Raw genomic sequence first — 57,671 nt, 5'->3', positions numbered from 1 at the left:
AGCGGATCTATCCACTTCAAGCTACCCGACAACTGCCACAGCACCAGCACAGCCAGCACTGAGCCTGCGCTGATGGAAGCCAGCTGCCAGCGCCCAAGAGTGCGTGGCAGCCGGGCGGACCCAGCCGGCGCGGAGGGCGTGGGGTTCACGCCCGCCTCATTGGCTGCGGCCTGCAGAGTCAGCGTGGCCGGCACCCGCGCCGGCCCCGGCGGATTCAGGCCCGGGTGAGCCGCTACCGCGTCACTTGCCGAGAGCGCGGAGGGCATAGCTGGAATTGATGGACGGTGCGTAAGATTCGGGAACGTCGGCCTTGCGGACTTCACCGATCTCGACCAGGAAGTTGGCCGTGTCTTTGGCCGCGCGCGTGATGCCGGCCGTCGGTGTGGTGCCGCCGCTGCCCGAGCCGTTGCCCAGGAAGGCGGGCGAGACCTGCTGCGTCAGCGATACCTGCTCCAGCCCGTTCAACACACTGCGCGCTGTTTCGACCGGGATGTCCAGGTGTTTGGCAATCGCGGCGGTCGAGCCTTCAGGATCCTTCTGGTACTGGTCGAGTTTTTCCTGGTAGGTGCGCAGGAATTTCACGACGATCTCGGGGTACTTTTGCGCGAACTCCGTGCGCACAACGAAGTTGTTATAGACCAGGTAGCCGTCTTTTTGTAGTTGCTTGGTGGCAAAAATCTCTTTACCGCCGTCGGCTTCAAGCTGCTGGCTGAAAGGTCCCCACACATAACCCGCATCGATGTCGCCTCGCTTCCACGCAGCCACCAGCTCGGCGGGCTTGAGCGGCACGAGCTTGATCTTCGATTTGTCGAGCTTGTGGGCCTTGATGGCGGCCTCCAGCGCATAGTGAGCGGTGGAGTTGGCCGGGTAGCCTACGGCCTTGCCTTCGATGTCTTTCAGGCTGGCCACACCCTTGCCTGTGCGGCCAATCAGGCGTTCGCTGGTGGCGATGACTTCGGGCACGCCGATGATCTCGATCGGCAGCTTGCGTGCAATACCGGCGACGGCGGGGCTGGAGCCGAAGCGGGCGATGTCGATTTCCTTGGCCGCAAACAGAGACAGCACATCAGCGCCGGTGGCGAACGGAATCCAGCGCACCTTGGTGCCGAAGGCCTTGTCGAAAGACTGGTCGATCTTGCCCAGCACCCACACGCGGGGGCCGCCGGCCCAGGCAAATCGCACTTCAGGAGGCAGGTCTTGTGCATGCAGCGAGGCCGATGCGAGGGTCAGGGTGATGGAGCTCAGTGCAATAAGCCGGGCGAATAGTCTGCGGTGCATGTTTCTTCCTGCGGGTGTTGAAAAGTCAAGGGCGCGACTTTACGGTTTGATACGCAGGGGCGGAAGGAAGAATTCCAAATATCGATAGACGCCTCCAGTCAGCAGCTGGTGCGTACGGGCATGCTGCGGGGCGTGCTGCAAATTCCTTCTAAGCAAAACCGATTTGCGTTGTTCACGGGCGGGCAGGGCTTGCCTATGCTGGACCACCCTCCCGCCGCAGCCGGCGGCCACGCTTTCAAAAAAGGACAACCCATGAGTGCCGTTCTCACTGCCCCGCTTTCCGCTTCCGTTCAGGCCAACACGCTGGACATCACGCCCCTTGCCGGCCGCATAGGCGCCGAGATCCGCGGCGTGCGCCTGTCAGGCTCACTGCAAGCTGACACCTTCGCGCAAATCCACCAGGCATTGCTCAAACACAAGGTCATCTTCTTTCGCGGCCAGCAGCACCTGGACAATGCCGAGCACGAAGCCTTTGGCCGCCTCTTTGGCCCCTTGATCGCGCACCCGACCGTGCCTGTGGTGGACGGCGCGGCTTCGCTGATGGACATTGACTCGCAGCATGGCGGGCGCGCCAATTCCTGGCACACCGACATGACCTTCACCGTGGCTTATCCGCGTGTGTCCATATTGCGCAGCGTGGTGATACCGCCGTATGGCGGCGATACGGTCTGGGCCAACACGGCTGCGGCCTATACCCATTTGCCTGAAGCGCTGAAGACGCTGGCGTTGTCGTTGCGCGCCGTGCATGGCAACGACTATGACTATGCGGGCTCGCGCGCAGCCTCGCCCGATACGGACGACGAGGCCACACGCGCCTACCGCAAGGTGTTTACCGCCAAGCTGATTGAGTCCGAGCATTCGGTGGTGCAGGTACACCCCGAGACGGGTGAGCGTGTGTTGCTGCTGGGGCATTTCGCCAAACGCCTGGCCGGGCAGTCGTCGCACGATTCGGCGCATCTGCTGGGGCTGCTGCACAACCACATCACGCGGCTGGAAAACACCGTGCGCTGGCGCTGGACCGAAGGCGACGTCGCGATCTGGGACAACCGCGCGACCCAGCACTATGCGATCAACGACTACGGCGACCAGCATCGCGTGGTGCGGCGGGTCACCGTGGCCGGCGACGTGCCCGTGGGAGCGGACGGCCGCGCCAGCGTCGGCCTGACGGCCGGTAGCTGATCACCGCGCGGCCAGCGCCGCCCGGTTCGATGCGAGCACATTGTTCTTCTCCAGCCTGCCCCCGGCCTGAATGGCGGCTATCCACGCATCGGTGGAACCGGTGGCGGCAAAGCGCGAGTGAAACACCACGCTGAACACGCGGTGGATTTCTTCAGCGCTGGCCTGGCCGGCTTCGTTGGCGTAAGGCAGGGCGCCGGTGGCGTCTTGTAAAAACTCCACATGCAGGCCGCGATGCGTGGCTTCAAAAATCGTGGAGGCATCGCAGTTGTGCGTCATGTAGCCGATCACGGTCAACGTGTCGATGCCGTGCTGTTCAAGCCACTGCGCAAAGTCGGTGCCGGTGTAGACGCTTGGCCAGGCTTTTTCGATGTAGTGGTCGCGCGGGCGGCTGGCCACGGTGTCGTGCAGCGCCCAGGTGGCCGAGCCCTTGGCAAACACCGGCGCGGCGGCCGACTCACTGTGTTGCACCACCACCACCGGAATGCCGGCTGCACGGGCAGCGTCCATGGCGCGGCCGATGTTGGGCAGGGTCTGCGCCACCGGTGGGTATTCGATCAGCAGTCCGCCGGTAAAGTACTCCATCTGTACGTCGATCACAACAAGGGCACGGCGTGGGGCTTTGGCATCGGTGTGGGTCATAAAGGGCTTTCTGAAAGTTAAAGCGTTGCTTGGTGCCTCAATTGTTGCGCTGGGCGGGATTGGACGACAGTGGCCCAAATGTCAATAGTCGATAGAATCGGGCCATGTCGCGACGCACCCTGGGTTCAGCCCGAAAAGCCGCATCGCCCGCAACAACGGCCCACACAGTCGCTGTAGTGGCTTTTGACGGCATCAGCCCTTTTCACCTGTCAGTGCCATGCATGGTGTTCGGCAACGATTTCTCCTCCGCTGACCTGCCGGGCTTCAAGCTGGTGGTGTGTGCTGAAAAGCCCGGCGCGCTGCGCACCACCTCGGGCTTCGGCATCCAGGTGCAAAAAGGCCTGGGTGCACTGGCGAAAGCGCAGACCATCGTGGTGCCGTCCTGGCGTGATCCTATGGAGCGCCCGCCCGAGGCTTTACTCAAAGCCTTGCAGGCCGCACACCGGCGCGGCGCGCGCATCGTGGGCCTGTGCCTGGGCGCATTTGTGCTGGCTGAAGCCGGGCTGCTCGATGGCCGGCCGGCGACCACGCACTGGGCCCTGGCCTCAGCCTTTGCCGCGCGTTACCCGCAAGTGCGCCTGCAGCCCGACGTGCTGTATGTGGACGACGGCGACGTACTGACCTCTGCCGGCACGGCCGCCGGCATTGACTGCTGCCTGCATGTGCTGCGCCTGGACTACGGCGCCGAGGTGGCCAACCGCGTGGCGCGCCGCATGGTGGTGGCGCCGCAGCGCCAGGGCGGGCAGGCGCAGTATGTTGAGCAGCCTCTGCCCGCGACGGGCGCAGACCACCGGCTGTCGGCCATCCTCGCCTGGGTGCAGAAAAACCTGGGCCAGCCGCACAGCCTGGATGCGCTGGCGGCGCGGGCGCTGATGAGCCGGCGCACTTTCACGCGGCATTTCCGGCAGGTCACGGGCACCACGGTAGGCCAGTGGCTCACCAGCCAGCGTCTCGGGCTGGCGCAGCGCCAGCTTGAATCAACTGACCGCTCGATGGAGCAGATTGCGGTGGATGCGGGTTTCGGCTCGGCGGTGTCATTGCGCCAGCATTTCGCGGCCACGCTGGGTACGTCGCCATCGGCCTACCGGCGCGAGTTTCGCGGGGTGTGATGTGTAGGCGCCGGCGACGCCGGCTTGTCGGCCTTGAAGGCCAGCGCTTCCCCGCAAATTTCGCCAATCGGAAATGCAGGTCTTTTTTGCGCGCCTAATGGGCGGTGATGGCGACGGTTTCCTGTCGCCGCGTACACATCGGCTCTTTTTTTGTAGCCAACCCCCAAGGCAGAAGGCATTCCATGGTCAGGCTTGAATTTTCCACCGTGCTGGGCTACGAGGTGATGGCGCCGGGCGCCGACTTTATTTTTAATATCCAGGCCGCCTACACGCCGCGGCAGATCGTGGTGCAGGAGTCCCTGGGCCTGAGCCAGCCTGTTCTCACCAGCAGCTACACCGACCCGGCCACGCAAAGCCGGCTTCTGCGCGTGCACGCCCAACCCGGCACCTTCACGCTGAGTTATACCGCCGTGGTGGAGCTCATTCACTATGAAGCGCAACCGGCTTCGTTGCCCGAACTCAACCCGCTTGCCTTGCCCGGCGAGGTGTTGCCTTATCTGTATCCCAGCCGCTATTGCCAGTCGGACCGGCTCCTCACACTCGCCAACAGCCAGTTCGGCCACCTGCCGCTGGGCTACAGCCGCGCGCAGGCGATTTGTGATTGGGTACAGCAGCATGTGAGCTTTCAGGGCAACACCAGCAACAGCACGACCTCAGCCATCGACACCCTGATTGAGCGGGTCGGCGTATGCCGCGATTTTGCGCACCTGATGATCGCGCTGTGCCGCGCCGCCAGCCTGCCGGCGCGCATGGCCAGCGGCATGGACTACGGCGCCGATCCGGTGCTGGGTCCGCCCGATTTCCATGCCTACGTCGAGGTCTACCTGGGCGAGCGCTGGTACATGTTCGACCCCTCGGGCACGGCAATCCCGATGGGCTTTGTGCGTTTCGCCACGGGGCGTGATGCCGCCGACATCGCGTTCGCCACCATCTTTGGCAGCGTGAGCGCGGCGCAACCGCAGATCCATATCGAGGCCGTGCCCAACAGCCAGGGTCAGCTGGTGCTGCCGCAGCATGTGAACTACGCCTTGTCGACAGACGGGCCTTGATCGCTTGGCCGCCCAATAAAAAAGCGCGCAGGCTGCGCGCTTTTTTTATGGCGAGTATGCCGTTCAGGCTTGTTGCGATGCCACTTTGGCGGCATTGCGGCGGCGCTCCAGGAAGGCCTGCAGCTCGCCAATCACGCCCTTGCGGAAGGCCAGCACGCACAGCACAAAGATCGCGCCGATGATCACGGTGACCCAGGAGCCGACCTTGTCCGCCAGCAGGTTTTGCAGCGCAATGACGATGCCCGAGCCCATCACCGGGCCAAAGAAGGTGCCGACGCCGCCCAGCAGGGTCATCAGGATGACCTCGCCGGACATGGACCAGTGCACATCGGACAGCGTGGCAAAACCCATCACCAGCGTTTTCATCGACCCAGCCAGGCCGGCCAGCGCAGCCGACAGCACAAAGGCCAGCAGCTTGTAGCGGTCAACGTTGTAGCCCAGCGAGATGGCGCGGGGCTCGTTCTCGCGGATCATCTTGAGCACCTGGCCGAAGGGTGAATGCACGATGCGCGAGATGAACAGGAAGCAGGCCACAAACACCGCCACCACCACGTAGTACAGCGAGATGTCGGATTCGAGCGGCAGCAGGCCGAAGAGCTTGCCGCGCGGCACGCCCTGCAGGCCGTCTTCGCCACCGGTAAAACTCGCCTGCAGGCAGACGAAGTAGACCATCTGTGCAATCGCCAGCGTGATCATGGCGAAGTAAATGCCCTGGCGGCGAATGGCCACCAGGCCGACCAGCAGGCCGATCAGCCCGGCCGCCACCGCGCCGGCCAGCAGGCCGAGCTCAGGCGTCCAGTTCTGCGACTTGATGAGCCAGCCGGTGACATAAGCCGCCGAGCCGAAGAAGGCCGCGTGGCCGAAAGACAGCAGGCCGGTAAACCCCAGCAGCAGGTTGAAGGCGCAGGCAAAGAGGGCGAAGCACAGCAGCTTCATCACAAACACCGGATAGAGCCCGAGGAAGGGCGCGGCCAGCGCGAATGCCAGCAGTACAAGGTAGGTGATGCGCAGCATGTTGGCGGCTTTGGTGGAGAGGGCGCTCATGATTACGCTTCCTTTCCGAAGAGGCCGGCGGGCCGGAACATCAGCACGATGACCATGATGACGAACACCACGATGTTGGAAGCTTCAGGGTAAAACACACGGGTCAGTCCTTCGACGATGCCCAGGCCCAGGCCGGTGATGACCGAGCCGAGGATGGAGCCCATGCCGCCGATCACGACCACGGCGAACACCACGATGATCAGGTTGGAGCCCATCAGCGGATTGACCTGGATGATGGGAGCGGCCAGCACACCGGCCAGGCCGGCCAGCGCGGCGCCGGCGCCGTAGGTCAGCATGACCATCATGGGCACGTTGACGCCAAAGGCCTGCACCAGCGGTGCGTTTTCAGTACCGGCGCGCAGGTAGGCGCCCAGGCGGGTGCGCTCGATCAGGAACCAGGTGCCCAGGCACACCACCAGCGACACCACGACCACCCAGGCGCGGTAGATCGGCAGGCGCATGAAGCCGAGGTCCATGGCGCCGGCCAGCAGGTCGGGCACGTTGTAGTTCTGGCCCGAGACGCCGTAAATTTCGCGGAACACGCCTTCCAGCACCAGCGCCAGGCCGAAGGTCAGCAGCAGGCCGTAGAGCGGGTCCAGCTTGTACAGGTGTTTGAGGAAAAGCCGCTCAATGATGACGCCGAGAATGCCGACCGTCAGCGGCGCCAGCACCAGCGCGAACCAGTAGTTCATGCCGAACTGGTCCAGCATGATCCAGGCGGCGAAGGCGCCCAGCATGTAGAGCGCGCCGTGCGCGAAGTTGACGATGCCCAGCAGGCCGAAAATCACCGCCAGCCCCAGGCTCAGCATGGCGTAGAACGCGCCATTAACCAGGCCCAGCATCAGCTGGCCCATAAACGCTTGCAGGGGAATACCGAAAATTTCCATGGGAACCTGTCAGGACACCGATATCGTTGGTTGTGGCGGGAGCGCAAGGGTTTTCAAGAAAGCAGCCGGTTATTCCTGCATGTCTGCGTGAATAACCGGCTGGATCGAACCCTCGTTCTTCTCCGTCTTTTTTTGTCGTCAGTTCAACGCTTGCGCAGTTGCTGTTGCCGGGTTACTTCTTGAGAGCAGAGCATTTGGACTCGGCCACCGTGGTGAAGGCCTGGTCGCCGGGCACCTTGGCGATGGTCTTGTAGTAGTCCCATGGCGTGCCGGAATCCTTGGAACTCTTGACTTCGTACAGGTACATGTCGTGGATCATGCGGCCGTCGGCGCGGATCTGGCCCTTGTTATAGAAGTCGTCGATCTTCATGCCCTTGAGCGTGCTCATGACCTTGTCGGAGTCGGTGGTGCCGGCGGCTTGCACGGCCTTCAGGTAGTTCATCGTGGCCGAGTAGTCGGCGGCGTGCAGGCTGGACGGCATGCGTTTGTATTTGTCAAAGAAACGCTTGGCGAATTTGCGCGATGCGTCGTCCTGGTTCCAGTACCAGCTGTCGGCTAGTTGCAGGCCTTCGGTGTTGGCCAGACCCAGTGAGTGCACGTCGTTGATGAACACCAGCAGGCCGGCGACCTTCATGGTCTTGCCGATGCCGAATTCCTTGGCGGCTTTCATGGCGTTGGTGAAGTCACCACCGGCATTGGCCAGCGCCAGGATCTGCGCCTTGGAAGACTGCGCCTGCAGCAGGAAGGACGAAAAGTCGGACGCGTTCAGCGGGTGACGCACGGCGCCGGCGACGGTGCCGCCATTGGCCTTGACCACATTGGAAGCATCGCCTTCCAGCGAGTAGCCGAAGGCATAGTCGGCGGTCAGGAAGTACCAGCTCTTGTTGCCGGCCTTGACCAGTGCGGAGCCGGCCACCTTGGCCAGCGAGACCGTGTCGTAGGCATAGTGCACGGTGTAGGGCGAGCAGTCTTCATTGGTCAGGCGGGCGGAGCCGGCGCCGATGGCGATGAAGGGTTTTTTCTTTTCGGTGGTGACCTTGGACATGGCCAGTGCCGTGCCGGAGTTGGTGCCGCCTATCAGCATCTGCAGCCCGTCCTTGTCGATCCACTCACGGGCCTTGGACGATGCGACGTCGGCCTTGTTCTGGTGGTCGGCGCTCAGCACTTCGATCGGACGGTTCAGGACCTTGCCGCCGAAATCCTGCACGGCCCACTTCAGCATTTCCGCGCCGGCCGGGCCGTCGATGTCCGCGTAAAGGCTGGACATGTCGGTGATGATGCCGATCTTGATCGGGCCGGTGTTCTGTGCGAAGGCGGCGCCGGTGAGGCCCAGGGCGAGTGCGGCAACAAGTGCTTTGAGTTTCATGATGTCTCCTGTGATGGAAGGGGTGAACTGGGGTCGGAAAATCAGATATCTGAAAAGAGGTTCGGTGTGCCCGGCGTCAGACGCCGAGGTACTCCTGCAGCATGCCCATGTTGCCGGCGAGTTCGTTTTGCGCAAACTGCTTGACGATGCGGCCATGCTCCATGACGTAGAAGCGGTCGGCCAGCGGCGCGGCAAAGCGGAAGTTCTGCTCGACCAGCACGATGGTGTAACCCTTGGCCTTGAGCGTGAGGATCATCTCGGCGAGCTTTTGCACGATGACGGGGGCCAGGCCTTCGGAGATTTCATCGAGCAGCAAGAGGCGCGCGCCGGTGCGCAGGATGCGCGCGACCGCCAGCATCTGCTGCTCGCCGCCCGACAGGCGCGTGCCGGGGCTGCTGGCGCGCTCCTTCAGGTTGGGGAACATCGCGTAGATCTCGTCCAGGCTCATGCCGCCGGGGGCGATGGTGGGCGGCAGCATCAGGTTTTCTTCGGCTGTAAGGCTGGCAAAAATGCCGCGCTCTTCGGGGCAGTAGCCGATGCCAAGCCGCGCCACCTTGTGCGGTGCGAGCTTGATGGCTTCCTCGCCGTTGATCTTGATGGAGCCTTTGCGCATGCCCGTCATGCCGACGATGGCGCGCATGGTGGTGGTGCGGCCGGCGCCGTTGCGGCCCAGCAGGGTCACGACTTCGCCTTCGTTCACGGTCAGGTTCACGCCATGCAGGATGTGCGACTCGCCGTACCAGGCATTGAGGTCTTCGAGTTTGAGGAGCTCTTTCGTCATCAGTGAGCCCCTTGCAATTCGGTGTTCGCCGTGCCCATATAGGCTTCGATGACCAGCGGATTCTTCGAGACCTCGCCGTAGGGGCCGTCGGCAATGATGGCGCCGCGCTGCAGCACGGTGATGCGGTCGGCGATCGACGACACCACATTCATGTTGTGTTCAACCATCAGGATGGTGCGGCCGGCCGAGACTTTTTTGATCAGCTGCGTCACGCGGTCCACGTCTTCGTGGCCCATGCCCTGTGTGGGTTCGTCCAGCAGCATCAGCTCGGGCTCCAGCGCCAGGGTGGTGGCGAGCTCCAGGGCGCGCTTGCGGCCGTAGGGCAGGTTCACCGTCAACTCATCGGCAAAGCCGCTCAGGTCGACTTCAGCCAGCAGTTCGCGGGCGCGGGCATGCAGGTGAAACAGGCTGTCTTCAGGTTTCCAGAAATGGAAGGAGGTGCCCAGGTTGCGCTGCAGTGCGGCGCGCACGTTTTCCAGCACCGTCATGTGCGGGAAGACGGCCGAAATCTGGAATGAACGCACGATGCCGCGGCGTGCGGTTTGCGCGGGCTTCTCGGCGGTGATGTCGTTGCCGTTGTAAACAATGCTGCCGCGCGTCGGCGTGAGGAACTTGGTCAGCAGATTGAAGAAGGTGGTCTTGCCGGCGCCGTTGGGGCCGATCAGTGCGTGGATATGCCCGCGCTGGACCTTGAGGTCGACATTGTTGACCGCCACGAAACCCTTGAATTCCTTGGTCAGCCCTCGTGTTTCGAGAATGAACTCCACTGACAAATTGCTCTCCGGCGGGTAGGGGTTGACATCACGGGGGCGCCCCAGGCGGCCCGGCGGCGTATGCAGCAGCAGGCATAGGCCCGTGAACACAAGGTGGTCATCCTAGCTATCCGCTTGGGAGGGCGATACCGGGCAGACCCTTAGGTAGTTTTGCGTGATCGGCAACCCTGAGAGGGCGCTCGCAAAAGCCCGCCTGGCGTTGTTGCGCCGCCTTGCCGTGCTGGTGCACTGTCTGCGGCGGCGCGCCTAGCCAGGCGGGCTTTTGCGAACGCCCTCTCCGCGCTTCTTGTCAACGCCGATTGCGCCCTCGCTTCGCGGGCGCGGCAGGGCGCCTGCATTGATGCTTATTGCTCGCGGTTGCGGCCGAAACTGCCCTCGCTTCGCGGGCCGCGGGGATTTGTGTCCCTGCCAGGGGTCGCATCGCGCTGGGCTTGCTCGCGCAGGGCGCGCTGGCCTATGGATTCCTCGCCGGAGCGGCGCTGTTGTTCCAGTTGCGGGGCCTGCAACTGCTCGCGTTGCGCCCGCTGCTGGCGCTCTTGCTCGCGCTGGGCTTGTTGCTGGCTGCGCTGGGCCTGTTCGGCGGCGCGGCGGTCGGCGTTGGCGCGGGCCTCGGCGTTTGCCGCCTGGGCGCGTTCCTGTGCTTCGTTGCGGGCGCTTGCATCGCGCTGGGCCTGTTCGCGCAGGGCGCGCTGGCCTATGGGTTCTTCACCCTGGCGGCGTTGCTGTTCAAGCTGGGGTGCCTGCAGCTGTTCGCGCTGCTCCCTTTGCTCGTGTTGCAGCTCGCGTTGCGCGCGCTGGCTGGCTTCGGGGCGATCCGGTGCGGCTGGTGCGCTGAACTGGGGCCGGGCATCGTGATCTCTGCCGGCGGCGGGCCCGGGGCGTGTGTCGGCTCGCCGTTCGTCCCTATTGTTGTTGTCACGCCAGCCCTCGCGGCTGGCGACCACGGGTCGCGCCACCGCAGCGGGCGGAGGCAAACCGGCGGCGGGGCGTTGCTGTTCGCGAAGCACAGTCGGGTTGGGGCGCACCGGCAGGGCGCCGCGGTCCGCCACGACCTGCGCGCGGTCCAGGTCGGCATGGCTCAGCACATGCTGCTGGCCGCGCACCGGCCGGCCGCGCATGAAGTCATCGCGGCTGATGGCTGTCACAGCGCCGGGCTGGCGCTGGTAACGGTAGACGTTTGTCACATTGACGGTGTTGTTCACCACGATGTTGTGGTTCACCTGCGTGATGTAGCGCGGGCTCACGCGGTAAGCGGGCCTGAAGGCTTCACCGGGCGCCAGCGGGAACCAGCCCACGCCGGGCCGCGCGGCGCCGCCGATCGAAATATTCCAGTTCACGCCGCCGCTGCTGCCGCCCACAAATGCGACCAGTGCGGGCGCATAGACCGGGCGAGGCGCCAGCCGGCCCGGCACCCAGGCCCAACGCGGGCCGATCTGCGCCCAGCGGCCGTAATGAAACGGCGCGAACCCCCAGGGCGCGTCGTCCACCCAGGTCCATCCCCACGGTGACACCCAGGCCCAGTGGCCGTCGCGGTACGGCGCCCATTGCACCGGCACCTCGCGCGGTATCCAGACGGCGCCGTAGGCCGGGTCCTGGCTCCAGGTGCCGTAGGTGTCCAGCTGCTGGTAGCCCACGGTCTCACGCGGTATGTAGCGCGCCGACACCGACTGGTCTTCCAGGCGGTCGCGGTCGGCGGCCCAGACGTCAAAGCTGTCTTGCTGCGCCGCGCCGGGGCCTGCCGGAGCGAGCCGCGTACCGGTGAAATTGGCCTGCTGCCGGCTCCCCAGGGTGATCGACCTGGCGTCGTCGCCATAAATGAGGCCACTGCCCGACTGGGCGACCACGCGTGTGGTGTTGCCGGCAGGGTCAACGTCCAGGCGGTAGTCGCCCGGCTGGGACACCACAAAGGCCAGGTTGGGTGTGTCGACTTCCAGCCGTTGCCCGTCAAACAGGTTGCGCACACGCAGTTTGAGCGTGCCCTGGGCCAGGCGCAGCTGGGTGACGTTGTCGTCCAGCACCAAAAAATCCAGGCTGGTTTGTGCATTCATGCGCACGGCGGTGGAGCCGACATAAAGCTCGGAGCGCGATTGGGGGCCTGTCCAGAGTCTGTCGCCGCTGGTAAGCGGCCGGTTCAGCACGGCGGGGCTCCAGTCCGACGCGTCGGCCGGGTTGCCGTTGTCTGCCGGCGCAAAACTCACTGTGCCCTCGGCCAGGTTCAGCCGCGCGACGCGGCCGGGCGGGTCTATCGTCACGCCGGGCTGTGCGGGCTCCTGGGCCCAGACGACCGGCTGCAGTAGTGCCAGCAGGAATGCGGCAGCCAGTACGGTGAGGTACCAATATAGGTGGCTGAGCCGGAATGGCCGCTGTGCAATAGAAATAGGGGATGAAGGGGATGAGCCCGTGTCGGTTGCTGTCATGGTGAACGCTCTCTTCCTGTCGATTCTCCGTGTCTTTCTCTGTTCCTCTTTTAATGTGACCTTAACTTTCCCAACGTGCCTGAAGATGGATGGATTGCTAACAGAGGGTAAAGATTGCACGGACACGGGTGGGTGATGAAACAGGATGTAATGGATTTTGTTGCGGCAGAGGCTGTGCAGTATGAGACGATGGCGCCCATGCAAAATTCAAGGCCTTCCGGCGCTTCCAGTGGCAGCCAACAGCTCACGCGCAATGAGCGCGGCTGGCTTGAACCTTCAGACGATTACCTGCGTTTCTTTCTGGCGCGCCCTGAGCTCGCGCTGGTGCCTGAATCATGCGAAGCCGAACGGGCCCTGCACGCCGCCCTGGCGGCCGCGCCATCCCGGTCAGTGGCTGCGGCCGAGTTGCAGGCCTTCAAAGACGCGGATGCGCGCGACAACTACACGCTCTTCCTTCGCTTTCGCGACGGCTTGCTGGCCGCCGGCACGCTGGAGGCTTATTACTTGAGGCTTTTTCCGCGCGACGGCAGCGGCAGCATCAATATCCCGCCGCTCTTTATCGATCTGATCGCCGAGGCCATCGTGCACAACATGCTGGACGGTTCGGTGGATGCTTATGAAATGCGCGCGGCCGACATGCTTTTTCGCCCGCAGCGCATCAGCACGCAAGACGGCCAGGTGCTCAGCGGCGACCTGGCGGTGATCGACATGTTCCAGGAGACTGGCGGTGTGGGCGACATCGGGCGCTTTCTGGCCGAGGCCGGCGCGCCCATGGCCGTCACCCAGTTGCAGGTGCTGAACGACGACAACGCTGCGGATTACTGGCGGCAAGCCGGCCGTCACCGCTTCTTGCTGGACCTTACCCACGAAGTGAGCAATGACCTGAGCCACGGCCTGGTTTTGACCATGGTGCGTGCCCGCTCAGGCCTCAAGGCGCTGGCCGGTGTCTTGCAAAAATGGGTGAAGCACTTTCTGGGCGTGACAGTGACCATCCGACCCGTGCAAAAAGTAGACGACGAGGCCTGGCGCTGGCATGTAGGGCTGGATGTGGAGGCGACGGCGCTGCTCAATGACTTGTACGAAGGCCGTGAGGTCGAGCCTGCCCGATTGCAACGCCTGGTGAGCCTGTTCCGCCTGGACTTTGCCGATCCGCGCGAGATGCGGGTCGATGTGGCGGGCAAGCCGGTTTACCTGGGGCTGATGATGAACGCCGAGGGTGTTGTCCGGTTAAAGCCGCAGAACCTGCTGGTCAACCTGCCGCTGCCGTCGGCGGCTTCTTAGGGCTTATCAGCGGCTGCGCTTCAGTCGCTGCCTTCCACCTCCACCACCAGCACCCGGGCCTCACCCACCGGCGAGGCGACATGCTCGGTGCCCGCGCTGGCAAAAAAGATGTCGCCGGTTTCCAGCATCACCGAGCATTGGCCGCAGTTGTCGCGGTAGCGCATCTCGACACGGCCGTCGAGCACGGCAAATACTTCTTCGCCTTCATTGATGTGCCACTTGTAGGGCTTGTCGGTCCAGTGCAGCCGTGTGGTGATGCCCTGCATATTGGCCACCGTCATCGCGCCCCAGGCGCGTTCGGCGGTGAAATCCTTGCTGCGAATGATCTTCATGTCTGTCTCCATCAGGTGAGCGCCATGGCGCAATGAAAGCCCCGCCATGCTACGTCGCGGGGCCGGCGGAACCATGAATTCTTCGGCCTCCATTGATTCCATAAGCGCATCAGTGGGATGCTCCACCCCGGGCTGGGCCGGCGCTAAGATGACTTTATGAAAACCGTATTGCTGCCCTGCGGCGAAGCCGTCCCCGCCCTGGGTATGGGCACCTGGAACATGGGCGATGCGCCTTCGCGCCGCGCGGATGAACTTGCGACTTTGCGGCTGGGGCTGGACCTCGGTTGCACGCTTGTCGACACCGCCGAGATGTATGGCGAAGGCCTGTCCGAAGAACTGGTCGGTGAAGCCTTGCAAGGGCGGCGCAATGAGGCCTTTATCGTGACCAAGGTCTATCCGCACAATGCCTCGAAGGCGGGTACGGTGGCGGCGTGTGAGCGCAGTCTGCGGCGGTTGCGCACCGACCGCATTGACCTTTACCTCTTGCACTGGCGCGGCTCTGTGCCGCTGGCCGAAACCATGCAGGCACTGATGGCGCTGCAAAAGGCCGGGAAGATCCGGCATTACGGCGTGAGCAACCTGGACCTCGCCGATATGCAGGAGTTGTGGAAAGTGCCGGGCGGGCAGGGCGTGCAAACCAATCAACTGCTTTACAACCTGACGCGCCGCGGCATCGAGTGGGACTTGCTGCCCTGGTTGCGCGAACGCAGTGTGCCGGTGATGGCCTATTCACCGATCGAGCAGGCGCGCCTGCTGCACCACAACGGCCTTGCGCACTTTGCCAGGCGCCACGACGTGCCGCCCGCACAGGCGGCGCTGGCCTGGCTGCTGGCGCAGGACGGCGTCATCGCCATTCCGAAAGCCAGCCATCCGGACCGCCTGCGGGAGAACGTTGCGGCGGCGCAGGTTCAACTCAGCGATGAGCAGTTGGCCGAACTGGACGCGCTGTTCAAGCCGCCGTCTCGCGCCACACCCCTGGAGATGCTTTAGCGGGCCCCATCGCCAAACGAGACGTCGGCCCCCGTGGATCAAGGTCTGGCCGTTTCTTGAGCCCATGTTGTATAGACAGGCCGGCGAATAAAATCAGGGGTCAAACAGGCTGCATGCGGGCGCGTCTTTTTCATTCGCCTTATGCTTGCAAGCCCCATAAGGAGACCTTTCCCATGCTTCGCAAGTTTTTGTCTTTCATCGCCCTCGCGCTCATGCTCTGCGCCGCGCAGGCCCAGACTTACCCGGCTAAGCCGATCCGCCTGATTGTTCCGTTCCCGCCCGGCGGCGGCACCGACATCCTGTCGCGCCTGGTGGCCACCAAGCTGACGGAGTCCGCCAAATGGACGGTGGTGCCCGACAACCGCGGTGGCGCCGGCGGCACTATTGGTATTGCCGAGGCCGCACGCGCAGCGCCCACCGGTTACGACATGGTGATGGGCCAGAAAGACAACCTCGTTGTTGCGCCCTGGCTCTATAAAAACCTGAGCTATGACCCGACCAAGGACCTGGTGGCTGTGGCCCATGTGGCCTACACCCCGGTCGTGATCGTCACCGGTGTGCAGTCGCGCTTCAAGACCCTGGCCGACGTCGTGGCCGCAGCCAAGGCCGCGCCCGATTCCATCACCTACGGCTCGCCCGGCAATGGCACCACCATTCACCTGGCCGGCGAAATCTTCAACACCGCCGCCAACATCAAGCTGCGCCACGTGCCCTACAAGGGTTCCAACCCCGCGATGATGGATGTGCTGGCCGGCAATGTGGACCTCATGGTGTCGTCCCTGCCTTCGGCCATCAGCCAGATCAAGTCGGGCAAGCTGCGCCCGCTGGCCGTGACCTCGGCACGCCGCAGCACCTCGCTGCCGGACATTCCCACGGTGGCGGAGCTGGGCTACAAGGACTTTGATGTCAGCACCTGGTATGGCCTGTTCATGCCGGCCGCTACGCCCAAGGACATCGTGGCCACGGTCAATGCGGAGGTCAACAAGCTGCTGGCCACCAATGACATGAAAGCAGCGATTCACGCACAAGGCGCTGAAGTGCAAAACATGACGCCCGAGCAGTTCTCCACCCTGCTGAAAACCGACTACCAGAAGTGGAAGGGCATCGTGCAGGCTTCCGGCGCGACCATCGAGTAATTCGCTTTACCTCCCGATCAGAACGGCGCCTTCATGGGCGCCGTTTTGCTTTGTGGCCGGTTCAAGCGCGGCCTGCAAGTGAGTTGGTAGAAACCCTTAGTGCTGCCGTTAATGTCCCGTGACATGATCTAGTCATCTATAGGACTAGATGAATATGGCGTCACCTTCCCTGAGCGTTGTTCCGGTCGAACCGGGTCTCAGCCGCTATGCGGCGCTGGCGGCTGCCTTGCGTGCGCGGGTGATCGCGGGTGAATGGCCGCCCGGCTCGGCCTTGCCGGCTGAGCAAACGTTGGCCGCCGAACATGGCGTGGCGCTGGGCACCTTGCGGCGTGCGCTGGAGCTGCTTGCCGACCAGGGCTTGATAGAGCGCCTTCACGGCCGCGGCACCTTTGTGCGCGCGGGCATGACGGGCGGGACCATGATGCGTTTTTTCCGCTTCGGCGAAGGCACGGGCGAAGTGCCCGCATCGCGCATCGTGTCGCGCCAAGTGCTGGTGGCGCCCGCTGAAGTGGCGCGCCGCCTGGGCCTGGCCCGCGGTGACACGGCGCTGCGCCTGCAGCGCGTGCGTTCGCTGTCAGGGCAACCCTGTGTGTATGAAGAAATCTGGTTGCCGATGGCGCTGTTTGCCGGCCTGGCCGAGGGCGACACCGCCGCCTGGGACGACCTGCTCTACCCCATGTTTGCCGAGCGCTGCAAGGTACATGTGCACCGCGCGGTCGATGAAATCGCGTTTGGCGCGCTGACGGCGGCGCAGGCGAAATTTCTGGCGCTGTCGGCCGGCCACCCCTGCGCGCTGGTCACCCGCAACGCCTACGACCTGGCCGGCCATTGCGTGGAGGTGCGCTACACGCGCGGCGACGCGCATGCCTTTCACTACACCGTCACGATCACCTGAATCCATCGCGCCTGCAACCTAAACAGAACGCAAACAGGGCGCACACCAATCACTGAAACCGGAGGAACCATGAAACTGAACCACAACAAGAACACCCTGTCCGCGGGCAATGCGCCCGCAAGCCGCTCACGGCGCCTGATGCTGCAGGCTACCGGCGCAGCCGTCGCCGCGCCCTGGACTTTCGCCCACGCCGCAGGCCAGGTCGCCGGTGGCAAGACGATCACGCTGGTGGTGTCTTACGCCGCGGGCGGTGGCGCCGACCTGATGGCGCGCCTGATCGCGCCGCGCATGGCGGAGTTTCTGGGCCAGAGCGTGGTGGTGGACAACAAGCCCGGCGCGGGCGGCCAGATCGCCGCCCAGCTGGTGGCCCGTGCCGTGCCGGACGGCACGCAGTTGCTGGTCGATGCGTCTTCCTTTGCGGTGAACCCATCGCTTTACCCCAAGCTGCCTTATGACACCGACACAGCCTTCGCGCCGCTGGGCGTGCTGGCGCAATTTCCCAATGTGCTGGTGTGCACGCCCGGCTTTGAAGCCAAAAGCGTGAAAGACCTGATCCGCATGGCCAAGGCCAAACCGGGGCAGATTGCTTATGCCTCGTCGGGCAACGGTTCGGCCCAGCACCTGGCCGGCGCGCTGTTTGAAGACCTCGCCGGCGTCAAGCTGGTGCATGTGCCCTACCGTGGCGGCGGCCCCGCAATGAACGATGTGATGGCCGGCCAGGTGCCGCTGTTTTTCGCCAATGTGGCCTCGTCGCTGGGGCAGATCCAGTCGGGCCGCCTGCGCCCGCTGGCCGTGACCAGCCGCCGCCGCACCCGCTCGCTGCCCGACATGCCGACCATGGAAGAAGCCGGCGTGCCGGCTTATGAGGTACTGGAGTGGAATCCGGTGCTGGCACCCGCGGGCATCGACCCCAAAACCAAGGCCGCATTGATCGCCGCCATCCGCAAAACCATGGCCGACCCCGAAGTGCTGGGCCGCATCCGCAGCCTGAGCGGCGAGGTGTTTCCTGATGGCCCCGAAGGGCTGACGCAGGCCTTCCTCAAGGCGCAGCAGCTCAAATGGGGCCGCATCGTGAAGGACCGCAAGATCACTGCGGGATGACGAGCCAGGAAGCCGTGGAGGGTGTAGCGATGGAAAGCGCGGCAGCACGCTGGGACAGCCATGTCCATGTGTTTGATGCCGCGGCCGCGGTGGCGGCCGGGCATTACCAGCCCGCGCACCGGCCGCTGGCCGACATCGAACAGCTGGCCCAGGCCAACGGCATTGGCCGCCTGGTGCTGGTTCAGCCCAGCGTCTACGGCACCGACAACACCGTGCTGCTCGATGCGCTGCGCGCCGGCCAGGGGCGGCACCGTGGTGTGGTGGTGCTGCCACCCTCGGTGGATGATGCGGCCCTCTTCGCCATGCATGCCCTGGGTGTGCGGGGTGTGCGCTTTAACCTGGTGTCACCCGTTGGGGACAGCCTGAAGGCGGGAGACGGAGACGGCCCGAGCGTGGCGGACAGCTTTCAGGCGTTGGCGCCGCGCCTGCATGCGCTGGGCTGGCATGTGCAGTGGTACGCCTCCCCGGACGACTTGCCCACCATTGCGGCGCTGCACGCGGCCAACCCGGTGCCCGCGGTGCTGGACCACCTCGCGGGCATGCACGCGGGCGTCGCCCTCGGCCACCCAGCCTGGCAGGCGCTGGAGCAGCTTGCCGCGCGTGGCGCCTGGGTCAAGCTCTCGGGCTGGTATCGCCTCGGGGCTGCAGCGCCGTATGAAACGCTGGACGAGGCCATCCGCAAGGTGGCAGGGCTGTTTGGCCGGCGCATGGTCTGGGGTTCCGACTGGCCCCACACGGCTTTTGCGCCCGACGCGCTGCCCGCTTACGCCAGCACTTGGGAGCCCGTGGCGCGCGCGCTGATCGCGGCCCAGAAAAACCTTGCCCGGGAGCAGGCGCCTGCCGCCTTGTACGCCTGATTCCCTGCCCAAGCCCCGCCGGACGCGGAGTGGCTTAAAATCACGGGCTACGCCATTTTTAACCGGAGTCTTCCATGCCCAAGAAAATCAGAGTCGAAGCCGACATCTGCGCCCCCAAGCCCGTGCCGCCCAAGGGCTACACCATCACCACCGGCCGCGGCCAGAAAATCAGCCTGGAGCGTGGTTCGCACACCCGCAGCAAAAAGAACCCAGGCAAGCGCCCTCACCAGGGTTGAGCCGGTTTTGCCGATGCGGCCCCAGGCCGCACGCCTGAAAAACAGCGCCCTTGAGGCGCTTTTTTCATGCCTTTTTGATGTCATGCGTATGAAATTGAAACGTGTGGCCGGGCCGATTAAGTCCTTTGACTTGCACGATTGCGTTACGACAAGCAACAGCGCGCCGGAGTTTGGTTGCCGCCGCGCACATCGGCCATAATGAGAATAATTCCCATCTACGACGCGCGCGCCTGGTCAGCCACCGCCACATCAATGTCTGCCGCTTGAAGGGATCCGTCACCTCTATGGCATTGACCGACCTGTGCTTGAGCGCTATTACCAAGAACTGCTGAACTTCTGTTCCCGCACGGTGCGCAACCGCGATGCCGCGGCCGATATCGTGCAGGAGACTTACGCGCGCGTTTTGGCGGTGCAGCATTCCGGCCAGGCGGTGCCCGAGCCCCGCGCGCTGCTTTACCGCACCGCGCGCAACCTGCAGATCGACCAGCACCGCCGCAATGAGGTGCGTGGCGAGGCGCTGCACCCGGACGCCGAGACAGCCGCCGCCGAGCTCGACAACCTCGCCGCGCCGCAAGCCTTCGAGCCGGACGCGGCCGCGGCCTCCGCGCAGGGGGTGAATGCCCTGCTGGCCGCCATCGACGCCCTGCCTTTGCGTTGCCGCGAGGCCTTTATCCTGCACAAGTTTGACGGCCTGCCGCATTCGGAAGTGGCCGAGCAGATGGGCATCTCACGCAAGATGGTCGAGCAGCACATCAAGCTGGCCATGGACGCCTGCAGGCGCTGCCAGGACACACCGGGCGGAGCCGCCGCGCCGGCCGCCCCGATACTCCGACGAAGAAAAACTGCCCGCGAATGAATTTTTATTTGTCTTCTTACATTCCCGGCATAGGGTTCCGGCTTGCTCGTGCGTCTACATCCAAGAGTCGATAACCAAGCCATGAATACCCAGCCGCCAGCCCAACCGCCAGCCGCACCGTCCACACATCCCGACGAAGCGGCGCTGGATTGGTTCGTGCGGCGTACCGGCGGGCCACTCGAGGCGTCGGACGAAGCTGCATTTCAGGCCTGGCTGACAGCCGATGACGCCCATGACGCGGCCTTCGCACGCCACCAGAATGATTGGCGCCGGCTCGACGAACTGCCGGCAGACGGCTTGCGCACGCTGAGGCAAAACCTCGCCAACGACAAGGCTGCCGCCGCCCGCGCCGCGCCGCGCCCGCGCGCCTGGTGGCGTGACCTGTCTGCCTGGGCGCCACAGGGGGCGCTGGCCGCTGTGGCGCTGATGGTGTCTTGCGGGGGTTACCTGGCCTGGAGCCTCTGGCAGCAGCAACCCGTGTTCGAGCAGAGTTTTGCCACGGCACGCGGCCAGCAGCTGGAGGTGGTGTTGCCGGAAGGCAGCCGCCTGAGGCTGGACACCCTCACCAACGCCGACGTGACGCTGTACCGTGAGCGCCGCGAGGTCCGCTTGCCGCAGGGGCAGGCCATGTTTCAGGTCAAGGGTGACCCGGGCCGTCCCTTTGATGTGCTGGCCGGCCCTTTGCGCATCACGGTTGTCGGCACCCGCTTTTCGGTGCGTTATACGCCCGGCGTGCCGGGCCGCACGGGCGTTCATGTCGCGGTAGAAGAGGGGCGCGTGCGTGTGGCGCGTGCCGAACGCTCCGCCGCAGGCGATTCGGCGGTTGAGCTGGTCGCCGGTCAGCAAATTGCCAGTGACATGGCGGGCCTGCTCGGCGCCGTTTCTGCCGTTCCCGCCACCGGCATCGCCCCATGGCGCGACAGCCGCGTCAGTTTTGACAACACGCCGCTGGACCAGGCCCTGGCGGAGTTCGAGCGCTATGGCCCTGTGCATTTGAAGGTTAGCGAGCCGGCCGTTGCCGCGCTGCGCGTGACCGGCACGTTTGACCCGCGGCGGCTCGACAACTTCTCGCGCATGCTGCCGCAGGTCTTGCCGGTGCGGCTGCGTGAGCAAGGTGGCGAGGCTGAGATCATCTCCGTCAGCCACTAGTCTTAATTAGCCAATCCGCCGGATCAGGCTGAATTCACAGCGCAAAAAAACTTTGCGCCTGACCTAGGGTTTCCCGGAGCCCATGCGTCTACATGAGAAGGATTCTTATTTAAACCCCTGTTTAACCCTTCTCCTGGAGATTGCACGCATGCCTCGTTCCCGCTTCCACCTACCCCCGCTGGCCCTGGCTTTGGCCCTCGGAAGTACGGTGGCTTATTCCCAAAATGCCAGCAGCGCGCGTGCCTCCACCCCGGTACAGATCCGCATCGCCGTTCAGCCCCTGGCCCAGGCGCTCAACGACCTGGCGCAGCAGGCCCGGCTTGAACTGATGGTGCAGCCCGCCCTGGTGGCGGGCAAGACGGCGCCGGCCGTGTCCGGCCGGTTGACGCCGCAACAGGCGCTGGACCGGCTGCTGGCCGGCAGCGGGCTGGCTGCGACCATCGACGGCAATGTGTTTGTCGTTAAGCCTGCCTCAACGACATCTGGCCCGGCAACACTGCCGCTGGTAACCGTGACAGCTGACGCGGAAACCGCCGCGAGCGGAGGAAACGGCTACATCGCCAAACGCAGCGCCTCAGGTTCCAAGACCGACACGCCCATCATCGAAACGCCCCAGTCCATTTCGGTAGTGACCAAGCAGCAACTGGAAGACCAGAAGCCGCGCAGCATTCCTGAGGCGCTGAACTACGCGCCCGGCGTCTTCACCGGGCTGGTGGGCTCGTCCAACCGTTACGACTACGTGGCCCTGCGCGGCTTCAAAGACAGCAGTGTGGACAGCACCTTGCTGGACGGCCTGCGCATGTTGAGCGACCAGGGCAGCTACACCTCGATGCAGGTGGATCCTTATTTCCTGGAGCGCATCGACGTGGTGCGCGGCCCTGCCTCCGTGCTGTACGGCCGCGCGTCGCCGGGCGGCCTGGTGGCATTGACCAGCATGACGCCGCAGTACCAGCCTTACCGTGAAGTGCAGCTCACCACCGGCAATCGCAACCGCCGGGAGGCGGCGATTGACCTGACGGGGCCTATCGACAAGGACGGCGTCATGGCATTCCGCCTCACGGCCTTGACACGCGCGCTCGACTCGCAGTTCAGCGGCGTCAAGGAAGAGCGCCAGGCGATTGCCGCGTCCCTGGCGATCAACCCTTCGAAAGACACGCGCCTGCTGCTGCAGGCCTATTTGCAGGATGACCCCGAGGGCAGCTACCACAGCGGTGTTCCGGCAGATGCCAGCCTGGATGCCAGCCACAACGGCCGCCTGATTTCACGCTACTTCTTTGATGGGGATCCAAGCGTCGAAAAGTACGAACGCAAGCAGCGTTTCCTCGGCTACCAGTTGGAGCATGCCTTTAACGATACGTGGAAGTTCCGGCAGAACTTTCGCCACGTAGCGGCAAACACCACGCTGCGACAAATCTATGGTTATGGCTGGGCCAGCGCCAACGAGTTGACCCGCTATTACTCCGGCGCCAACGAATCGACACGCGGCAACACGATTGACAACCAGCTCGAAGGCCACTTCCAGACGGGTGCGCTCAAACACACCCTGCTGGCTGGGCTGGACTACCAGAAGCGCCGCGTCAGCGGAAGCTGGGAGTCGGGCGCTGCACTGCCCATCAACGTGTTCAACCCCAGCTACGGCGCCCCGGGCCTGACCGGTGTGACCAGCGACCCGATAGACCGCAAGCTGGAGCAAACCGGCCTCTACCTGCAAAACCAGACGGAGCTGGACCGCTGGCGCTTCACCCTGGGCGGCCGCATGGACTGGGCCAAGGCCTCCAACCAATATGGCACCGGCAACCCGGCGCAGTGGAGCGGCTCCAAGTTCACCAAGCGGGCCGGTGTTGTCTATCTGTTTGACAACGGCGTCGCGCCCTACGTGGGTTATTCGGACGGCTTTAACCCCAGCCTGCGCAACGACCAGCAGGGCCGTAACCTGCCGCCCGCCGAGACGAAGCAACTCGAAGTCGGCGTGCGCTACCAGCCCAAGGGTTCGAACACCTTGCTGTCGGCGGCGGTGTACGAGCTGTCGCAAAAGAATGTCGCCACGCGCCCGGTTGGGGTGTTCTATTACGAGCCGACCGGCAAGGTGCGCTCGCGCGGCCTGGAGCTGGAAGCGCGGTCGCAGCTGAGCAGCAATGTCTCGGTGCTGGCGAGCTACACCTATACCGACATGAAGTTCACGGAGTCATCCGACGGCTTCACCGGAAAAACACCGTACCAGGCGCCGCGTCACATGGCTTCCGTCTGGGGTGACTGGAATTTCGCGCCGGGCTACACCGTGGGCGCGGGCGCGCGTTACGTGGGCTCCAGCTGGGTCGACAACACCAACAGCCAGAAGGTGCCGCCCTACACGCTGGTGGATTTGATGTTTCGCGTCGACCTGGCGCAGCTGAACCCGTCGCTCAAGGGCGCCAACCTGCGCCTGAGCGTGAACAACCTTTTCGACAAAAGCTACGTGGCGTCATGCCTGAGCCCGCAGTACTGCTATTGGGGAGACGCACGCAGCGCGACTGCGACCGTGACGTATCAGTGGTAGAGGCGCGGCCCGGCAAGTCAGCCGGCCGCGGGCATTCTTTTGACCATCATGCGCACGCCATCCGGCGTGCCATTCCAACAGGGAGTTGAGTGCAATGAAAAAGAATATCTATGACTTCGTTGCGATAGGGCTTGGGCCCTTCAATTTGAGTCTGGCCTGCCTGGCGGAGCCTATCGCCGACGTCAACGCGGTTTTTCTGGAACGCAACGCGGAGTTCAACTGGCATCCCGGGATGCTGATCGACAACACCACGCTGCAAAACCCCTTTCTGGCCGACCTGGTCAGCCTGGCGGATCCCAAGAGTTATTTCAGCTTCCTCAATTACTGCAAGGAAGAAGGAAAGATCTACTCCTATTACTTCCGCGAAAGTTTTTACCTGACGCGTGCCGAGTACAACGCCTACTGCCGCTGGGCGGCGGCGCGGCTGACCAAGGCACGCTTCGAGTACGACGTGCAGGAGATCGTCCACGACGCCGAAAACAATTGTTATGTGGTGACCGGCGTGCAGGGGCCGCAGCGCGAGCCTTTCATCATGCGCTGCCGCAAGCTGGTGCTGGGCGTGGGCTCCAAGCCGATGTTCCCCCAGTGCTGCACGCCGGACGGGCATCGCTACATGCACACGGCCGACTACATCACGCGCAAGGCCGAGCTGCAAAAGAAGCGCTCCATCACCATCGTCGGCAGCGGGCAAAGCGCGGCCGAGGTCTACCATGACCTGCTCAAAGAGGCCGAGGCGCACGATTACAGCCTGACCTGGATCACCCGCTCCTCGCGCTTCTTCCAGATGGAGACCACCAAGCTCACGCTGGAGATGTTCTCCCCGGACTACATCGACTATTTCTTCAACCTGGACGACGGCAAAAAAGAGCGCATCGTGCGCGCGCAGGACAGCCTGTACAAGGGCGTCAACGCCAGCCTGATCAACCAGATCTACGACCTGCTGGACGACAGGCGAAAGCAGGGGCCGCTGCGCACGCACCTCATCACCAACTGCGAACTGCAGGGTTGCCGCTACGACGCCGGCAAAGGTGCTTACGAGATTGAGTTCCGCCAGCTCGACTGCGACGCGCGTTATGCGCACCGCAGCGAAGGGCTGGTTTTTGCCACCGGTTACCGCGAGAACATCCCGGCCTTCGTCGACGGCATACGCCACCGGCTGCGCTGGGATGAGCACGGGCGCTACCGCCTGGCGCGCAACTACGCCGCCGACTTCAACGGCAGCGAGATCTTTGTGCAGAACGCCGGCCAGCACACCCACGGCATGACCAACCAGGACCTGGGCATGAGCTGCTACCGAAACTCCTACATCCTGCGCGAGCTGACGGGCGTGGAGCACTACAAGATCGAGCGCCGTGTCGCGATCCAGGATTTCACCATTCCGTCCACCGCGGACTTTGTCCTTCTCTGAGGCCTGAGGGGCATAAAAAGCATGAACCTGAGATTCCACATCATCACGATGACGGTGCTGGCCGTTATCAGCGACGCCATCCTGATTCCTTTCTATCCGCAGTTCTTCAGCGCACGCTACGGCATCGACAGCCCCGTGCATGTGGGCGCCTATGTGGCGGCCATCTCCATCGCCGTGATGTGCACGCTGCCGCTATGGGCGCGCGTGGCGCGCCGCGTCGAGCCGCTGCATTTGCTGGTCTACACGCAGTTCGCCGCCGGCACCTTCAGCCTGTTGAGCGATTGGGCTCCCACCGTGGAGATCTACTGGGTGCTGTCGATGCTGATGTTCATGTGCAAAAGCAGCTACCTGCTGATGTACCCCTACATGATGCGGCTGACGCCCAAAGAAGAGCACGCGGCCACCATAGGCATTCTGTCGGTGGTGGTGCACTTTGGCGCGATCTTCGGGGCCGTGGTGGGTGGCTTTGTGTTGCAAACCTGGGGGCCACGCGCCAGCATTTTTGCCATGGCCGCAGGTGACTACTTCCAGATGGCGGTCTGCTTCTACCTGATACGCAGCGGCAAGATCATCCGCGTCAACACCGGCGAGCAGGCGCTGGCCGAAGCCACCGAAGCGCGCCGCGTCGGCTTGCTGGCCCGCCTGCCCATCCTGAAGCTCGCGATGGTGATGCTGATGTTCGACTTCAGCGCCTACCTGATCCGGCCTTTCTTTGCCCTGTACTGGCAGAAGATCACCGGCAACGACAGCGAACTGCTGTCCGGCATGGCCTTTGCCATTCCGGGTGTGGTGGCCATCGTCGCGTTGCGTCTGCACGCCTGGATAAGGGCGCGTGGCGGCGAGCTGCCCGACCACACGGTGGGTAATCTGCTGCTGGGTGCGGTCGGCCTGCTGTTGCATGCCGCGCCCGATCCGTTCCTGGTCGTCCTCGGCCGCGTGCTCTATGGCTGGGCTTTCTTCCAGATCATCGTCAAGCTCGAAGTCAATCTGTTCCGCCTGTCCACGCCGCAGCGCTACGCGCAGGACTACAGCATCACCAATTTCTTCCAGAACATGGGGGTGCTGCTGTCATCGTTTGCCGCCGGCGCCATCGTCAACCGCTACGGGCTGCATGTGCCCTTCCTGCTGGCGGCGGGCGGTTTTGTCCTCACCGCGCTGCTGGACCGCCTGATCCTCAAGGTGCCCAGTGCAGGGCACATGGAAGAAACCGGCAATGCAGCCAGCGCTGCCCCCTTGAAGGAACCCGCCCATGCCAACTGACACGATCCACCGCCGCGCCGACGCGGTGCTCAGGCCCTACCGTGACGAAGCCGGCTTTGTCTTCCGGCCGCTGCGGATACCGGAGGACATCCCGACGCTGCACCGCTGGTTCACGCAGGAGCGCGCCGCTTTCTGGCTGATGCAGGACAAAACCGAGGCTGAAGTGCGCGAGGCCTACCAGCGCATGCTGGACTCTGGCACCGCCACGCCCTATATCGGCTGGCACGAAGGCCGGCCGGCCTTCCTGGCCGAATGCTACGACCCCGCGCAGGACCGCATCCGGGCCTTCTACCCCGTGCAGCCAGGCGACCTGGGCATGCATATTTTTATCGGGCCGCCCGAGCGGCGCATCGCCGGCTATTCGCGCACGGTGTTCCACGCGCTGATGCGTTTTATGTTCGCGCACCTTGATGCGCAGCGCATCGTCGTCGAGCCCGACGCCACCAATCACAAGGTCCATGCCTTGAACCGGTCGGCAGGTTTTACCTACGACCGTGATGTGGTCTTCCCCGAGAAGATCGCCAGCCTCGCCTTTTGCACACGGCGGGATTTTGAACAGGCTACGGCCGCCACCTTAGAGGAAGTCCATTCATGAACGTCACCATTGCCAACCAGCTCGCGCAAAATCCGGCTCAGTTCGCTGACCACCTCTCGCCGGAGGTCTGGGCCCAGGCCAATCGCCTGCTCCTGCGAAAAGCCATTGCCGAATACGCCCACGAAATCATCATCGAGCCGGAACAGCTGCGCGCCGGCCAGGGCGGCTTCACGCTGTACCAGGTCTGCTCGGACGACGGCGCCGTGTGCTACCAGTTCGAGGCGCAACGCCTGGCGCTGCGCCACTGGTACATCAAGCCGGAATCCATCCGCAAGCTGGTGAACGGGGCCGACCAGCCGCTGGACGCACTGCAGTTCATCATCGAATGCCGCCAGCGCCTGGGCATACGTGATGAGCTGCTGCCCATTTATCTGGACGAGATCAGCAGCACGCTTTTTGGCAGCGCCTACAAACGCATGAAGGCCGACGCGCCCAGCAGCGCCCAATTGGCCGACGCCACAGACTTCCAGACCATTGAAGTCGCCATGACGGAAGGCCATCCGGGCTTTGTCGCCAACAACGGGCGGCTGGGCTTCACGGCAGCCGACTACCGCGCCTATGCACCCGAGGCCGGGTCCGAAATTCGTGTGATCTGGCTGGCCGTGCACAAGGACCATGCCGCTTTCTCCAGCATCTCCACACTCAGCTACGAACAGCTGCTGCGTGAAGAGCTTGGCCAGGAAACGGTAGACGGCTTTACGCGAGAGGTCGCCGCACTGGGCGTCAATCCGGCCGACTACAACTTCATGCCGGCCCACCCGTGGCAATGGTTCAACAAGCTGTCGATTGCTTTCGCCGGTTATGTGGCCCAGCGCAAGATCATCTGCCTGGCTTACAGCCGCGACAACTACATCGCCCAGCAATCCATCCGCACTTTTTACAACACCAGCGACCGCAGCAAGCGTTATGTGAAGACTTCGCTGTCCATTCTGAACATGGGTTTTATGCGCGGCCTGTCGCCTTATTACATGTCGGGCACACCGGCGATCAATGAGTTCATCAAGGGGCTGGTGTCTGCCGATCCTTTTCTGCGGGCGAACGGCTTCACCATCCTGCAGGAAGTCGCCTCCATCGGCTTTCGCAACCACTACTATGAAGCCGCGATACCGGTCGACACGCCTTACAAGAAGATGTTCTCCGCGCTATGGCGTGAGAGCCCGCTGCCCCTGCTGAAACAGGGCGAGCGCCTGATGACCATGGCCGCGCTGCTGCATATCGACAAGGACGGCCATGCGCTGCTGCCTGAGTTGATCCGCCGCTCCGGCCTGAGCACAAAAGCCTGGCTGAAAAGCTACCTGAAGGCTTACCTGACGCCGCTGCTGCACTGCTTCTACAAACACGACCTGACCTTCATGCCGCACGGCGAGAACCTGATCCTGGTGCTCGACAAGCATGTGCCGGTGCGCGCCATCATGAAAGACATCGCCGAGGAGTGCGCCATCCTCAACATCGAAGCCAAGGCGACGCTGCCGGAGCGCGTCAATCGCCTGGCGGTCGATGTGCCTGATCACTTCAAGTTGCTGGGCATCTTTATCGATGTGTTTGACGGTGTGCTGCGCCATATCAACCAGGTGCTGGTCGAAAACGCCTGCTGCAGCGAGAACGAGTTCTGGCAATCGGTGGCCGACTGCGTATCCGACTACGAAGAAGCCCATCCCGAGATGGCCGGCAAGTTCGCGCACTACGACATGTTTGTGCCCGAGTTCCTGCATTCCTGCCTGAACCGCCTGCAGCTCGGCAACAACGTGCAGATGGTCAACCTGGCCGACCCTGCCTCCAGCCTGAAGATGGCCGGGAACCTGGTGAACCCGATTGCCGGCCTGCGCCGCCGCGCCGCACCCAAGGCAGAAGCGGAACCGGCGCTGGAAAGCGTTGCATGAGCCTGGACATGCGGGCAGAAGGCTGGGCACTGGAGGGCGCGCCTGCACCGGCGTCGGCCTGCGCGCCCGACGTCGACCTTGCCCGCGTGTTGCAACTGGCCGAGGGCATAGCCCCCGCGCTGCGCGGGGTGCAGGGCGATGCCTTGCTGCCCGGCGCGCTGCGCTATGACGGCGCGGTAGCGGCGGCAGCTCCCTTGCAGGCACTGTGCCGGCATTGGGCGGAGGCCTACCCCGAAGCCGGCGCCCACTATGTGGCGCTGCGCTGCTGGGGGCTGGCGATCTGGCAGCCGGTCTACCTGAGCGTGATCGCCGTTCACCTTGACAGCCATGTGCCTGTGCTTGCCGCTCTCAGGCAGCCCGTGGTGGACGGATTTCCCGGCGGCTTCCATTTACCGGTGCATGCACCCGCGAAAGCCGCGTCGCTGGCTGCACGCATGCGGCTGGCGGCCGGCGAGCTGCGCAGCCTTTGCGATGCCACGCGCGCGGCGCTCATGCCACTGGTGGCCCTGCATGGCCGCGCCGCCGACCGGCTGCAGGCCGAGTGCGTGCTGGGCGCGCTGCTGCTGGTGCATCGCAGCAGCCCCGGTCTTTTTGAGGACGCCACCAAGGTCGCCGCGCTCGGCGAGAAATGGCTGGCGCAGTTGGGCATTGCCGGTGGTTGCGGCATGTTTGTCTACCGCGCGCGTGACGGCACGCTAGCGCTCGCCCTCGACCGCAAGGTGTGTTGCCATTACTTTCGCCGCCATGACGGCGAGAAGTGCAGCACCTGCCCCAAGCTCCCGCTCGACAAGCGCATCGCCCGATTGCTGGCCGATCCTTCGTAGTCCGGGCTTTTGATTTCGCGATGCGGCCGTGCCGTGCGGGCCGGTGTGCTTCGCCACGCCCTGGAGATTCCCATGAACAATATTGCACGGCTGGTGCATGTCCTGCCGGAGAGTCCACAGCTACCCGTCAGTGCCTATTTTGATGAGGCCCTGTTCGCGCGCGAACAGGCTTTGATCTTCAACAAGTCGGCCCGCTACCTGGGCCACGAAAAAGCCGTGCCGCAGGCCGGCGACTGGCGCCGCCTGGCGCAGGAAGACGGCGGCCGGGTGCTGGTGCGCAACCCGCAAGGCGTGGAGTTGCTCTCCAACGTGTGTCGGCACCGGCAGGCGCTGATCCTGGGCGGTGAGCCCGGCGATGTGAGCGGAAAGGCCAATCCCACAGGCAACCTGTCGGCGGCCGGCGGGCACATCGTCTGCCCGCTGCACCGCTGGACTTACAACAGCAGTGGCGAGCTGCTGGGCGCGCCGCAGTTCGAGCAAAAGCCGTGCAAGAACCTGCAGCGCTTTCCCTTGCGTAACTGCCACGGCCTGCTGTTTGAGGGTGCGCGCGACCCGGCGCAAGACATGGCGCCGCTTTTTGAACGGCCCGAGTTCGATTTTTCGGAGTACGTGCTCGATCATGTGGAAGTCCACCAGTGCAACTACAACTGGAAGACCTTTATCGAGGTCTACCTGGAGGACTACCACGTCGCCCCATTTCACCCCGGCCTGGGCAGCTTTGTCAGCTGCGACGATTTGAGCTGGGAGTTTGCCAACTGGTACAGCATGCAGCGCGTCGGGGTGCACGATTCGCTGAGCGCGCCGGGCTCCGACATCTACAGCATCTGGCACGACCGCCTGCTGAACTACCGCACCGGCACGCCGCCTGATTTCGGTGCGGTGTGGGTCACCTACTTCCCGACCCACATGATCGAGCTGTATCCGCACGTGCTGGTCCTCTCCACGCTTTACCCCAAGGGGCCGCAGGACACGGTGAACGTGGTGGAGTTCTATTACCCCGAAGAGATCGCCGCCTTCGAGCGGGAGTTTATTGAAGCACACCGTGCCGCTTACATGGAAACCGCCAGGGAAGACGACGAGATCGGTGAGCGCATGGACGCGGGCCGGCGCGCGTTGCTGGCGCGGGGCGTGTCGGACGTCGGCCCCTACCAGTCGCCGCTGGAAGACGGCATGCAGCATTTCCACGAGTGGTACCGGCGGATGATGGGCGCGTTATGAGGCGGCTAAAGGTTCAGGGACAGAAGGATCTCCAGGCTCTGGCACGGCCTTTGCATGCTCTCCAGCAGTGACGACGATTCACTACGGGAGGGCCCCAAAATGTTGATTTTGATCCTGCGACCTCTTGCATCTGTTGGCCTGGCTGCTGCTTTTACAACAACCGGGCTGCACGCCTCAGACCTTGCATCCGACCGGCCGGCCGGCGCAGCCAGCCAGACGCAAACCCAGCGCGCGCCGGACCCCAAGGCCAAGCCAGCCAAAACCAGGGCCGCGGCAAAACGCACGATTGGGACCAACCCGGCCATGCCGCTTTGGGAAGGCCCTTGGGGTCCTCACCATTAAGCCGGTGCCGGATTGCGCTGAAGTCTGAGCCGAAACTTCATGCTTCGTTGGGATTGATTGATATTCGTGGGGATGTGTGGCACCACAAAATTGTCTGTCCATGGCCCTTTCTGCAATGCCACGCCGCGCGTACTCTAGACTTTTAGCAACGATAGGAAAGTCGGATGACGCGGATAAATTCATATGGGCAGGAAGTTGGCGAAACTATCGAAGGCTGGACTGAAAGGCCGAGACCACCGCGCGCTGTGATCGAAGGAAAATACTTGCCGGATTGAACCCCTGGATCCGAAGCGGCACGGGCCGGACCTGTTTGCCGCATACAGCGCAGCGCAGGATGGGCGGATGTGGACCTATCTTCTTGCCGAGCCGTTCACCCAGCTGAGTGAGCTTGGCGCCTACCTCGACCGTGCGGCTGCAAGTCTGGATCCGATTCACTACACGGTGGTGGACATGGAAACACAGCGCGCAGTTGGAACGATGGCGCTCATGCGGATTGATCCTGTGAATGGCGTGATGGAGGTGGGGCACATTACCTATTCCCCTTTGCTGCAACGCACCCGCGCGGCGACGGAGGCGCAGTACCTGTTGATGAAGCTCGCATTCGACACGCTCGGTTATCGCCGGTATGAATGGAAATGCGACAGTCTGAATGTGCCATCGCGAAATGCAGCGGCCAGATTTGGGTTCAGCTTTGAAGGAATCTTTCGCCAGGCCACTGTCTATAAGGGGCGATCGCGGGACACGGCCTGGTTCTCAATCGTTGACCGTGAATGGCTTGTCGTAAAAGCCGCATTTGATACATGGCTGTCTTCGGAGAACTTTGACTCTCAAGGTCAGCAGGCGCTCTCCCTGGCAAGGATCCGCAGTGACCTGATGAAAAAAATCCCATCAGAAATGGCCGCTTAGCCGCGCCTTGGCCAGTTCCGCACCTATGCAGCCGCCGTCGGCGGGTTGATCTGCCGGAGCAGGGGTTGATTGACGAGAAGCGTCAGGAGACTTTTGCGCCCAGAGTGATCTGGGACAAGCGCCGGATCATGGGAGAGAACAGCTCTGCGGAAGTATTCCCGTATCCCAGCACCAGGCCATTGTGTTGAGATCTGGGCTGCAGCGCAAAACTCGATAGGGCGGCGGGAGCGAGACCATGGCGCTGCGCCGCATCGGCAATCGCACGATCGGGATACTGCGCGGGGAGCCGCATGGTCAAGTGCAGTCCGCAATTGCCGCCTTCAATGACATGTGGCACCCGCATATGCTGGGTCAGCGCCTCGCGCAAAGAATGCTGCCGGTCGCGGTACAGGCGCCGCATGCGGCTCAGGTGCCGGCTGAATTCACCACTGTCTATAAATTCTGCCAATGCCAGCTGCTCATACCGGTGACCACCGCGGAGAATCTCTGTCAGTGGTTCCCGCATCTGCGCAATCAAGGCTTCCGGCAACACGAGAAACCCCAGGCGCAGCGATGGAAACATGGTCTTGCTGAAGGTCCCCACATAGAGGACCGGAGCCTGATCCACAAGCCCCTGCATTGCCCCTATGGGCGCCCCCACATGGCGGTATTCGCTGTCGTAATCGTCTTCGATGATCCAGGTGCGATGGCGCCGGGCATTTGCGATCAGTTCCAGCCTGCGCGCAACCGACAGCACGGCGCCCGCCGGATACTGATGCGAGGGTGTGGTGTAGATCAGGCTGGGCGGCTGGGATCGCCAATCTTTCTCCGTCACCATCAGGCCATCCGCATCGACCTGCTTTGGCACGATGCGCAGGTCACCCGAATGCATGGCCGCCTTCGCACCGCGATAGCCGGGGTCCTCAATCCAGGCGATGTCGCCGGGGTTGGTGAGCAACCGAACGCAGAGCAGGAGCGCCTCCTGCGCGCCTTCGGTAATGACTACCAGCGCCGGGTCGCAGCGTACGCCTCGGGCAAGACTCAGGTAGTTGGCGATGGACGTGCGCAATGCCGGTTCGCCCAAGGGGTCGCCGTAGCCTAGCGCCGACGATCCCGCACGATGAATTGCACGGTCTATGGCGCGGCGCCAGTCAGCCAGGGGGAAATGGGACAAGGCCGGAACGCCAGGCCTCAGCGCCAGACCTGCTTCGGCAGGTGGCACCGTCGATTGAATCCGTGCCAGGCGCGCTGGAAGGGGCACTGCCGGTTGTGCAGCGCGCCGTGCACGCGATGGCGGGCGAATCAGCGTTGCAACTCTGGTTCCCTTTCGATCCGGTTGAACATACCCTTCCACCGCCAGAAGGTTGTATGCCGCCGTCACCGTGTTGCGCGAGATTGACAGGGCTTCTGCAAGCGCGCGCGAGCCTGGCAGCAGGCATCCCGGCGCCAGCCGGCCCGCCAGGATGGCGTCTTTCAACCGGTCATGCAATTGGCGCTGCATCGGCGCGGCGCCACGATCTCTGGCCAAGGGCGCATCCAGCAGTGCTTGCGGTACTAAGGTTGGTGTCTCGCTTGGCATAAGAGGGCAAGATGATTTGAACGCACGATTGAATGGCTCTATCCAATGTCTCTGGTTGGGCGATTTTTGTGGAGCCAGTTTCTCGGCGAACTGTAGCCCGACTGTGCCTGGCGATGCAAGTGCGTTAGCGGGTGCTCCTGGTCTTGATTGAGAGGATGCTGAGACCCGGATTTCTTGCTTCGACAGAGGAAAGAAGCAATAGACATCACGTTAACGGGCACGCATGGTGAGATGAATGTGGCTCCATCAAACTGACTGCCCGTGGCTCTTTTTACGAGCCATAGACCACAGTACATTGCAATCACTTTTCGCTCTCCAGGGAGAAGAAGAGTGGCCATCCTGGATAGCCGGTTTGGTGACCAGGATGGTTGGTAGCAAATAGTCGCCGCATTACACAACAACGGGCTTCGGCGAAACAGACTAATTGTCTCGATCGATGCCCTTTTAATCAGGAGCCTGCCTTGGATCGTCGTAATCTCATCAAACTCGCCTCAGCCGCTTCGCTGCCCGCTGCGCTGTTCCCCGCCGGAAACCTCATGGCGCAAGCATCCCCTGCCCGCACAGATGACGCGAGGCAAGGAAAGGCCACCAAACGCCTTTTGCTGATGAGCAGCTCACGCAAGGGCAATCTGCCTTACCTGGCTCATGCCGACGCGCAGTTTCACCGTGCGTTGCAAGGCCATGCGAAGCGCGTGCTGTTCATCCCGTATGCGGCAGTGGTACCCAGTTTTTCCGACTTCGAAGCACAGGTGACTCCGGTTTTCGAACGCCTCGGTTACGCCTGTGAATCAATACATCGGTATGCCGACCCGAAGGCGGCTGTCGCGTCGGCCGAGGCAATCGTCATGGGCGGCGGCAATACCTTTGCGCTCCTCAAGCGGCTTTACGAAGCTGATCTGATTGGGGCGATTCGTGATCGCGTTCTGGGCGGAATGCCATACGTCGGATGGAGCGCCGGCGCCAACGTGGCGGGCCCGACCATGCGTACGACCAACGACATGCCGGTCGTCGAACCGCCGTCACTCAAAGCACTGAATCTGGTCCCGTTTCAGATCAATCCGCATTTCATCAGCGGCAAACCCCCCGGGTTTAACGGGGAGTCGCGTGAAGAACGGCTTGCCGAATTCTTCGTCCTGAATTCATCTGTCCGTGTGCTGGCACTGCCTGAAGGCACGGGGCTGTTTGTTGAGGGCGATTACGCGACCGTCATGGGTGAGGCCCCGGCGCTCCGTCTTCGCGGGGGAATGCCGGCTGTGTCGTTACCGGACGGTACCCGTTTCGCATTGACGGACTAGAAACAACAGGTCGTCAGGAGAGGACGCGCCGGCAAGCGCTGCTCAGGCCCGTTTCTTGAACATGGCTGACGCGCCGCTCGCCGCGCGAATCTCTTCGGCCGTGTCCAGCAACGCTTCCGACAGCTCCTCCATGCGCGTCTCGGTCAGGCGCACCAGCGGGCCGGCGATGGTGACCACGCCTATCGCGCCCGTGGGTGACATCACCGGTGCGGCCATGGCCGTCATCTGCGGCGCAAACACTTCGTTGATCATGCTGAAGCCGCGCTTGCGTGCTGCCTGCACATAAGCCAGCAATGCCTTGACGGTGGTGGGGGCCTTGGGACCGAAGTCTTTGGGCAGGCCAAAGCCCTGTTTGGTCACCAGGCGCATGGCTTCTTCGTCGCTCATGGTCGACAGCCAGGCGTGGCCGGCGGCGCTGCACGAGAGGCGCACCGACAGGCCCATGTCGGGGTCATAACGCAGGCCGCGGCGTGCGCCCTGGGCCTTGGCCACAAAGGTGAGGTCATCGCCATTGACAACTGCAAGCCGCACCAGCTCGCCGGATTCTTCGGCCAGGCTGTCGAGCAGCGGCTGCGCCACATCGACCACACCCGAGGCGCTCAAAAAGCCCAGGCCAAGCGACACGAGTTTGATGGTGAGCACGTATTCGCCCTGCTCACGCACCTGGCGCACATAGCCGCAGCGGCACAGCTCGGCCAGCAGCCGGTGGGTGGCGCTGAGCGGCATGTCGAGCGTGGCGGCAATCATGGAGACGGTCTGCCCCTCGGGGTGCACGGCCAGCTGCTCCAGGGTTTTAAAGCTTCGTTCGAGAAGGGTGCTCATGGGGAAACGACGTTTTTTGACGGGGGCATGGGTGGTATTTGGCCACGCCTTGGGCCGGGATGAATCGGAAAATGCTAATGGTTTTCCATAGTGGAAAGACTTTCCACTTTCAGCCATTATCCACCTGCCTTGATACCGGCGAAGGTACGACCTGTCTGCCGGCGCCCATTTTTTCACTCACCTCCAAAGATTCAAACCGAGACAAAAGGACCCCTTCCATGACGTCGATGCCCTTCACCCTCTTCACCTGCTTCACCCGCCGCACCCTGGCCGTGGCCGCAGCCGTCCTGTTGGGCTTGCCAACTGCGGCCCTGGCCCAGGACATCCAGGAACGCACCATCAAGTTCGGCCACCTGAACAACCCCGACCACCCGACCAGCCTGGGTGTGCGCAAATTCGCCGAGATCGTCGCCGCCAAGAGCGGCGGCAAGATCAAGGTGCAGGAATTCGCGGCCTCCCAGCTCGGCAACGAGCTGCAGCAGCAGTCCGCCGTGCAGGGCGGCGTGCAGGAAATGCTGGTGGCCTCGACGACATCGCTCAACGGCATCGTCAAGGAGTTCGGCCTGCTGGACTTTCCCTTCCTCTTCGCCAATGCGAAGCAGGCTGACGCGCTGGTCGACGGCCCTCTGGGCAAGATGCTCACTGCCAAACTGCCTGAAAAGGGCGTGATCGTGCTGGGCTTCTTCGACCTGGGCTTTCGTAACGTCACCAACAGCAAGCGTCCCATCATGAAGGGCGCCGACCTGGAAGGCCTGAAGCTGCGCGTGATCCCGAACCCGGTGTTCCTGGAAACCTTCAAGACCTTTAAGGCCAACCCGGTGCCTATGCCCTTTGCCGAGCTGTACGGCGCGCTCGAGAGCAAGGCCGTCGACGGTGAGGAAAACCCTTTCGCGGTGATCGCCTCGAGCAAGTTCTACGAAGTGCAGAAATACGTGAGCGGCACCAACCACGTCTACGCGACCAACCCGATCCAGATCAGCAAGCGCTTCTGGGACAAGCTCTCGGCGACGGAGCACAAGATCCTGCAGGACGCAGCCATCGAAGCGCAAAACTGGCAGCGCGTGGTCAGCCGTGAAGTTTCGGCCAAGGCGCTGGGCGAGCTCACCGCCAAGGGCATGCTCTACAACGACGTGCCGCCCGCCGAGCTGGCCAAGATGCGTGCCGACGTGCGTCCGGTCTACGACAAGTTTTCCGCTGCCTATGACCCGGCCATCGTGACCCTCTTCAAGTCCGAGCTGGAACGCGTGTCCAAGTTCTGATGGTGAAGTTTTTAACTCCATGAAAATACTTGTACTCCACGGGCCGAACCTGAACCTGTTCGGCCGCCGCGAACCGCACATCTACGGCACCACGACGCTCGCACAGATCAACGACATGCTGGCCAAACTGGCGGGAGAACTGGGCGTGACGCTTGAGACCCTGCAGTCGAACCACGAAGGAGCGCTGATTGATTTCCTGCACGAGCACATCGACTCGGCGCAGGGCGCGCTGGTCAACCCCGCCGGGCTGACGCAGCATGGCGTGCCGCTGCATGACGCGATCAAGGCCATGCCCTTCCCGGTGGTCGAAGTGCACATGTCGAACCTCGCGACACGTGAGCCCTGGCGCCACCACTCGATCATCTCGCCGGCGGTGAAGGGCACGATCCAGGGTTTCGGTCCCCGCTCGTACCTCCAGGGCCTTAGGGTCGTGACCGACATCGCGCGCGAAACGCAAGCCCTTGCCGCAAAAAACTGACATGGACAAGTTCGTCGACAAGGCCTGCAAAGGCATTGAGTTCCTCATCGCCTTTGGCCTGGCCCTCATGGTCGTGCTGGTGTTCGGCAATGTCGTGCTGCGCTACGGCTTTAACTCAGGCATCACGGTGTCCGAAGAGCTGTCACGCTGGCTGTTCATCTGGGGCACCTTTCTCGGAGCGCTGGTCGCGCTGCGTGAACACGGTCACCTCGGCATCGACATGGTGGTGGGGCGGCTGCCGGTCATCGGCAAAAAGATCTGCCTCATCATCGGCCACGCGCTGATGATCTTCATCGTGGTACTGCTGGCCATGGGCAGCTGGGAGCAGGTCAAGATCAACTGGGACGTCACGGCGCCGACGACTGGCTGGTCCATGTCCATCGTCTACCTCTCCGGTCTCGTGTTCGGCGTGCTTGCTTGCGGCCTGCTGCTGCTGGATTTGTGGAAGGCCGTCACCGGCCAGCTGTCGGAGGATGAACTGGTCATGGTGCAGGAATCGGAAGAGGCCGTGCAGCTCAAGCAGGTGCTGGACGATGCGCGCCAGCCGGACAGCACCGTGGGAGCACGGCCATGACCATCTTCATTTTCATCGGCTCGCTGCTGGCCGCCATGGCCCTGGGCATTCCCATCGCGTTTGCGCTGCTGGCCAGCGGTGTCGCCCTGATGTGGCATTTGCAACTGTTCGATGCGCAGATCCTGGCGCAGAACCTGGTCGGCGGCGCCGACAGCTTCCCCTTGCTGGCCGTGCCGTTCTTCATGCTGGCCGGCGAGATCATGAACGTCGGCGGCCTGTCGCGCCGCATCGTCGACCTGGCGCTGGCACTGGTCGGCCACGTCAAGGGCGGGCTGGGCTACGTGACCATCATGGCCGGCTGCCTGCTGTCGGCGCTGTCGGGCTCGGCCGTGGCGGACGCGGCCGCGCTCACCGCGTTGCTGCTTCCGATGATGGTCAAGGCCGGGCACAACAAAGTGCGCGCGGGTGGCCTCATCGCATCCGTGGGTGTGATCGGCCCGGTGATCCCGCCCAGTATCGGACTGGTGATCTTCGGTGTGGCGGCCAACGTGTCGATCTCCAAGCTCTTCTTGGCAGCCATCGTGCCGGGCCTGATGATCGGCGGCGCGCTGTGGATCACCTGGGCCTGGCTGGTGCGGCGCGAAGACATCGTGCCGCCGCCGCGCAAATCTGCTGCCGAGGTCATGAAGGCGTTCCGTGACGCGACCTGGGCGCTGATCCTTCCGGTCATCATCCTGGTCGGCCTGCGCATGGGCGTGTTCACGCCCACCGAGGCCGCCGTGGTGGCTGCCGTCTACGCCCTGTTCGTCTCGACCGTGATCTACCGCGAACTCAAGCTCCCGCAGCTGTACGGCGTGTTCGTCGCCTCGGCCAAGACCAGCGCCGTCGTGATGTTCCTGATCGCCGCGGCCATGGTCAGCGCCTGGCTGATCACCGTGGCCAACCTGCCGGGAATGGTGGTGAGCCTTCTCAAGCCTTTCATGGACAGCCCGATTTTGCTGATGGCGGCCATCATGGTGCTGGTCATGGCCGTCGGCACGGCAATGGACATGACGCCCACCATCCTGATTCTGACGCCCGTGTTGATGCCCGTGGTCAAGGCCGCAGGGATCGATCCGGTCTACTTCGGCGTGCTGTTCATCATCAACAACTCGATCGGACTGGTGACGCCCCCGGTGGGCACGGTGCTCAATGTGGTGGCCGGCGTCGGCAAGATCAGCATGGACGACGTCACCAAGGGTGTCATCCCGTTCATGATCGCCGAGTTCGCGGTAATGTTCCTGATGGTGGTTTTCCCCAAACTGGTCACTGTTCCGGCAGGCTGGTTCTACTGAGGTTCGACGACATGTCACTTTTAGGCAAGGCAGCAGTTGCCATGTGGTGGGACATCCTGCCCGCCCAACGCGAGGAGTTCCAGGAGTGGCACTCCCGCGAACACTTTCCGGAACGCATGGGCATTGAAGGTTTTCTGCGCGGCTCACGCTGGTCCAACATTGACGGAGGAACGGGTTTCTTTGTGATGTACGAGCTGGCATCGTATGAAACCCTCACCTCTGCGGGATACCTGCAGAGCCTCAATAACCCGTCGCCATGGTCGGCGAAGATGATGCCGCACCACCTGCACATGGTGCGCAGCCAGTGCAAGGTGCTCAGCAGTTTTGGCGCCGGGCTCGGCAAGGCGGTGCTGACGATTCGCCTGTCACCTGCGGATGGACAGGCAGGGCCTTTGCTGGCCGGGCTGGAAAAGCTGCTGGCGCGCCAGGCAGAAAGCAGAGGTATCGTCGGGGCGCACCTGCTGCAAACCCGAACGCCGGAGGCAGCCATGACACAAGAGCAAAAAATCCGCGGCGGGGATGCCGCCGCCGACTGGATTGTCTTGCTGTCGTCCTATGAGACGGAGGCCTTGCAACACGCCCTGGCCAACGAGCTGTCGCCGCAGCGTCTCCAGGCTGCAGGCGCCCTTGCGGCCATGACACACGGCATCTACGCTCTTTCCCATTCACTGGGCAAGCATGACTTGAAGCCTGCCGCGCAGGGCGGGGCGACGGGTTAAGCAGCAGGCTATACCGGCCCCGGCCAACTACATATTCCGCCGGTACTGCCCACCCACCTCAAAGAGCGCATTGGTGATTTGCCCCAGCGAGCAGACACGCACCGCCTCCATCAGCACCTCGAACACATTAAGGTTTTCGATCACGGCCTGCTGCAGGCGTTTGAGCATGGCCGGTGATTCGGCGGCGTGGCGGCGGTGGAAGTCATCGAGGCGCTTGAGCTGGTTCTGCTTTTCTTCGTCGGTCGAGCGCGCCAGTTCCAGCTTGTCCTGCACTGCATCGCCATGCGGGTTGCGGAAGGTGTTGACGCCGATGATGGGCAGCTCGCCGGTGTGTTTGAGCATCTCATAGTGCATGGACTCGTCCTGGATGCGGCCGCGCTGGTAGCCGGTCTCCATGGCACCCAGCACGCCGCCGCGCTCGGCGATGCGTTCAAACTCCAGCAGTACGGCTTCTTCGAGCAGCTCGGTGAGCTCTTCGATGATGAAGGCGCCCTGTGAGGGGTTTTCATTTTTGGCCAGGCCCCATTCACGGTTGATGATGAGCTGGATCGCCATGGCGCGGCGCACGGATTCTTCCGTCGGCGTGGTGATGGCTTCGTCGAAGGCATTGGTGTGCAGCGAGTTGCAGTTGTCGTAGATCGCGATCAGCGCTTGCAGCGTGGTGCGGATGTCGTTGAACTGGATCTCCTGCGCGTGCAGGCTGCGGCCCGAGGTCTGGATGTGGTACTTGAGCTTCTGGCTGCGTTCGTTGGCGCCGTATTTTTCTTTCATGGCCACGGCCCAAATGCGGCGCGCGACGCGGCCCATCACCGTGTACTCCGGGTCCATGCCGTTGCTGAAGAAAAAACTCAGGTTGGGCGCGAAGTCGTCGATGTGCATGCCGCGCGCCAGATAGGCTTCGACAAAGGTAAAGCCGTTGGACAGCGTGAAGGCCAGCTGGCTGATCGGGTTGGCGCCGGCTTCAGCGATGTGATAACCGCTGATGGAGACGCTGTAGAAGTTGCGCACCCGGTTGTGTACGAAGTACTGGGCAATGTCGCCCATGACTTTCAGGCTGAACTCGGTCGAGAAGATGCAGGTGTTCTGGCCCTGGTCTTCTTTCAGGATGTCGGCCTGCACGGTGCCGCGCACGTTTTCCTGCACCCATTCGCGGATCTTGGCGGCTTCGGTGGCCGTCGGGTCACGGCCATTGTCTTTTTTGAACTTGTCCAGGTTCTGGTCGATGGCCGTGTTCATGAACATGGCCAGGATGCTGGGCGCCGGGCCGTTGATGGTCATCGAGACCGAGGTCGACGGGTTGCACAGGTCAAACCCGTCGTACAGCACCTTCATGTCGTCCAGCGTGGCAATCGACACGCCCGAGTTACCGACCTTGCCGTAGATGTCGGGTCGCAGGGCCGGGTCGTTGCCATAGAGCGTGACCGAGTCGAAGGCGGTGGACAGGCGCTTGGCGGCCATGCCTTCGCTGAGCAGCTTGAAGCGCGTGTTGGTGCGAAAGGGATCGCCCTCGCCGGCAAACATGCGGGTCGGGTCTTCGCCTTCGCGCTTGAAGGCAAAGGTGCCGGCGGTGTAAGGGTAGCTGCCGGGCACGTTGTCCAGCATCAGCCACTTGAGGATTTCACCGTGATCTTCATACTGCGGCAAGGCCACTTTGCGTATGGTGGTGCCCGAGAGGGATTTGGTGGTGAGTGCGGTGCGGATTTCCTTGTCGCGAATCTTCACCACGTATTCGTCGCCGGCATAGGCCGCCTGCATGTCGGGCCATTGGGCGAGCAGGGCGCGCGCGTCGCCGTCCATGCGGGCCTTGCGGTGGCCGGCCAGGTCGAGTGCGGCCTCGGCGGCAGGGGCGCGCTCGGGCTTGTCGATCTTGAGCATGGCGGCGGCCGCCTTGAGCTGCTGCACCTCGCGCGCCAGTTGGGCCTGCGCGCGTGCGCGCTTTTTGTAGCCACGCACCGTGTCGCTGATTTCGGCCAGGTAACGGGTGCGTGCGGCCGGCACCACGGGCGTCTGGTTGGTGCTGTGGCGTACGTCGGCTGTGGGCAGTACACCGCTTTCGAGCGCCAGACCCAGCGCGCTGAGGCGCGGCTTGAGGGCCTGGTAAAGCGCCGTCACGCCGTCATCGTTAAAGCGCGCGGCCATGGTTCCGAAGACCGGCATCTTGTCGGCCGGTGTGCTCCAGGCTTCCTTGTTGCGCTGCACCTGTTTGGAGACATCGCGCAAGGCATCGAGCGAACCCTTGCGGTCGAATTTGTTGATGGCGATGAACTCGGCGAAGTCCAGCATGTCGATTTTTTCGAGCTGGCTGGCCGCGCCGAACTCGGGCGTCATCACATACATGGGCACATCCACATGCGGCACGATGGCGGCGTCGCCCTGGCCTATGCCGGAGGTCTCGACCACGATCAGGTCAAAGCCCGCGCATTTGCAGGCGGCGATCACATCGGGCAGGGCTTGGCTGATTTCAGAGCCGAAGTCGCGTGTGGCCAGTGAACGCATGAAGACGCGCTGTCCGCTGTCGGTATTCTTCTGCCCGGCTGCGGGAACCGTCCAGGGGTTGATCGCGTTCATGCGGATGCGGTCACCGAGCAGCGCGCCGCCGCTCTTGCGGCGTGATGGGTCGATGCTGATCACAGCCACGCGCAGCTTGTCGTTCTGGTCCAGGCGCAGGCGGCGGATCAGTTCGTCAGTCAGCGAGGACTTGCCAGCGCCGCCTGTGCCGGTGATGCCCAGGACGGGAATCTTGCGAGTCGCGGCCTGGCTGCGCACCTTGTCGACCAGGGCCGCATCGGCTTTGCCGTTCTCCAGCGCAGTGATCAGCTGGGCAAGCGCCCGCCAGTTCATCTCGCCGTGGCCTTCAATCGCCTTGACGGTCTTGGGCGCGAAGCCGGTCAGGTCCTTGTCGCAGCGCATGACCATCTCGCCGATCATGCCGGCCAGGCCCATCTTCTGGCCATCTTCAGGGCTGTAGATGCGAGTGACGCCGTAGGCATGCAGTTCGCGGATTTCGGGCGGCACGATCACGCCGCCGCCGCCGCCGAAAACCTGGATGTGCTCGCCGCCCCGGCTTTTGAGCAGATCGACCATGTATTTGAAATACTCGACATGCCCGCCCTGGTAGGAGCTGATGGCAATGCCCTGGGCGTCTTCCTGCAGGGCCGCTGTCACGACTTCGTCGACGCTGCGGTTATGGCCCAGGTGGACCACCTCGGCGCCCATGCTTTGCAGAATGCGCCGCATGATGTTGATGGCCGCGTCATGGCCGTCGAACAGGCTGGCCGCCGTGATGAAACGCACCTTGTGGGTGGGGCGGTAGCTGGCGAGGGCTTTGTATTCTGCGGACATGTCGGTCATGGTTGTCTCCGGGCGGCGGGTGGGGCCGTCGATCTGTGATCTGTTTAGTTGACGTTTACGTAAACGTCAATCTTAGCCGGTAAGCCGGCGCCGATCAAGTGTGCGCTTCCGTCGTTGTGCCGCCCATAAAAAAAGGGGCGCCTGGCGCCCCTTTTTTGGTCAGCTCAGGAGCCTGGCAGCCCCTGAGCTGTTCAACCGTACAGGTATTTCGGCAGCCAGAGCGTCAGGCCGGGCCAGATGTACATGAAGACCATGCAGAGGATCACGATCAGCATGTAGGGCATCATGCCGGCGAAGATCTGGTTGATGGTCACATGGGGCGGCGACACTCCCTTTAAATAGAAGGCCGACATCGCCACCGGCGGTGACAGGAAGGCTGCCTGCAGGTTCACGAAGACCAGCACGCCCCAGAGGATGGGGTCGATCTGGAAGTGCTGCAGCAGCGGCAGGAAGATGGGCACAAAGATCACGATGATTTCGGTCCACTCCAGCGGCCAGCCCAGGATGAAGATGATGGCTTGTGACAGCAGCAGGAACTGCAGCGGCGTGAGGTTCATGCTCATCACCCACTCTTCAACCACGCGCTGCCCGCCCAGCAGGGCAAACACTGCCGAGAACAGCGCCGAGCCCACAAACAGCCAGCAGACCATGGACGTGGTCTTGCAGGTCAGGAACACCGCTTCCTTGATCTTCTGGAAGTCCAGCGTGCCGGCATGCCAGGCCATCAGGAAGGCGCCGGCCGCGCCGACGGCCGCGGATTCGGTGGCCGTGGTGATGCCGAACAGGATGACGCCCAACACCACGATGGTCAGCAAGGCTAGTGGCATGACGGAGCTCACCAGCATCCGCAGGATCTCAAACTGCTCCGCGTCGAAGCGCCGGTAGTACCAGAGCAGCAGCCCGGCCATCAGCACGCAGGCGATGGCAAAGCCCGTGTAGAACGACTCGGGCACCGGAGCGGTCTGCGGCCCAGAGCCTGAGGGCTCGCCGATTTCCTGCAGCGGCGCATCGGCCGCTGTTGCTGCCGCTACCGACGGCTTCTCGTCTTCCGATCCCGGCGGCGCCTGCAGGCCTCCGGCTTCGGCCGAATCCTTGGCCGCCGTGTCGCCGGGAGGTTCTTTCAACCCTTCTTCAGCAGGCGGCTCTTTGAGGCTGCCTTCTGCGGACGGCGGCTCCTTCACGCCGGTGTCCCCGGGTGGCTCTTGCACCCCGCCGGTTGCGGCAGGCGCCTGCAGGCCCCCGCCTGCCGGCGCTGCGGCCTTGGCGGCGCGCGCCGCAACCACCGCGGCGTTGTTGTCGGCCTGCGAATGGATGACCACATACCACCAGGTCCCGCCTAGGGTCACCAGCGCGAAGGCCACCGGCACCAGGGCTGTGCCCAGGCTGCGCAACAGAAAGCTGCGGCTGAGCGGGGTGCCCGCCTGCAGCGCCTTGCCCGGCGCTGCGGCGGCCATGACCAGCGCCGGCAGCACCCTGCGCGAATACAGGGCACTCACCTGTTGCAGCCAGGGCGGAACAGGCGCGCGGTTTTGCTCCGGCGGCAGCTTGGGGGCGATCTTGGGGTTGAGCATCACCCAGCCGATGATGTAGATCAGGTACAGCAGGGCCAGGAAGAAGCCGGGAAACATGGCTGCCGCGTAGAGCTTGACCACTGACTGACCGGCGACAGCCGCGTACACGATGATCATCACCGAAGGCGGGATCAGGATGCCCAGCGTGCCGCCGGCCGTGATGACCCCGGCGGCGAGCCGCGTGTCGTAGCCGGCGTTGAGCATGGGCCGCATGGCGATCACGCCCATCAGCACCACAACCGCGCCCACCAGGCCGCTGGCAATGCCCCAGAAGGTGCAGATGATCAGCGTGGTGACGGCCAGCGAGCCCGGCACGCTGCGAAAGGCCAGCTGCACGCTGTGGAACATCTTGTCCACCAGCGCGCCGCGTTCCATGATGTAACCCATCAGCACAAACAGCGGAATGGATAACAGCGTCTCGTTGGTCATCGCGCCGAAGGCGCGCTGCACCATCAGGTCGAAGATCCGGTTGTCCCAGAAATGAACGGCCGGGTCGTAGAAGGCGATAAAACCGAACACCATGCCCAGGCCCATCAGCGTGAACGCCGTGGGAAAGCCCATCATGATGACGATCACGATCAGGCCGAGCATCGTCATGCCGAGTACTGCGTTGCTCATGATCAGCCTTTCAAGCCGGCGGATTTTTCGATGGCCAGCCGCTTGGCGTCTTCATCGACGTACTCGCTACCGGCCAGTTGCTGTGCAACTACGTCGGACTCCTGCGCGTCCTTGAGCCGTGGCGTCCAGATGCCGGTGCGGATGCAGACGACGCAGCGCAGGATTTCAGACAGCCCCTGCATCAGCACGATGGCGCCGGCCACCGGGATCACGAACTTGAAGGGATACAGCGGGATGGGGGTGGCGTTGAAGGTCTGCTCGTGCATGGCCAGTGATTCGTTGAAGTAGGTCCAGCCGGCCCAGGTCAGCGCCACGATGCCGGGAAGGAAGAAGACGATGTAGAGCACCAGATCCAGCCAGGCCTGCGTGCGGGGCTTCATGGATCCGTAGAAGAAGTCGCCGCGCACATGGCCGTCATGCGCCAGCGTGTAGGCGCCTCCCAGCATGAACAGCGTGCCGTAGAGCATGTTGTTGACGTCGAAGATCCAGGCGGTGGGCGCGTTGAGCGCGTAGCGCTTGAAGACTTCGGCGCAGACGACCAGCATCAGCACCACGATCAACCAGGCGGCCGCCTTGCCGACCCAGGTGCTGATGTGGTCGGCGGTGTGCAGGATTCTTTGTATATTCATTTTGAACCGGTGTGCCCATCAAAAAAAGGCCAGCCATCCAGGGTTGGACGGCTGGCCGGCTTGGCCCCAGACTGGCAGGGTCAGGCCTTCTTCTTGCTGAAGGAGTGGTTGTACGCCATCTTGAAATCGACCATGTAGTCGTTCTGCCAGGGGATGGTGCGTGCGGCGTAGGCCTTCTGCGAATCGATCACCTTCTTGAACAGCGGATTGGCCTTGGCTTTCTCATCGATGATCTTGTCCCAGGCTTCCAGCTGCGCCTTGAGCACGGCATCAGGCGTCTTGTAGAACTTGATGCCCTGCTTTTTCATCTCGGCGTAGTCGGTGGAATTGCGGTCGATGGCCTTCCAGCTCATGTCGGCACTGGCAGCCTGCACGCCGTAGTCGATGATCGCCTTGAGTTCGGCCGGCAGCGCGTTGTACTTGCCCTTGTTGAACAGGATCTCGAACTGTTCGCCGCTCTGGTGAAAGCTCTGCAGCATGCAGTTCTTGACCACGTCGGGAAAGCCCAGCACGCGATCGGAGCTGGCGTTGTTGAACTCGGCCGCGTCGATCAGGCCGCGGTCCAGCGCCGGTACGATCTCACCGCCAGGCAGCGGGTTCACCGAGGTGCCCATGGCGGTGAAGATGTCGACCGACAGGCCGACGGTGCGGAACTTCAGGCCCTTCATGTCGGCCACCTTGGAGACCGGTTTCTTGAACCAGCCCAGCGGCTGTGTGGGCATGGGGCCATACAGATAGGACACCACGTCCATGTTGATGGCCTTGTAGATTTCATCGAGCAGCGCCTTGCCGCCGCCGTAGTTGTGCCAGGACAGGACCATGTTCGGGTCCATGCCGAAGGCCGGGCCCGAGCCCCACAGGGCCAGGGCGTTGTTCTTGCCGTAGTGGTACGCCACCACACCGTGACCGCCGTCCAGCGTTCCCTTGTTCACAGCTTCCAGCAGCTGGAATGCCGGCACCACCGCGCCGGAAGGAAGCACTTCAATCTTCAGGCGGCCGCCGGCCATGTCATTGACTTTCTTCGCAAAGTCGTTGGCGTACTCATGGAAAATATCCTTGGCCGGCCACGTGCTCTGGAAGCGGAAAGACGTTGTCTGCGCCATGGCGACCATGGGGGCGGACATGGCGCCGGCGGCAATCGCAGCACCTTTAAGAAGGCCGCGCCTGCGGGGGCTCTTGCTCTCAGTCATGACTTGTCTCCTGTTGTGTGAAAAAAGATAAGAGCACTCATCATTCCGCCTTGCCCTTTCCTTACAAAGAGGGTTTCCACCAACGCAGAAAAATGATTGCCCCCTGATTGCCCGCTATTACCCTTTATTCGGGTGAAACTGTTTTTGCATCACAAGCGGGAATCAGCAGGAGTAAGACGTTCAGGTGACTTTCAGGCCTTTAAGTTTGGGGTCTGCCGGCGGAAAGCGCAGGCCCAATTGGGCCATCGTCGCGCGCACCATGGTGGCGATCATCAGGTTGCGATGGGTTTTGGAATTCGCGGGCACCACGGTCCAGGGCGCCCAGGGTGTGCTGGTGGCCGCCAGCAAGGACTCGTACGCCTTTTGGTACTGCTTCCACTGCTTGCGCGCGTCCAGGTCGTCCATGTTGAACTTCCAGTTTTTGGTGGGGTCGTCCAGCCGTGCCTGCAGGCGCTCACGCTGCTCTTCCAGGCTGATGTGCAGCATGAACTTGAGCACCACGGTGCCGGTCTGCGACAGCATGCGTTCGAAATCATTGATGTGCCGGTAGCGCTCTGCCGTCTGCGCCGGCGTGATCCAGCCTTTGACGGGCGGAACCAGCACGTCTTCGTAGTGGCTGCGATTGAAGATGGCGATCTCTCCGGCCGCCGGCACCTGCTGGTGAATACGCCATAAATAGTCGTGCGAGCGCTCCTCCTCGTTCGGCGCTTTCCAGCTGACGGTGTGCACGCCCAGCGGGCTGATGCGCCCGAATACGCCGCGCATAGTGCCGTCCTTGCCTGAGGTATCGGTGCCCTGCAGGATGATGAGCAGCTTGAAGCGCTTGTCGGCATAAAGCAGGTTTTGCAGCACATCGAGTTCCACGGCGAGCGCTTCCACCACGGTTTTGTCGTGCGCTTTGTCGCCGCTGGAAAACGGTTTGGCGCCGGGGTCGAAGTCAGCCAGCGACCAGGCTTTGCGTTCCTTTTTGCCGCCGGGGATATTCCCGTTTGCATCGGTCGCAGGCGGCTGCCACTGGGCCAGTGCTTTTGCCAGGGCTTTCAGGCCAGCCTTGCCGGCGGAGGCATCTGGAAAGAACGGGGTGTCGGCGCGGGTCGAGGGCATAGAGGTCTCCGGCGGTGGTTCAGGATGCCTGTGATTGTGCATGCCGTGCGGCTTGATGCCCGTCGGCGTCTTGCCTGATCGCCGCGGGCCGGCGCCCTTTTTACCCTGGCCTCTTCATGGGCTGCGGCAAGCGAATAAACTGGTTTTGCGGCGCCCCGTCCGGGGCGCGCACCGGGCACGCGTGGCGCACCCTGGTACACCCTGGTAAATAGTACCGGTGCAAATGTGATGCCGCATCAACTCGAACCCCCTGAAATATGACAGGCCCTTCCATGAAAAACCTCGACCCCTCAGATCCCTTGCTTCAAGTACGGCCCGCCGCCGGTTATGCGGGTGATATTTCCGCTCGCCTTGCATACCAGTGGATGCAGTCAGGCGAGGCCGTGCTGGTGGATGTGCGCACCGACGCCGAACGCGAGTGGGTGGGCTATGTCCCCGGCGCGGCGGCGCTGGCCTGGAAGCAGTGGCCGGGCATGGCCATGAACGCAGGCTTCGATGAAGGGCTGAAGGCCGTGGTGCCGGCAGGCAAGAAGGCCGTGCTGCTCTGCCGCAGCGGTGTGCGCTCCGTGGCTGCCGCCAAACGCGCCACTGAACTCGGTGTGGAGGCCTACAACATTCTTGAAGGCTTTGAAGGCGATGCCGACGAGCAGGGGCAACGTGGGCGGCGCGGCGGCTGGCGTCTTCAGGGCCTGCCGTGGAAGCAGGGCTAGGCCTGCCGAAATACGCTGCCGAAATACGTTGCAGAGAGAGCAAGGATTCGCGCCCTTGTCTATACTTTTTGTGACACAAATATGTAAGTGAACGGCGTATCTGCTTTTCGAAAATGAAGTGAATAGTTCGCATTTTCAGATCGAGGGAAGGGTGTAAACAAGTGCCCCCTGTCAGAACTGACAGGGGGTAAGCCGTATCAATTTGTGTGAGAGCTTTCAATGGGACTCCTCAATCAAACGGAGCTCCCTCATGCAAGTCCTAGAACGCGAAATATCCTCCAGTGCCAGGACACCTCACAACCCCTCGCTTGGCAAGCGGCTTCAAGAGCGCATCGCACACGAATTCGCGCCTCGCTGGGCGCAGCAGTGGGGTGACAAGTTCATCCTGCACGGCCGCTCGCCGGGTGCGGGCGCGGTTCGGCTCGATGGTAATGACTACCTCAACGTCACCGGGCATCCGGAAATCGTGCAGGCCCAGATTTCCGCATTGACCCGCGACAGGGAAAGCGTCGTTCAGTCCGGTGTCTTCCTTCTGGGTTCGCACCCGGCGCATGCGCTGGAGAAATCGCTGGCAAGCTGGGTCGGCAAGGACGACGGCTTTCTCTGCCAGTCCGGCTACACCGCCAACATGGGCTTGCTGCAAATCATTGCGGACGCCCAGACACCGATCTACCTTGACTCGCTTGCGCATGCCTCCTTGTGGGAAGGCGCCCATGCCGCGCGTGCACCGGCACACGCCTTTCGCCACAACAGCCCCGAGCATCTCGCTCGGATGATGAAAACCCACGGCCCCGGCGTTGTCGTGGTCGACTCGGTTTACAGCACCACCGGGGCGGTCTGTCGATTGCACGAAATCCTGGAAGTGACCGAGCAGAACGACAGCATGATCGTGGTCGATGAATCCCATTCGCTGGGAACCCACGGCCCGCAAGGCGCGGGGCTATGCGCCGAGCTGGGCGTCACGGACCGGGTGCACTTCATCACCGCCAGCCTGGCCAAGGCCGTTGCGGGCCGTGCCGGCTTTTTCACCGCGCCTGCCAGCATGCGTTACTACATCCTGATCTCGAGCTTTCCGAATATCTTCAGCTCTTCACTGCTGCCTCACGAGATCGCCGGGCTGGCGGCCACCGTGGGCGTGCTGCAGCGCAGTGACGACGCCAGGCGCCGCCTGCATGCCAACACGCGCCGCTTGCGCTCGACCTTCACCGACATCGGCTACCCGATCCACCAGGGTACCGAGCAGATCATCTCGCTCGAAGCCGGCACCGAACCGGCGGCCATGATCCTGCGCGATGAACTGGAAGCGCGTGACGTGATCGGCTCGATCTTTTGCGCGCCGGCCACCAGCCGCAACCGCGCGATGGTGCGCCTGACGCTGAGCTCGGCATTGACCGAGGCGGAAATGTCGCATGTGGAGGCGGTGGCCCGCGAGATCGCGCCCATCGTCAAGCCCTGGGACTGGCCGATCGCGCGGCGCGCCCGCAGCGCAAAGATGGACGTCTAGTCAGTCTTGCACGTCGCGATCGCCATGGGTGGCGATAAAGCGTTCGTGGCTGGCCATGAAGCCGGGGCAGAAGGACTCATGGATGGGGAAGATGGCGCCATGCAGCGGCGCAGGTTCGGCCGCGATGGTAAATGCCTGGCGCGGCTGGGACTTGTGCACCGCGCCCAGGCCCAGTTGCAGGTCCAGGTCGATCAGCTTTTTACCCGCCCGGACGTCTTGCACCGTGGGCGCATCCCACCCCTGGGACTCGGCCATCTCGGCCAGCTCCGGCAGGTTGGCGGCGGGCTCCAGCTGCAACCAGCTGGCGCGCCCCTTGTTGTCGAGCGCGAGCACGCCAAAAGGCGCACCGATGGCGACGCGTTCTATCCAGCCCTGCTGGAGCGCCAGGCTCTCCAGCGCCTGCGCCACGGCCGGGCTGCACAGCAACTCATGCTGCTCGCGCGACAGCGTGGCGCGCCAGGTCTGCTCGTGCCGGGGCTCCGCCAGGTGCAGCAGGCCCTGGATGGCGTTGGTCAGCCGCAGGCGGATATCGGGCGCCTGCTTGGGAATGAACTGCTCGATCAGGCTGCGGTTGAAGGCCGACACGGCCAGCTGCTCATCGGCGCGGCCCGTCAGCAGTACGCGCGAGCCCGACCAGCCCGTGAGCTCGCTGAGCACCCGCAGCCCGCTCATTGCCGGCATCGAGTAGTCGACCACACAGACCTGCGTGAGCGCAAAACGCGCCGTGCCGTCGTCACGCCAGTATTTGAGGATTTGCGGAATCAGCGGCTCGCCTTCGCGCCAGCGGTTGATGATCTCCTGCTGGCGCCAGGCGTCCGCCTCCCAGCGCGCCGGCTCCTCCAGCAGCGACTCGATGCAGGCCACCGGCCGCAGAAAGAGGCGCACGTACCAGTCCAGCGGCATGACCTGGGCCAGCATTTCGAGGTAATCCGGATCATCATCCAGAAAGACCACGCCTCCCGGGCGGCGATAGAGTGCAAAGGACATGGTTGTCGTTTTATGGAAGATTGTCAAAAGCCGTCATGTGCAAGGCTATCAGGCTGCGATGGGCAGCTCAATGGTAAAAACTGCCCCCACGGCAGACTCGGACTTCACATGAATGTTGCCACCAGCACTTTGTACCACTTGCTGGCAAAAGGCCAAACCCAGGCCGTGGCCCGTGCCGCGGTTGCTGGAAAAAAACGGCTTGAAAATCTGCGGCAGCAAGGTAGGGTCGACGCCCAGGCCTTCGTCGGCCACGATGATTCGCCCATGGCCCTGCGATTGCCCCACTTCAATGCGCAAGGCGCCCGGCGGGTATTTCGAGTCGGCGGCCATCAGCGAGTGCAGGGCGTTCTTGATCAGGTTGTCCAGCACCTGGGAGAACTGGGTAGAGGACGAGCGGAAGGTGAAATCCTCGTGAATGACAACCTGCACGCAATCGCGCTGGCGCATCGACTGGAAGGGATAGGCGCCCACCACCTCGTTGACCAGCCCGCCGGCCGGCACCAGTTCAGTGTGGCGCGGCAGCTGAAGCAGCCTGGCATTGGCGATCTGCGTGTCGATCTGGTGGTTCATGTTGCGAACCAGGATATGCAGCCGCTGGGCGAGTTTGTCCAGCTGGGCCGCGCGCGGGTTGTCGGGCTGGCGCTGCACTTCCAGCTGTATCGCGTCGCCCAGCAGCGCGGCGGTCGACAGCGGCGTGCGCAGCTCGTGCGCCATGATCCCCATCGTTGTGAGGGTGTTGGAGAGCTGCTCGCGCCGCAGGTTGGCAGAAGAAAGCCCCAGCAGCAGGCCCATGTTCATGCAAAAGGCAATGACCATCATGTTGGTGGTGAACTGCTGGCCCTGCAGCACCGGCACCTCCGGCCCGAACACCTGGAACAGGGCCCACGCGGAGAGCGCCCCGGCGACCAGTCCGATGGTGGCGATGCGCCAATCGGTGACGAAGTAATAAATCAGGATCATGCCGGACACGCTGGCCAGCCAGACGGTATTGCCGCTGTTGCAAAAGTACATCCAGCTGAAAAGAAACGGCAGCTCGAACCAGAACACGCTGGTAAACACTGCGCCGGCCAGCGGGCTGGAGGGGTATTGGCTGACGGGTTTCCAGATCAGCAGGCAGCCCAGCATGCTGGTGAAGCAGCGCAGCCAAAGGTTCTCATAAGGCTGCGGCAGCCACCAGGCCCAGACCACGTAAAAAAGCGGATGGCCCACCAGCGTGAATATTCCCAGGCCCTTCATGCGCAGCGGCGTCGGGTGCAATACCGGCACCAGAGGGGCGAGGATCAGTTCCTCGCGCAGCCACTGCAGCAGGCGCTGCTGGGTGAACCACGAATTGAAACGAGCGCTTTTCACTTTAAAGTCTTCCCTGAGCAAGCGGACCTGGCGGATGATGCGGTTGATGCATTTGGCGCTATTGTCCTTATACCTTCCCATCCGAGCCATTAACGATTTCACGATTCACAAGGCAACATCGTTTGAGCTGACCTGCCGGCGTTCCCGGGCAACCCCAAAAGTGGCGGGTAGAGCCGCCACTATCATGAATTATGAAAGTTCCAGCGATGCAATTGCCTGCCAACTTTGACAGTGTGAGCCTTGACGGTGTCGTCAGCGACTGGCTGGGGGTTCTGCGCGAGTTCTCCGTCGAGGCGCTCATGGTGCTGGGCCCCGACCCTTTCGGCGGGCAGGAAGACCGGCTGGTCCTTGCCATCCACCCGCCGCGCCTGCTCGACGCCGCGGAAGCGCTGGCCGAGAGCCGGGACTTCGGCGCGCCGTGGCGCGATTCCGATGCGCCGCTGGTCGCCTGGCAGGACATTTCCAAGTCGGCCTTCGAAAACCTGGGGCGCTGGCGCCGGCTCTGGCTGGCCCATGGCTACCAGAGCGTGGTCCGCATCGCCTTTCCGCTGACGGTGGGGCGCGCCTTTGAGTGCTACCTGTTCAGCCCGCGCCAGTGGCATGACCGTAGCGAGGCGGCCCTGCTGGCCTGGTCGGCCCTGAACATCTGGCCGCTGCTCAAGCGCGCGCTGGCCGAGGCGCGCAGCCCGCTCAGCCCGCGCGAGCTGGAATGCCTGAGTCTGGCCTTCCAGGGCATGACGGCGCGTGAGACCGGCGAGCGGCTGGCGTGCAGCGAACGCACGGTGAACTTTCACCTTTCCAATGCCATGACCAAACTCAAGGTCGACAACAAGCTGGCCGCCATCCAGCGCGCCTGCTGGTTTGGCCTGATCTGAGCGCGGGCCGCAGAGGCGGCTTCTACTGGAAAACCTGTAGGCGTCTGTGTCCGGGCAGGCTTCAAACCTGTTCATAATCCGCCAAATGACCTTTCTAGCGCTTGACGTGGGTAATACCCGCCTGAAATGGGCCCAGTACGAAGCCCCTGTACCCGGGGCCAAACTGCTGGCAAACGGCGCAGTGTTTCTCGAGAACATCGACAAGCTCGCAGAAGAAGAATGGGGCGCCATCCCGGCGCCCACACGCATTCTCGGCTGCATCGTTGCCGCCGACGCCATCAAGCGGCGCGTGGCCGAGCAGATGGAGCTGTGGGACGTGGCGGCGCGTTGGGTGGTCTCCAGCCCGCAGGAGGCGGGCGTCACCAACGGCTACGACCATCCGGCCCGGCTGGGCGCCGACCGCTGGGTGGCGATGATAGGCGCGCGCCACCGGCTGCTGGCGCGCGGCGTGAACAAACCCTGCGTGGTGGTCATGGTGGGCACCGCCGTGACGGTGGAGGCGATCGACGCCAGCGGAAAATTTTTGGGCGGCTTCATTCTTCCGGGCCACGGCATCATGCTGCGCGCGCTCGAGTCCGGCACGGCCGGCCTGCATGTGCCCACCGGTGAGGTGCGCGACTTTCCCACCAACACCAGCGACGCGCTGACCAGCGGCGGCACCTTCGCCATTGCCGGCGCGATTCACCGCATGGTCGAGAACGTCACCCGCCACTGCGGCGAAACGCCCGAATGCATCATGACCGGCGGCGCCGGCTGGAAGATGGCGCCCAGCATGTCGGTGAAGTTCGAGCTGGTGGACAGCCTGATCTTTGACGGCCTGCTGGCGATTGCCTCAAGGCGTTTTGCGGCCTAGACTGGCTCACCCCTATTGACGCTCACTTTGTGTAGCGTCCTTTCCCCTTGCAGGGGACGGCGCCTGCGGCCTGGCAAAGCCAGTTCCACGGCCCCTGCTGGAAAAGGTGGGCGTATTTCGCGCGTCGCAGGTGCTCACTCTCCCCAAGGTAGCATTAGGGTCACGATCGAGAGTTTGGCGAACTCGGGCACGAATTCGTCGATGATGCGCTGCGGCTCAGGGCACAGCGTGCTGTCGGTGATCACGCCGAACTGCACACCGCCGCCGTAGCTCAGGATGGAGACACCCAGACCCACGTCGCCCGACTGCGGCACCCAGAACAGGCTTTGCTCCAGCGTGGAGCCGCAGAACTTGAGTTTCTCGCGCGGGCCCGGCACGTTGGTCATCACCGCTGTGGTCTTTTTGGCAAAGAGGTTGAGCATCACGTCCTGCGCAGGCTTGATCAAGAGGCCCGCCACCGCCAGCAGGCTGAAGGCCAGAAGCGGCTGATAGCTGCCTTTGAGCGCCGCCATGCGCCTGCGCACCTCGTACACCCGCTCGATGGGGTTGTCCACGCCGATGGGCAGCACCAGCGGCACCAGGCCGAAGCGGTTGCCCAGCTTGTGCGCCTGGTCCATGGGGCGAAGGTTCACCGGCACCATGGCGCGGATCTCCTGGCCCGCCACATCGTCGCCGAATGATTTCAGGTATTCGCCTAGCGCCCCGGCCACGCAGCTGAGCAGCACGTCGTTGATCGAGCAGTTCAGCGCCTTGCCCACCGCCTTGACCTCGTCCAGCGGAATCGGCTGGCACCAGGCGACCTTCTTGGCGCCGCCGGGCTTGCCTTTGAGCCGCGTCTTGGAGTCGTCGGGCATCAGCGCCAGCGCGGCTGAGTCGGAAAGCAGCTGGAACAACACTTTTGCCATGTCGAAGGAGCCGCTCACGCCTTGCTCCATGCCCTTCTTCGGGTCGCCCAGCATGCCCAGCGAGCGCGCCGCGCCTTCACCCACGGCGCCCAGCGCCTTGACGGTGATGTCGGTAAAAGGCTTGAGCAGCGTGTCGGCGATCCAGTCCTCCGCGCCCGCGGCAGGCTCCTTCTTGCGCCGCTCGGGCGGCGGCGCGCCGCCGTCGACCAGCGACATGGTCACCGAAATCAGGGCGATGCCGTCCGCAATGCAGTGGTGGATGCGCACGATCATGGCGCTGCCCTTCACGCCGTCGGGCCCGGTGTAGTCCTCAATGAAATGGATTTGCCACAAGGGGCGCTTCGGGTCCAGGCGCTGGGTGGCGAGCTCGGCCACGCGGTCCTGCAGGGCGTGCTCCTGGTTGGCCGACTTGGGCAGCTTCTCGGGCACCACATGGTTGGCCAGGTCGAAGTTGCGGTCCATCACCCAGGTCGCGCCGGCGGCGTCTTCCATCACGCGCTGCTTGAAGCGGTCGTATTTGAGCAAGCTGTTTTCAATGCGTTCGCAGGCCGCCGTGTACTTCACGCCAGGCGCCAGCTGCCACACGCCCACGATCATCATGAGGTTGGCTTCGTTGTCCATGCGCAGCCAGGCCGTGTCGACCTTGCTCATGCGCTCCCCTGAAATACCCAGGGTTCCCGATACGGCCCGTTTGACGTTCTTCTGGACGTTCTTTGCCACTTTGCGGCCGGCGGCCTGGGCGGTAACGCGTGTAACCATGAGCACTCCCGATGCGAAACTGATGCGAACTCACCCCGGATGGGGTAAGTTCCCTATTTTGCAAGCAACGGCCTCGCTAAGATACCGGGCAGTTACCCCAAGCCGCCTCATTGGTGACCCACTTCTAAAACGGAGATTCCTCATGTCAGACCTGAAAGCCGCCTTCGACAAAGCCATGGCCGATTCGAAAAACCTCAGCGAGCGCCCCGACAACGCCACGCTGCTGAAGATTTACGCGCTCTACAAGCAAGGCAGCAGCGGTGATAACACCGACAAAAAACCCGGCTTCGGCGACATGGTGGCCCGTGCCAAGTGGGACGCCTGGAATAACCTCAAAGGCACCTCGCAGGACGACGCGATGCAGCAGTACATTGATTTGATCGCCGACCTGAGCTGATCGGTCTTTGCGCTTTTTTCTGAGGGTTGTTGGCCGGGGGTTGCCCGGCGGCAAGTAACTTTCTTTTGCTTCGCCAAAAGAAAGTCACCAAAGAAAAGGCGACCCTACTGTCTGCGTCCCCTGCGCTTCGCTCCGGGGCAACCTGCGGTGCTCGATTCAGGCGGGGTCTCGCTAAACTCGCTTCGCTCAAACAACGCGATCCCTGATCCGCCTGAATCTCCGCTCCTCGGCGCATACAGAAGGGCCAATCGGGAGCGGGGACCAAATACCAAAGACAAATACCAACAAGGACTCGCCACGGCGAGTCCTTGTTTCTTTTGATATTCGGTATTGGTATTCCTTCCCCACCCCTTCTGTCTGCGCCGAGGAGCGGAGGTCCAGACGGATCAGGGCAAAAACTTGTTTGAGCGAAGCGAGTTGTTTTTGACCCCGGCTGGACCGAGCACCGCAGGTTGCCCGTAGCGAAGCGCAGGGACGCAGACAGTAGGGTCGCCTTTTCTTTGCTTACTTTCTTTTGGCGAAGCAAAAGAAAGTGAGTTGCCGCCGGGCAACCCCCGGCCAGCAA

50 protein-coding genes and 1 pseudogene (1 of these 51 running past the window's edge) are annotated in these 57,671 nt (G+C 63.1%); 31 read left to right on the top strand and 20 right to left on the bottom strand.

What is annotated here, in order from left to right:
- Window positions 1-266 carry the 5' portion of an ABC transporter permease gene (locus tag BM408_RS12180; protein ID WP_092130139.1) on the bottom strand. It extends 676 nt beyond the left edge of the window, so only the first 266 of its 942 coding nucleotides appear in the window; the start codon lies at window positions 264-266; the stop codon falls past the left edge of the window.
- Window positions 241-1,278, bottom strand: a complete 1,038-nt coding sequence (locus tag BM408_RS12175) for a taurine ABC transporter substrate-binding protein (RefSeq protein ID WP_092130138.1) — start codon at window positions 1,276-1,278, stop codon at window positions 241-243. The genes BM408_RS12180 and BM408_RS12175 overlap by 26 nt, the downstream gene beginning before the upstream one ends.
- A gap of 252 nt (window positions 1,279-1,530) precedes the next feature.
- Here BM408_RS12175 and BM408_RS12170 point away from each other — a divergent pair, with 252 nt between their 5' ends.
- Entirely contained in the window at window positions 1,531-2,457 is a 927-nt protein-coding gene (locus BM408_RS12170; protein WP_092130393.1) for a TauD/TfdA dioxygenase family protein, read from the top strand.
- On the opposite strand, the gene BM408_RS12165 is transcribed toward BM408_RS12170, so the two are convergent.
- Window positions 2,458-3,096: a cysteine hydrolase family protein gene (locus BM408_RS12165; protein ID WP_092130137.1), complete on the bottom strand. Its 639-nt coding sequence runs from the start codon at window positions 3,094-3,096 to the stop codon at window positions 2,458-2,460.
- Between the two features lie 104 nt (window positions 3,097-3,200).
- Between BM408_RS12165 and BM408_RS12160 the strand changes: the two genes are divergently transcribed.
- Together BM408_RS12160 and BM408_RS12155 are read left to right on the top strand one after the other, a co-directional pair.
- Window positions 3,201-4,205 carry a GlxA family transcriptional regulator gene (locus tag BM408_RS12160; RefSeq protein WP_092130136.1) on the top strand — a complete coding sequence of 335 codons (1,005 nt, stop codon included), beginning with the start codon at window positions 3,201-3,203 and terminating at the stop codon, window positions 4,203-4,205.
- A gap of 182 nt (window positions 4,206-4,387) precedes the next feature.
- Window positions 4,388-5,254, top strand: coding sequence for a transglutaminase-like domain-containing protein (locus BM408_RS12155; protein ID WP_092130135.1), 867 nt, complete (start codon window positions 4,388-4,390; stop codon window positions 5,252-5,254).
- Window positions 5,255-5,317: 63 nt separating this feature from the next.
- On the opposite strand, the gene BM408_RS12150 is transcribed toward BM408_RS12155, so the two are convergent.
- The 6 genes from BM408_RS12150 to BM408_RS12125 form a co-directional block, all read right to left on the bottom strand.
- Window positions 5,318-6,298, bottom strand: a complete 981-nt coding sequence (locus BM408_RS12150) for a branched-chain amino acid ABC transporter permease (RefSeq protein ID WP_175541769.1) — start codon at window positions 6,296-6,298, stop codon at window positions 5,318-5,320.
- A gap of 2 nt (window positions 6,299-6,300) precedes the next feature.
- Window positions 6,301-7,185 (bottom strand): branched-chain amino acid ABC transporter permease, encoded by an 885-nt coding sequence (locus BM408_RS12145; protein WP_092130134.1) that lies wholly within the window; start codon window positions 7,183-7,185, stop codon window positions 6,301-6,303.
- 172 nt (window positions 7,186-7,357) lie between these two features.
- Window positions 7,358-8,551 (bottom strand): ABC transporter substrate-binding protein, encoded by a 1,194-nt coding sequence (locus BM408_RS12140; protein WP_092130133.1) that lies wholly within the window; start codon window positions 8,549-8,551, stop codon window positions 7,358-7,360.
- Between the two features lie 76 nt (window positions 8,552-8,627).
- Entirely contained in the window at window positions 8,628-9,332 is a 705-nt protein-coding gene (locus BM408_RS12135) for an ABC transporter ATP-binding protein (RefSeq protein WP_092130132.1), read from the bottom strand.
- A complete protein-coding gene (locus BM408_RS12130; RefSeq protein ID WP_092130391.1) occupies window positions 9,332-10,105 on the bottom strand; it encodes an ABC transporter ATP-binding protein in 774 nt (257 codons plus the stop codon). Before BM408_RS12130 ends, BM408_RS12135 begins: the two co-directional genes overlap by 1 nt.
- A gap of 344 nt (window positions 10,106-10,449) precedes the next feature.
- Window positions 10,450-12,522, bottom strand: coding sequence for a DUF6600 domain-containing protein (locus BM408_RS12125; RefSeq protein ID WP_175541768.1), 2,073 nt, complete (start codon window positions 12,520-12,522; stop codon window positions 10,450-10,452).
- Window positions 12,523-12,657: 135 nt separating this feature from the next.
- Between BM408_RS12125 and BM408_RS12120 the strand changes: the two genes are divergently transcribed.
- Window positions 12,658-13,803 carry a DUF6352 family protein gene (locus tag BM408_RS12120; RefSeq protein ID WP_371327011.1) on the top strand — a complete coding sequence of 382 codons (1,146 nt, stop codon included), beginning with the start codon at window positions 12,658-12,660 and terminating at the stop codon, window positions 13,801-13,803.
- A gap of 20 nt (window positions 13,804-13,823) precedes the next feature.
- Here BM408_RS12120 and BM408_RS12115 read toward each other — a convergent pair whose 3' ends face one another.
- Complete coding sequence (locus BM408_RS12115) at window positions 13,824-14,135, bottom strand: cupin domain-containing protein (protein WP_092130131.1); 312 nt, start codon at window positions 14,133-14,135, stop codon at window positions 13,824-13,826.
- Window positions 14,136-14,291: 156 nt separating this feature from the next.
- Between BM408_RS12115 and BM408_RS12110 the strand changes: the two genes are divergently transcribed.
- From BM408_RS12110 to BM408_RS12040, 16 genes and pseudogenes are all read left to right on the top strand, one after another.
- Window positions 14,292-15,125, top strand: a complete 834-nt coding sequence (locus BM408_RS12110) for an aldo/keto reductase (RefSeq protein ID WP_092130130.1) — start codon at window positions 14,292-14,294, stop codon at window positions 15,123-15,125.
- A gap of 173 nt (window positions 15,126-15,298) precedes the next feature.
- The gene (locus BM408_RS12105) at window positions 15,299-16,261 is read left to right on the top strand and encodes a Bug family tripartite tricarboxylate transporter substrate binding protein (protein WP_092130129.1); all 963 of its coding nucleotides are present in this window, start codon (window positions 15,299-15,301) and stop codon (window positions 16,259-16,261) included.
- Window positions 16,262-16,415: 154 nt separating this feature from the next.
- Window positions 16,416-17,156: a GntR family transcriptional regulator gene (locus BM408_RS12100; protein ID WP_092130389.1), complete on the top strand. Its 741-nt coding sequence runs from the start codon at window positions 16,416-16,418 to the stop codon at window positions 17,154-17,156.
- Between the two features lie 69 nt (window positions 17,157-17,225).
- Complete coding sequence (locus BM408_RS12095) at window positions 17,226-18,257, top strand: tripartite tricarboxylate transporter substrate binding protein (protein WP_092130128.1); 1,032 nt, start codon at window positions 17,226-17,228, stop codon at window positions 18,255-18,257.
- Entirely contained in the window at window positions 18,254-19,114 is an 861-nt protein-coding gene (locus BM408_RS12090) for an amidohydrolase family protein (protein WP_254774792.1), read from the top strand. Before BM408_RS12095 ends, BM408_RS12090 begins: the two co-directional genes overlap by 4 nt.
- Window positions 19,115-19,188: 74 nt before the next feature.
- Window positions 19,189-19,350 carry a hypothetical protein gene (locus BM408_RS22910; protein WP_007863796.1) on the top strand — a complete coding sequence of 54 codons (162 nt, stop codon included), beginning with the start codon at window positions 19,189-19,191 and terminating at the stop codon, window positions 19,348-19,350.
- A 301-nt stretch (window positions 19,351-19,651) separates the two neighbouring features.
- Window positions 19,652-20,206: a sigma-70 family RNA polymerase sigma factor gene (locus BM408_RS12085; protein WP_092130127.1), complete on the top strand. Its 555-nt coding sequence runs from the start codon at window positions 19,652-19,654 to the stop codon at window positions 20,204-20,206.
- An 81-nt stretch (window positions 20,207-20,287) separates the two neighbouring features.
- Complete coding sequence (locus BM408_RS12080) at window positions 20,288-21,355, top strand: FecR family protein (RefSeq protein ID WP_092130126.1); 1,068 nt, start codon at window positions 20,288-20,290, stop codon at window positions 21,353-21,355.
- Between the two features lie 148 nt (window positions 21,356-21,503).
- Window positions 21,504-23,891 (top strand): TonB-dependent siderophore receptor, encoded by a 2,388-nt coding sequence (locus tag BM408_RS12075; protein ID WP_092130125.1) that lies wholly within the window; start codon window positions 21,504-21,506, stop codon window positions 23,889-23,891.
- 94 nt (window positions 23,892-23,985) lie between these two features.
- Window positions 23,986-25,299 (top strand): lysine N(6)-hydroxylase/L-ornithine N(5)-oxygenase family protein, encoded by a 1,314-nt coding sequence (locus tag BM408_RS12070; protein WP_092130124.1) that lies wholly within the window; start codon window positions 23,986-23,988, stop codon window positions 25,297-25,299.
- A gap of 21 nt (window positions 25,300-25,320) precedes the next feature.
- A complete protein-coding gene (locus BM408_RS12065; protein WP_092130123.1) occupies window positions 25,321-26,559 on the top strand; it encodes an MFS transporter in 1,239 nt (412 codons plus the stop codon).
- Window positions 26,549-27,154, top strand: coding sequence for a GNAT family N-acetyltransferase (locus BM408_RS12060; RefSeq protein ID WP_092130122.1), 606 nt, complete (start codon window positions 26,549-26,551; stop codon window positions 27,152-27,154). The genes BM408_RS12065 and BM408_RS12060 overlap by 11 nt, the downstream gene beginning before the upstream one ends.
- Window positions 27,151-29,034 (top strand): IucA/IucC family protein, encoded by a 1,884-nt coding sequence (locus BM408_RS12055; RefSeq protein WP_092130121.1) that lies wholly within the window; start codon window positions 27,151-27,153, stop codon window positions 29,032-29,034. The genes BM408_RS12060 and BM408_RS12055 overlap by 4 nt, the downstream gene beginning before the upstream one ends.
- Entirely contained in the window at window positions 29,031-29,858 is an 828-nt protein-coding gene (locus BM408_RS12050; RefSeq protein ID WP_092130120.1) for a siderophore ferric iron reductase, read from the top strand. The genes BM408_RS12055 and BM408_RS12050 overlap by 4 nt, the downstream gene beginning before the upstream one ends.
- Before the next feature lie 72 nt (window positions 29,859-29,930).
- Window positions 29,931-31,076, top strand: coding sequence for an aromatic ring-hydroxylating oxygenase subunit alpha (locus BM408_RS12045; protein ID WP_092130119.1), 1,146 nt, complete (start codon window positions 29,931-29,933; stop codon window positions 31,074-31,076).
- Window positions 31,077-31,582: 506 nt separating this feature from the next.
- Window positions 31,583-32,324, top strand: a pseudogene (locus tag BM408_RS12040) (GNAT family N-acetyltransferase).
- Window positions 32,325-32,406: 82 nt separating this feature from the next.
- Here BM408_RS12040 and BM408_RS12035 read toward each other — a convergent pair.
- Window positions 32,407-33,882, bottom strand: coding sequence for a MocR-like pyridoxine biosynthesis transcription factor PdxR (locus tag BM408_RS12035; protein WP_092130118.1), 1,476 nt, complete (start codon window positions 33,880-33,882; stop codon window positions 32,407-32,409).
- Between the two features lie 461 nt (window positions 33,883-34,343).
- Between BM408_RS12035 and pepE the strand changes: the two genes are divergently transcribed.
- On the top strand, window positions 34,344-35,177 hold the full coding sequence (gene pepE / locus BM408_RS12030) for a dipeptidase PepE (protein ID WP_371327010.1): 834 nt from the start codon (window positions 34,344-34,346) through the stop codon (window positions 35,175-35,177).
- 42 nt (window positions 35,178-35,219) lie between these two features.
- On the opposite strand, the gene BM408_RS12025 is transcribed toward pepE, so the two are convergent.
- Entirely contained in the window at window positions 35,220-35,999 is a 780-nt protein-coding gene (locus BM408_RS12025; protein WP_092130117.1) for an IclR family transcriptional regulator, read from the bottom strand.
- A 218-nt stretch (window positions 36,000-36,217) separates the two neighbouring features.
- On the opposite strand from BM408_RS12025, the gene BM408_RS12020 reads away from it, so the two are divergent.
- Genes BM408_RS12020 through BM408_RS12000 form a run of 5 tightly spaced genes read left to right on the top strand, consistent with a single transcriptional unit; the run spans window position 36,218 to window position 40,303 of the window.
- Window positions 36,218-37,258: a TRAP transporter substrate-binding protein gene (locus BM408_RS12020; RefSeq protein WP_254774790.1), complete on the top strand. Its 1,041-nt coding sequence runs from the start codon at window positions 36,218-36,220 to the stop codon at window positions 37,256-37,258.
- A 19-nt stretch (window positions 37,259-37,277) separates the two neighbouring features.
- A complete protein-coding gene (locus BM408_RS12015; protein WP_092130116.1) occupies window positions 37,278-37,736 on the top strand; it encodes a type II 3-dehydroquinate dehydratase in 459 nt (152 codons plus the stop codon).
- Window position 37,737: 1 nt separating this feature from the next.
- A complete protein-coding gene (locus BM408_RS12010) occupies window positions 37,738-38,310 on the top strand; it encodes a TRAP transporter small permease (protein WP_092130115.1) in 573 nt (190 codons plus the stop codon).
- A complete protein-coding gene (locus BM408_RS12005; protein ID WP_092130114.1) occupies window positions 38,307-39,584 on the top strand; it encodes a TRAP transporter large permease subunit in 1,278 nt (425 codons plus the stop codon). The genes BM408_RS12010 and BM408_RS12005 overlap by 4 nt, the downstream gene beginning before the upstream one ends.
- Window positions 39,585-39,595: 11 nt before the next feature.
- Entirely contained in the window at window positions 39,596-40,303 is a 708-nt protein-coding gene (locus BM408_RS12000; RefSeq protein WP_092130113.1) for a hypothetical protein, read from the top strand.
- A gap of 27 nt (window positions 40,304-40,330) precedes the next feature.
- Here the strand turns inward: BM408_RS12000 and icmF are convergent, their stop codons facing one another.
- The 5 genes from icmF to BM408_RS11975 all read right to left on the bottom strand — a co-directional run bounded on the left by icmF (window position 40,331) and on the right by BM408_RS11975 (window position 48,766).
- Window positions 40,331-43,654: a fused isobutyryl-CoA mutase/GTPase IcmF gene (gene icmF, locus BM408_RS11995; RefSeq protein WP_092130112.1), complete on the bottom strand. Its 3,324-nt coding sequence runs from the start codon at window positions 43,652-43,654 to the stop codon at window positions 40,331-40,333.
- 191 nt (window positions 43,655-43,845) lie between these two features.
- Complete coding sequence (locus BM408_RS11990; protein ID WP_092130111.1) at window positions 43,846-45,843, bottom strand: TRAP transporter large permease; 1,998 nt, start codon at window positions 45,841-45,843, stop codon at window positions 43,846-43,848.
- A gap of 2 nt (window positions 45,844-45,845) precedes the next feature.
- The gene (locus tag BM408_RS11985) at window positions 45,846-46,472 is read right to left on the bottom strand and encodes a TRAP transporter small permease subunit (RefSeq protein ID WP_092130110.1); all 627 of its coding nucleotides are present in this window, start codon (window positions 46,470-46,472) and stop codon (window positions 45,846-45,848) included.
- Between the two features lie 80 nt (window positions 46,473-46,552).
- Window positions 46,553-47,662: a TRAP transporter substrate-binding protein gene (locus BM408_RS11980; protein WP_092130109.1), complete on the bottom strand. Its 1,110-nt coding sequence runs from the start codon at window positions 47,660-47,662 to the stop codon at window positions 46,553-46,555.
- Between the two features lie 180 nt (window positions 47,663-47,842).
- A complete protein-coding gene (locus BM408_RS11975; protein WP_092130108.1) occupies window positions 47,843-48,766 on the bottom strand; it encodes a PPK2 family polyphosphate kinase in 924 nt (307 codons plus the stop codon).
- Window positions 48,767-49,038: 272 nt separating this feature from the next.
- On the opposite strand from BM408_RS11975, the gene BM408_RS11970 reads away from it, so the two are divergent.
- Entirely contained in the window at window positions 49,039-49,476 is a 438-nt protein-coding gene (locus BM408_RS11970) for a rhodanese-like domain-containing protein (protein ID WP_092130107.1), read from the top strand.
- Between the two features lie 250 nt (window positions 49,477-49,726).
- A complete protein-coding gene (cqsA, locus tag BM408_RS11965; RefSeq protein WP_092130106.1) occupies window positions 49,727-50,980 on the top strand; it encodes an alpha-hydroxyketone-type quorum-sensing autoinducer synthase in 1,254 nt (417 codons plus the stop codon).
- Here the strand turns inward: cqsA and BM408_RS11960 are convergent, their stop codons facing one another.
- Window positions 50,981-51,967, bottom strand: a complete 987-nt coding sequence (locus BM408_RS11960) for a response regulator (protein ID WP_092130105.1) — start codon at window positions 51,965-51,967, stop codon at window positions 50,981-50,983.
- Window positions 51,968-52,015: 48 nt separating this feature from the next.
- Window positions 52,016-53,317 (bottom strand): sensor histidine kinase, encoded by a 1,302-nt coding sequence (locus BM408_RS11955; protein WP_254774789.1) that lies wholly within the window; start codon window positions 53,315-53,317, stop codon window positions 52,016-52,018.
- Window positions 53,318-53,523: 206 nt separating this feature from the next.
- Between BM408_RS11955 and BM408_RS11950 the strand changes: the two genes are divergently transcribed.
- Complete coding sequence (locus BM408_RS11950) at window positions 53,524-54,192, top strand: helix-turn-helix transcriptional regulator (RefSeq protein ID WP_092130103.1); 669 nt, start codon at window positions 53,524-53,526, stop codon at window positions 54,190-54,192.
- Window positions 54,193-54,277: 85 nt separating this feature from the next.
- A complete protein-coding gene (locus BM408_RS11945; protein ID WP_092130102.1) occupies window positions 54,278-55,045 on the top strand; it encodes a type III pantothenate kinase in 768 nt (255 codons plus the stop codon).
- A 134-nt stretch (window positions 55,046-55,179) separates the two neighbouring features.
- Here BM408_RS11945 and BM408_RS11940 read toward each other — a convergent pair whose 3' ends face one another.
- On the bottom strand, window positions 55,180-56,709 hold the full coding sequence (locus BM408_RS11940; protein WP_092130101.1) for a wax ester/triacylglycerol synthase family O-acyltransferase: 1,530 nt from the start codon (window positions 56,707-56,709) through the stop codon (window positions 55,180-55,182).
- A gap of 142 nt (window positions 56,710-56,851) precedes the next feature.
- On the opposite strand from BM408_RS11940, the gene BM408_RS11935 reads away from it, so the two are divergent.
- Window positions 56,852-57,106 (top strand): acyl-CoA-binding protein, encoded by a 255-nt coding sequence (locus tag BM408_RS11935; RefSeq protein WP_092130100.1) that lies wholly within the window; start codon window positions 56,852-56,854, stop codon window positions 57,104-57,106.
- Window positions 57,107-57,671: the final 565 nt, after the last annotated feature.

Origin of the sequence: Polaromonas sp. YR568 (assembly GCF_900116715.1) — a bacterium.
Classification (GTDB): domain Bacteria; phylum Pseudomonadota; class Gammaproteobacteria; order Burkholderiales; family Burkholderiaceae_C; genus Polaromonas.
The sequence above is the reverse complement of the archived record's forward strand: the minus strand, read 5'-3'. Positions and strand labels throughout refer to the sequence as shown.

Coding starts and splice junctions, on each gene's coding strand:
- BM408_RS12175 (WP_092130138.1), bottom strand. CDS start 1,278: ATGCACCGCAGACTATTCGCCCGGCTTATTGCACTGAGCTCCATCACC.
- BM408_RS12170 (WP_092130393.1), top strand. CDS start 1,531: ATGAGTGCCGTTCTCACTGCCCCGCTTTCCGCTTCCGTTCAGGCCAAC.
- BM408_RS12165 (WP_092130137.1), bottom strand. CDS start 3,096: ATGACCCACACCGATGCCAAAGCCCCACGCCGTGCCCTTGTTGTGATC.
- BM408_RS12160 (WP_092130136.1), top strand. CDS start 3,201: ATGTCGCGACGCACCCTGGGTTCAGCCCGAAAAGCCGCATCGCCCGCA.
- BM408_RS12155 (WP_092130135.1), top strand. CDS start 4,388: ATGGTCAGGCTTGAATTTTCCACCGTGCTGGGCTACGAGGTGATGGCG.
- BM408_RS12150 (WP_175541769.1), bottom strand. CDS start 6,298: ATGAGCGCCCTCTCCACCAAAGCCGCCAACATGCTGCGCATCACCTAC.
- BM408_RS12145 (WP_092130134.1), bottom strand. CDS start 7,185: ATGGAAATTTTCGGTATTCCCCTGCAAGCGTTTATGGGCCAGCTGATG.
- BM408_RS12140 (WP_092130133.1), bottom strand. CDS start 8,551: ATGAAACTCAAAGCACTTGTTGCCGCACTCGCCCTGGGCCTCACCGGC.
- BM408_RS12135 (WP_092130132.1), bottom strand. CDS start 9,332: ATGACGAAAGAGCTCCTCAAACTCGAAGACCTCAATGCCTGGTACGGC.
- BM408_RS12125 (WP_175541768.1), bottom strand. CDS start 12,522: ATGACAGCAACCGACACGGGCTCATCCCCTTCATCCCCTATTTCTATT.
- BM408_RS12120 (WP_371327011.1), top strand. CDS start 12,658: ATGAAACAGGATGTAATGGATTTTGTTGCGGCAGAGGCTGTGCAGTAT.
- BM408_RS12115 (WP_092130131.1), bottom strand. CDS start 14,135: ATGAAGATCATTCGCAGCAAGGATTTCACCGCCGAACGCGCCTGGGGC.
- BM408_RS12110 (WP_092130130.1), top strand. CDS start 14,292: ATGAAAACCGTATTGCTGCCCTGCGGCGAAGCCGTCCCCGCCCTGGGT.
- BM408_RS12105 (WP_092130129.1), top strand. CDS start 15,299: ATGCTTCGCAAGTTTTTGTCTTTCATCGCCCTCGCGCTCATGCTCTGC.
- BM408_RS12100 (WP_092130389.1), top strand. CDS start 16,416: ATGGCGTCACCTTCCCTGAGCGTTGTTCCGGTCGAACCGGGTCTCAGC.
- BM408_RS12095 (WP_092130128.1), top strand. CDS start 17,226: ATGAAACTGAACCACAACAAGAACACCCTGTCCGCGGGCAATGCGCCC.
- BM408_RS12090 (WP_254774792.1), top strand. CDS start 18,254: ATGACGAGCCAGGAAGCCGTGGAGGGTGTAGCGATGGAAAGCGCGGCA.
- BM408_RS22910 (WP_007863796.1), top strand. CDS start 19,189: ATGCCCAAGAAAATCAGAGTCGAAGCCGACATCTGCGCCCCCAAGCCC.
- BM408_RS12080 (WP_092130126.1), top strand. CDS start 20,288: ATGAATACCCAGCCGCCAGCCCAACCGCCAGCCGCACCGTCCACACAT.
- BM408_RS12075 (WP_092130125.1), top strand. CDS start 21,504: ATGCCTCGTTCCCGCTTCCACCTACCCCCGCTGGCCCTGGCTTTGGCC.
- BM408_RS12070 (WP_092130124.1), top strand. CDS start 23,986: ATGAAAAAGAATATCTATGACTTCGTTGCGATAGGGCTTGGGCCCTTC.
- BM408_RS12065 (WP_092130123.1), top strand. CDS start 25,321: ATGAACCTGAGATTCCACATCATCACGATGACGGTGCTGGCCGTTATC.
- BM408_RS12060 (WP_092130122.1), top strand. CDS start 26,549: ATGCCAACTGACACGATCCACCGCCGCGCCGACGCGGTGCTCAGGCCC.
- BM408_RS12055 (WP_092130121.1), top strand. CDS start 27,151: ATGAACGTCACCATTGCCAACCAGCTCGCGCAAAATCCGGCTCAGTTC.
- BM408_RS12050 (WP_092130120.1), top strand. CDS start 29,031: ATGAGCCTGGACATGCGGGCAGAAGGCTGGGCACTGGAGGGCGCGCCT.
- BM408_RS12045 (WP_092130119.1), top strand. CDS start 29,931: ATGAACAATATTGCACGGCTGGTGCATGTCCTGCCGGAGAGTCCACAG.
- BM408_RS12035 (WP_092130118.1), bottom strand. CDS start 33,882: ATGCCAAGCGAGACACCAACCTTAGTACCGCAAGCACTGCTGGATGCG.
- BM408_RS12025 (WP_092130117.1), bottom strand. CDS start 35,999: ATGAGCACCCTTCTCGAACGAAGCTTTAAAACCCTGGAGCAGCTGGCC.
- BM408_RS12020 (WP_254774790.1), top strand. CDS start 36,218: ATGACGTCGATGCCCTTCACCCTCTTCACCTGCTTCACCCGCCGCACC.
- BM408_RS12015 (WP_092130116.1), top strand. CDS start 37,278: ATGAAAATACTTGTACTCCACGGGCCGAACCTGAACCTGTTCGGCCGC.
- BM408_RS12010 (WP_092130115.1), top strand. CDS start 37,738: ATGGACAAGTTCGTCGACAAGGCCTGCAAAGGCATTGAGTTCCTCATC.
- BM408_RS12005 (WP_092130114.1), top strand. CDS start 38,307: ATGACCATCTTCATTTTCATCGGCTCGCTGCTGGCCGCCATGGCCCTG.
- BM408_RS12000 (WP_092130113.1), top strand. CDS start 39,596: ATGTCACTTTTAGGCAAGGCAGCAGTTGCCATGTGGTGGGACATCCTG.
- icmF (WP_092130112.1), bottom strand. CDS start 43,654: ATGACCGACATGTCCGCAGAATACAAAGCCCTCGCCAGCTACCGCCCC.
- BM408_RS11990 (WP_092130111.1), bottom strand. CDS start 45,843: ATGAGCAACGCAGTACTCGGCATGACGATGCTCGGCCTGATCGTGATC.
- BM408_RS11985 (WP_092130110.1), bottom strand. CDS start 46,472: ATGAATATACAAAGAATCCTGCACACCGCCGACCACATCAGCACCTGG.
- BM408_RS11980 (WP_092130109.1), bottom strand. CDS start 47,662: ATGACTGAGAGCAAGAGCCCCCGCAGGCGCGGCCTTCTTAAAGGTGCT.
- BM408_RS11975 (WP_092130108.1), bottom strand. CDS start 48,766: ATGCCCTCGACCCGCGCCGACACCCCGTTCTTTCCAGATGCCTCCGCC.
- BM408_RS11970 (WP_092130107.1), top strand. CDS start 49,039: ATGAAAAACCTCGACCCCTCAGATCCCTTGCTTCAAGTACGGCCCGCC.
- cqsA (WP_092130106.1), top strand. CDS start 49,727: ATGCAAGTCCTAGAACGCGAAATATCCTCCAGTGCCAGGACACCTCAC.
- BM408_RS11960 (WP_092130105.1), bottom strand. CDS start 51,967: ATGTCCTTTGCACTCTATCGCCGCCCGGGAGGCGTGGTCTTTCTGGAT.
- BM408_RS11950 (WP_092130103.1), top strand. CDS start 53,524: ATGCAATTGCCTGCCAACTTTGACAGTGTGAGCCTTGACGGTGTCGTC.
- BM408_RS11945 (WP_092130102.1), top strand. CDS start 54,278: ATGACCTTTCTAGCGCTTGACGTGGGTAATACCCGCCTGAAATGGGCC.
- BM408_RS11940 (WP_092130101.1), bottom strand. CDS start 56,709: ATGGTTACACGCGTTACCGCCCAGGCCGCCGGCCGCAAAGTGGCAAAG.
- BM408_RS11935 (WP_092130100.1), top strand. CDS start 56,852: ATGTCAGACCTGAAAGCCGCCTTCGACAAAGCCATGGCCGATTCGAAA.